The sequence below is a fragment of the Enterococcus sp. MMGLQ5-1 genome (assembly GCF_013155265.1).
In the GTDB taxonomy this organism is placed as follows: domain Bacteria; phylum Bacillota; class Bacilli; order Lactobacillales; family Streptococcaceae; genus MMGLQ5-1.
In genome coordinates this window covers 115,344-171,753 of sequence record NZ_JABJXU010000006.1, presented here as the reverse complement: position 1 = coordinate 171,753, position 56,410 = coordinate 115,344, and the positions used below count along the sequence as shown (strand labels likewise).

At 38.0% G+C, this 56,410-nt stretch carries 47 protein-coding genes and 1 pseudogene; 41 read left to right on the top strand and 7 right to left on the bottom strand.

Annotated features, from left to right (window positions below; all coding sequences use genetic code 11):
* The first annotated feature begins 225 nt into the window (after window positions 1-225).
* Entirely contained in the window at window positions 226-5,151 is a 4,926-nt protein-coding gene (locus HOY35_RS08145) for an InlB B-repeat-containing protein (protein WP_172211868.1), read from the top strand.
* A 382-nt stretch (window positions 5,152-5,533) separates the two neighbouring features.
* Here the strand turns inward: HOY35_RS08145 and HOY35_RS08140 are convergent, their stop codons facing one another.
* Complete coding sequence (locus HOY35_RS08140) at window positions 5,534-6,169, bottom strand: MBL fold metallo-hydrolase (protein ID WP_172211869.1); 636 nt, start codon at window positions 6,167-6,169, stop codon at window positions 5,534-5,536.
* A gap of 154 nt (window positions 6,170-6,323) precedes the next feature.
* On the opposite strand from HOY35_RS08140, the gene HOY35_RS08135 reads away from it, so the two are divergent.
* The 10 genes from HOY35_RS08135 (at window position 6,324) to HOY35_RS08090 (ending at window position 21,988) form a co-directional block, all read left to right on the top strand.
* Window positions 6,324-8,798 carry a helicase C-terminal domain-containing protein gene (locus tag HOY35_RS08135; RefSeq protein WP_172211871.1) on the top strand — a complete coding sequence of 825 codons (2,475 nt, stop codon included), beginning with the start codon at window positions 6,324-6,326 and terminating at the stop codon, window positions 8,796-8,798.
* Window positions 8,799-8,860: 62 nt separating this feature from the next.
* Window positions 8,861-9,331 carry a DUF5590 domain-containing protein gene (locus HOY35_RS08130; RefSeq protein WP_172211873.1) on the top strand — a complete coding sequence of 157 codons (471 nt, stop codon included), beginning with the start codon at window positions 8,861-8,863 and terminating at the stop codon, window positions 9,329-9,331.
* A 9-nt stretch (window positions 9,332-9,340) separates the two neighbouring features.
* A complete protein-coding gene (locus HOY35_RS08125; protein ID WP_172211875.1) occupies window positions 9,341-10,519 on the top strand; it encodes a pyridoxal phosphate-dependent aminotransferase in 1,179 nt (392 codons plus the stop codon).
* Window positions 10,520-10,725: 206 nt separating this feature from the next.
* A complete protein-coding gene (gene recR, locus HOY35_RS08120) occupies window positions 10,726-11,322 on the top strand; it encodes a recombination mediator RecR (RefSeq protein ID WP_172211877.1) in 597 nt (198 codons plus the stop codon).
* Window positions 11,323-11,488: 166 nt separating this feature from the next.
* Window positions 11,489-12,346 carry a BglG family transcription antiterminator LicT gene (gene licT, locus HOY35_RS08115; RefSeq protein WP_172211887.1) on the top strand — a complete coding sequence of 286 codons (858 nt, stop codon included), beginning with the start codon at window positions 11,489-11,491 and terminating at the stop codon, window positions 12,344-12,346.
* Between the two features lie 207 nt (window positions 12,347-12,553).
* Complete coding sequence (locus HOY35_RS08110) at window positions 12,554-14,449, top strand: beta-glucoside-specific PTS transporter subunit IIABC (RefSeq protein ID WP_172211889.1); 1,896 nt, start codon at window positions 12,554-12,556, stop codon at window positions 14,447-14,449.
* 157 nt (window positions 14,450-14,606) lie between these two features.
* The gene (locus HOY35_RS08105) at window positions 14,607-16,043 is read left to right on the top strand and encodes a glycoside hydrolase family 1 protein (RefSeq protein ID WP_172211891.1); all 1,437 of its coding nucleotides are present in this window, start codon (window positions 14,607-14,609) and stop codon (window positions 16,041-16,043) included.
* 73 nt (window positions 16,044-16,116) lie between these two features.
* Window positions 16,117-17,559, top strand: coding sequence for a glycoside hydrolase family 1 protein (locus HOY35_RS08100; RefSeq protein ID WP_172211893.1), 1,443 nt, complete (start codon window positions 16,117-16,119; stop codon window positions 17,557-17,559).
* Between the two features lie 38 nt (window positions 17,560-17,597).
* Entirely contained in the window at window positions 17,598-19,037 is a 1,440-nt protein-coding gene (locus HOY35_RS08095; protein WP_172211895.1) for a 6-phospho-beta-glucosidase, read from the top strand.
* A gap of 599 nt (window positions 19,038-19,636) precedes the next feature.
* On the top strand, window positions 19,637-21,988 hold the full coding sequence (locus HOY35_RS08090; protein WP_172211897.1) for an InlB B-repeat-containing protein: 2,352 nt from the start codon (window positions 19,637-19,639) through the stop codon (window positions 21,986-21,988).
* Window positions 21,989-22,142: 154 nt separating this feature from the next.
* Here HOY35_RS08090 and HOY35_RS08085 read toward each other — a convergent pair whose 3' ends face one another.
* Window positions 22,143-22,256 (bottom strand): DUF4044 domain-containing protein, encoded by a 114-nt coding sequence (locus HOY35_RS08085; protein WP_172211899.1) that lies wholly within the window; start codon window positions 22,254-22,256, stop codon window positions 22,143-22,145.
* Between the two features lie 152 nt (window positions 22,257-22,408).
* Here HOY35_RS08085 and HOY35_RS08080 point away from each other — a divergent pair, with 152 nt between their 5' ends.
* The 6 genes from HOY35_RS08080 (at window position 22,409) to smpB (ending at window position 26,791) form a co-directional block, all read left to right on the top strand.
* Window positions 22,409-22,675: a (4Fe-4S)-binding protein gene (locus HOY35_RS08080; protein WP_172211901.1), complete on the top strand. Its 267-nt coding sequence runs from the start codon at window positions 22,409-22,411 to the stop codon at window positions 22,673-22,675.
* An 11-nt stretch (window positions 22,676-22,686) separates the two neighbouring features.
* Entirely contained in the window at window positions 22,687-22,971 is a 285-nt protein-coding gene (locus tag HOY35_RS08075; RefSeq protein ID WP_172211903.1) for a GNAT family N-acetyltransferase, read from the top strand.
* 98 nt (window positions 22,972-23,069) lie between these two features.
* The gene (gene secG / locus HOY35_RS08070) at window positions 23,070-23,306 is read left to right on the top strand and encodes a preprotein translocase subunit SecG (RefSeq protein ID WP_172211904.1); all 237 of its coding nucleotides are present in this window, start codon (window positions 23,070-23,072) and stop codon (window positions 23,304-23,306) included.
* 51 nt (window positions 23,307-23,357) lie between these two features.
* Complete coding sequence (gene rnr, locus HOY35_RS08065) at window positions 23,358-25,658, top strand: ribonuclease R (protein WP_172211906.1); 2,301 nt, start codon at window positions 23,358-23,360, stop codon at window positions 25,656-25,658.
* 8 nt (window positions 25,659-25,666) lie between these two features.
* Entirely contained in the window at window positions 25,667-26,311 is a 645-nt protein-coding gene (locus HOY35_RS08060) for a type 1 glutamine amidotransferase (protein ID WP_172211908.1), read from the top strand.
* Window positions 26,312-26,326: 15 nt separating this feature from the next.
* Window positions 26,327-26,791, top strand: a complete 465-nt coding sequence (gene smpB / locus HOY35_RS08055) for an SsrA-binding protein SmpB (RefSeq protein ID WP_172211919.1) — start codon at window positions 26,327-26,329, stop codon at window positions 26,789-26,791.
* 61 nt (window positions 26,792-26,852) lie between these two features.
* Here smpB and HOY35_RS08050 read toward each other — a convergent pair whose 3' ends face one another.
* The 4 genes from HOY35_RS08050 to HOY35_RS08035 are packed head-to-tail and all read right to left on the bottom strand — an operon-like array spanning window position 26,853 to window position 29,592.
* Complete coding sequence (locus HOY35_RS08050; RefSeq protein WP_172212215.1) at window positions 26,853-27,836, bottom strand: polyprenyl synthetase family protein; 984 nt, start codon at window positions 27,834-27,836, stop codon at window positions 26,853-26,855.
* A gap of 6 nt (window positions 27,837-27,842) precedes the next feature.
* On the bottom strand, window positions 27,843-28,388 hold the full coding sequence (locus HOY35_RS08045; RefSeq protein WP_172211921.1) for a Gx transporter family protein: 546 nt from the start codon (window positions 28,386-28,388) through the stop codon (window positions 27,843-27,845).
* Window positions 28,388-28,792 (bottom strand): NusG domain II-containing protein, encoded by a 405-nt coding sequence (locus HOY35_RS08040; protein ID WP_172211923.1) that lies wholly within the window; start codon window positions 28,790-28,792, stop codon window positions 28,388-28,390. Before HOY35_RS08040 ends, HOY35_RS08045 begins: the two co-directional genes overlap by 1 nt.
* Complete coding sequence (locus tag HOY35_RS08035; protein ID WP_172211925.1) at window positions 28,789-29,592, bottom strand: endonuclease/exonuclease/phosphatase family protein; 804 nt, start codon at window positions 29,590-29,592, stop codon at window positions 28,789-28,791. Before HOY35_RS08035 ends, HOY35_RS08040 begins: the two co-directional genes overlap by 4 nt.
* Before the next feature lie 788 nt (window positions 29,593-30,380).
* Here HOY35_RS08035 and HOY35_RS08030 point away from each other — a divergent pair.
* From HOY35_RS08030 to HOY35_RS07930, 21 genes are all read left to right on the top strand, one after another.
* Window positions 30,381-32,090, top strand: a complete 1,710-nt coding sequence (locus HOY35_RS08030; RefSeq protein WP_172211927.1) for an ABC transporter ATP-binding protein — start codon at window positions 30,381-30,383, stop codon at window positions 32,088-32,090.
* On the top strand, window positions 32,090-33,895 hold the full coding sequence (locus HOY35_RS08025; RefSeq protein WP_172211929.1) for an ABC transporter ATP-binding protein: 1,806 nt from the start codon (window positions 32,090-32,092) through the stop codon (window positions 33,893-33,895). Before HOY35_RS08030 ends, HOY35_RS08025 begins: the two co-directional genes overlap by 1 nt.
* 262 nt (window positions 33,896-34,157) lie before the next feature.
* Window positions 34,158-34,718 carry a TetR/AcrR family transcriptional regulator gene (locus tag HOY35_RS08020; RefSeq protein ID WP_172211931.1) on the top strand — a complete coding sequence of 187 codons (561 nt, stop codon included), beginning with the start codon at window positions 34,158-34,160 and terminating at the stop codon, window positions 34,716-34,718.
* Window positions 34,719-34,861: 143 nt separating this feature from the next.
* Entirely contained in the window at window positions 34,862-36,046 is a 1,185-nt protein-coding gene (locus HOY35_RS08015) for an ABC transporter substrate-binding protein (RefSeq protein ID WP_172211933.1), read from the top strand.
* A gap of 215 nt (window positions 36,047-36,261) precedes the next feature.
* Entirely contained in the window at window positions 36,262-37,425 is a 1,164-nt protein-coding gene (locus HOY35_RS08010; protein ID WP_172212217.1) for an ABC transporter substrate-binding protein, read from the top strand.
* Between the two features lie 160 nt (window positions 37,426-37,585).
* The gene (locus HOY35_RS08005; protein ID WP_172211935.1) at window positions 37,586-38,461 is read left to right on the top strand and encodes a branched-chain amino acid ABC transporter permease; all 876 of its coding nucleotides are present in this window, start codon (window positions 37,586-37,588) and stop codon (window positions 38,459-38,461) included.
* Window positions 38,462-38,465: 4 nt separating this feature from the next.
* Window positions 38,466-39,413, top strand: a complete 948-nt coding sequence (locus HOY35_RS08000; protein WP_172211937.1) for a branched-chain amino acid ABC transporter permease — start codon at window positions 38,466-38,468, stop codon at window positions 39,411-39,413.
* The gene (locus HOY35_RS07995; protein WP_172211939.1) at window positions 39,413-40,177 is read left to right on the top strand and encodes an ABC transporter ATP-binding protein; all 765 of its coding nucleotides are present in this window, start codon (window positions 39,413-39,415) and stop codon (window positions 40,175-40,177) included. The genes HOY35_RS08000 and HOY35_RS07995 overlap by 1 nt, the downstream gene beginning before the upstream one ends.
* Window positions 40,177-40,881 (top strand): ABC transporter ATP-binding protein, encoded by a 705-nt coding sequence (locus tag HOY35_RS07990; RefSeq protein ID WP_172211941.1) that lies wholly within the window; start codon window positions 40,177-40,179, stop codon window positions 40,879-40,881. The genes HOY35_RS07995 and HOY35_RS07990 overlap by 1 nt, the downstream gene beginning before the upstream one ends.
* A gap of 325 nt (window positions 40,882-41,206) precedes the next feature.
* A complete protein-coding gene (locus tag HOY35_RS07985; RefSeq protein ID WP_172211943.1) occupies window positions 41,207-41,842 on the top strand; it encodes a CBS domain-containing protein in 636 nt (211 codons plus the stop codon).
* 73 nt (window positions 41,843-41,915) lie between these two features.
* Complete coding sequence (locus HOY35_RS07980; RefSeq protein WP_172211944.1) at window positions 41,916-42,404, top strand: peroxiredoxin; 489 nt, start codon at window positions 41,916-41,918, stop codon at window positions 42,402-42,404.
* 573 nt (window positions 42,405-42,977) lie between these two features.
* Window positions 42,978-43,385 (top strand): CidA/LrgA family protein, encoded by a 408-nt coding sequence (locus HOY35_RS07975; protein WP_172211946.1) that lies wholly within the window; start codon window positions 42,978-42,980, stop codon window positions 43,383-43,385.
* Window positions 43,366-44,061 (top strand): LrgB family protein, encoded by a 696-nt coding sequence (locus tag HOY35_RS07970; RefSeq protein WP_172212219.1) that lies wholly within the window; start codon window positions 43,366-43,368, stop codon window positions 44,059-44,061. The genes HOY35_RS07975 and HOY35_RS07970 overlap by 20 nt, the downstream gene beginning before the upstream one ends.
* Before the next feature lie 158 nt (window positions 44,062-44,219).
* The gene (cls, locus tag HOY35_RS07965; RefSeq protein WP_172212221.1) at window positions 44,220-45,671 is read left to right on the top strand and encodes a cardiolipin synthase; all 1,452 of its coding nucleotides are present in this window, start codon (window positions 44,220-44,222) and stop codon (window positions 45,669-45,671) included.
* Window positions 45,672-45,951: 280 nt separating this feature from the next.
* Window positions 45,952-46,806 (top strand): phosphate ABC transporter substrate-binding protein PstS family protein, encoded by an 855-nt coding sequence (locus tag HOY35_RS07960; protein ID WP_172211948.1) that lies wholly within the window; start codon window positions 45,952-45,954, stop codon window positions 46,804-46,806.
* Between the two features lie 213 nt (window positions 46,807-47,019).
* Window positions 47,020-47,937 (top strand): phosphate ABC transporter permease subunit PstC, encoded by a 918-nt coding sequence (gene pstC, locus HOY35_RS07955; RefSeq protein WP_172211950.1) that lies wholly within the window; start codon window positions 47,020-47,022, stop codon window positions 47,935-47,937.
* The gene (gene pstA / locus HOY35_RS07950) at window positions 47,937-48,821 is read left to right on the top strand and encodes a phosphate ABC transporter permease PstA (protein ID WP_172212223.1); all 885 of its coding nucleotides are present in this window, start codon (window positions 47,937-47,939) and stop codon (window positions 48,819-48,821) included. The genes pstC and pstA overlap by 1 nt, the downstream gene beginning before the upstream one ends.
* Before the next feature lie 12 nt (window positions 48,822-48,833).
* A complete protein-coding gene (pstB, locus tag HOY35_RS07945; RefSeq protein WP_172211952.1) occupies window positions 48,834-49,634 on the top strand; it encodes a phosphate ABC transporter ATP-binding protein PstB in 801 nt (266 codons plus the stop codon).
* Between the two features lie 52 nt (window positions 49,635-49,686).
* Entirely contained in the window at window positions 49,687-50,445 is a 759-nt protein-coding gene (gene pstB / locus HOY35_RS07940) for a phosphate ABC transporter ATP-binding protein PstB (protein WP_172211954.1), read from the top strand.
* A gap of 26 nt (window positions 50,446-50,471) precedes the next feature.
* Entirely contained in the window at window positions 50,472-51,146 is a 675-nt protein-coding gene (gene phoU / locus HOY35_RS07935; RefSeq protein ID WP_172211956.1) for a phosphate signaling complex protein PhoU, read from the top strand.
* 393 nt (window positions 51,147-51,539) lie between these two features.
* On the top strand, window positions 51,540-52,508 hold the full coding sequence (locus HOY35_RS07930; RefSeq protein ID WP_172211958.1) for a Gfo/Idh/MocA family protein: 969 nt from the start codon (window positions 51,540-51,542) through the stop codon (window positions 52,506-52,508).
* 304 nt (window positions 52,509-52,812) lie between these two features.
* Here HOY35_RS07930 and HOY35_RS13485 read toward each other — a convergent pair.
* A pseudogene (locus tag HOY35_RS13485) lies at window positions 52,813-52,899 on the bottom strand (SPJ_0845 family protein); the annotation flags it as partial.
* A 104-nt stretch (window positions 52,900-53,003) separates the two neighbouring features.
* Between HOY35_RS13485 and HOY35_RS07920 the strand changes: the two are divergent.
* The 3 genes from HOY35_RS07920 to HOY35_RS07910 all read left to right on the top strand — a co-directional run bounded on the left by HOY35_RS07920 (window position 53,004) and on the right by HOY35_RS07910 (window position 56,319).
* Complete coding sequence (locus HOY35_RS07920; RefSeq protein WP_172211960.1) at window positions 53,004-55,151, top strand: Tex family protein; 2,148 nt, start codon at window positions 53,004-53,006, stop codon at window positions 55,149-55,151.
* Between the two features lies 1 nt (window position 55,152).
* The gene (locus HOY35_RS07915; protein WP_172211962.1) at window positions 55,153-55,593 is read left to right on the top strand and encodes a SprT family protein; all 441 of its coding nucleotides are present in this window, start codon (window positions 55,153-55,155) and stop codon (window positions 55,591-55,593) included.
* A gap of 114 nt (window positions 55,594-55,707) precedes the next feature.
* Window positions 55,708-56,319, top strand: coding sequence for a nitroreductase family protein (locus HOY35_RS07910; protein ID WP_172211964.1), 612 nt, complete (start codon window positions 55,708-55,710; stop codon window positions 56,317-56,319).
* Window positions 56,320-56,410: the final 91 nt, after the last annotated feature.

The window sequence follows — 56,410 nt, the reverse complement described above, 5'->3', positions numbered from 1 at the left end:
ACGACACGACACGACACGACACGACACGACACGACACGACACGACACGACACGACACGACACGACACGACACGACACGACACGACACGACACGACACGACACGACACGACACGACACGACACGACACGACACAGCGCTAAGCATCACGCCACCTTTTTTTACAACGATAGCTAATTATTAATTATCAATTATCGATTAATTTAAAATGAAAAAAGGGGCGTTAAAATGAAAAAACGACAGTTAAAACAGGGCGTGTGCTTCGGGCTAGCAGTCAGTGTGCTGGCATTGGTTTTGGTGCTAATCAAGCCTGAGCTTGCCAGTGCATACGATGTGGTCGATGACATCGTAACCGTCACAGAAGCGGACGGCACAGATTTCAATGCAATCTATAAAGAATACAAGGAACACAGCATTATTGAGCTACCTGCTGGCACCTATACACTCAGTGACACGCTGGTGATTGATCAGCCAGTGATTATCCGAGCTGCCGATGGCTTATCAGCAGATGATGTCATCATCGACGGTGGGGCGAAAAAAGAAACAGAGGCAACCACAGATGAGGTTTGGCAGGCGCATCTCAAGCTGATTCGCCAAGCGTTCACTGGTGTCGCAGATGGTGATGTCAGTAGTATTTCTGATGATGATTACCGATTATTATATCAGCTATTGCCAATGGCGTTAGTTAAATACCCAGATAGTGAAGCGGAAAAGGATCGCGGTCAGCGCTTATGGGCTTGGGTGAGAGCGGAATTATTAGACTTAGACCCGACATATCCGACTCCAAGTGCTACGAATATGGGAACGACATGGGAAAATATGATTGCCTTAGGGACGACATCAACCCATGTTAGAGCCTCACTAAAATTTAAAATTAATAAAGAATATCTGACGACCAATAAAGATAGCTTAAGCTCAAGCTATGATGCTCTATTTTCACAGGAAATGGGGGAAAATGCCTTTAAGCATCAGCTGCATATGGATAATGCCTATGCAATGCTTGAGGGCGTGACCTTACAGCACTTTATGGGCTTTCAGTTTGTGACACGTGCGCAGGAAATTATTACTGGTGCAGTAGATTTTGACTACCATGCCAAGCTAGCGGACAAGCTTGCCTCAGCGATTTCGATTAATGGCTCACTCAATCGTGTCAAGGTTGTCAATAACTTTATGGGCGATATTTTACCAATTCAGGGCGAAACTGTGACGGATAATAGTAGTCGTGAGGCAAGTCAAGCGCAAAAAGAAAAATATGGTTTCCCTTCGAATATACCATCTTTTTATGGGGTGACTTATGGTCAAGCGCTGAGCTCTGAAGGTCGGGGTGACCTAACACATTTAAATTTCTATGAGCTACCCAGTCCGATTTTACTGGTCAATGGTGGGGCGGTTTCCAATTCCTTAGTTGCCTATAATGGTTACAGCTATTCCAACACGGAGACGATTTCAGCAAACCTTGAATATAGTGACGCTCAATTTAAAGATCATCAGCTGAAATACAAGGTGGGTGACTTTGCAACCATTGTCGCCTTAGGCTACAGTCGTTGGACTAATAATACCATCGCAAATAATAATAGCTACTATAACTTCGCTGGCTTGGATGGGGATTTGGTTTTTCAAAATAATATTTTAATGGCACCAGAGTTTGGGGCAGCGACTGAAAGTACGTCTAGCTATTCACCCTATTCGGTTTTAATCCACCCACAAAATACGGGTGGCGCGACAGGTGCAGGCTATAAGCGTCCTAACCGCTACAGTGATGGCGTAGGGGGGTGGGTTAGTGATAACGGTTGGCGCCCGTCAGATTATCGTGATCCCATTCCAGTTACCATTACAGGTGCTGGTATTGCCAACTACCAGCCGAAGGCTGAGAGCGATGCTAATGCGCTATTTACCAATGTCCCAAGCGGGACGACCGGCTATCGCAATCCCGACGGCAGCTATAATGACAGCTTTGACTTCACACCAAAGAGCGATTCGTCAGCCATAGTTGGCCAAGCCGTTGACTGCTATTATCCACAGGTTGGCAAGGATGTGAAAGGCAATTCCCGAATCTTAGGAACAAAGCCCGACCTCGGTGCCTATGAGGCGGCAGGTGCTGAACCAAGCTGGGCGCGAGCAGGTGTTGACAAGGATTTTTATATCACGTTAGAGGGTTCGGGTGATTATAGTGGTAAGGATTGGGACAACGCCTATGCGGGTGGTAGCGATATTCAGTATGGCATTATCCTCGCTCACAGGGCAGGTGCTGAAAATATTTATCTGGGCGAAGGTACTTTTAGTGTCTACGGCAAGCCCTACCTTTACACCGGCTACGCCAATGACTATACGACAACGATTTGGGATGGGATTATATTAGCACCAACGCTTAATAGCTTAAGAGAGGATACAACCAAGGGCATGAGCCTTTATGGTCTAGCTGAAAAGACTGAAACGGGTGAACCAAAGACACGATTGGTAGGGCAAAAACAGACGACTTACTATTCTGATAATGCGCACGTTTTTCAAGGCTATATTTCTGGCTCGTCATTTGGCGCGCCTCCAAGTATTGCAAATAATCCTAGCTATAGTGATTATTACAACAGTAATCCAGCTAAGCTTAAATATGCCTGGTCAAGCTATCCGTCACATGCGGCCCGCACCACCTATGGTGCCAGAATCGTCTCTCAAGTAGAGCCTGTTAAAGGAATTGTTGACAGTGTCCTAATCGAAAAAGGCTATGTGGCGACCTCACAAACCACCCAGCAGTCGGTCAAATGGACAATTTCAGAAGAAATTGCCAATCACAATCTCGCCAAAGGCGGCGGCGGTATCTACCTGTGGAATGGTACCCTGCGCAATAGCTTGGTCAAGGGCAACTATGAAGCCAGAGCCTTTATCAATCAATTTTTAGGCTGTGGCGGCGGTGTTTTCCTAAATGATAGCTCGACGATGGAAAATACGACAGTCTCAGGTAATATCTCAGAAACCAATGGCGGTGGTGTCTTAGCTGCCGGTGCCAATACGACGGTTAAAAATTCCTTGATTACTGGTAATATTGCCTTTGAAAATGGTGGTGGGATTGCGACAGGCGTACAGGCTGCGACCGCTCAGTCAGATAGTAGTCCAACGAAAATCATTAATACAGTGGTTAGTGGTAATTATGCGCTTGGTGTAAGCTGGCAAACCAATAATACCGATTGGACCAATTGGGCGATTGAACCAAATGAAACAGTCGGAAAAGGTGGCGGTGTTGTCCTCTACGCACTTGCCGAGGTCAAGGGGACAACGATTGTCGATAACTATGCACCAAAGGGCGATAATCTTTATATGGCGGGTGGCAAAATCAAAAATACTGCGATTTATTCAACCAATAAAACAACGCTGATGAGTGATTTAGAAGACTTAATGTACGGAAAGGTTTCAGGAAGTGAAGGAAGTTGGCCATACTATAATCTTTCCTCAAATGGTTCGGCATTGGATACCATTTTTAGTCCGTTTTTACCAAGCTTACCGAGAGCAGGGACAAACGCATGGGATGCTGCAAGCAATGGATCTGATAAGGCAAGAATCTTCAAGTTTTTCATCATTCCGAACATTTCAAACAGAGGGGCATTGACCGAGTTTGTCGATTTGGCGATTGATGACACAAATGCAGCGATGATTAAAGCCAATATCCAAAACAGTGCCTTTAAGACCGTTGCGATTCATGGCGAAATGGGGCTAACGAAATTAGATAATGCTAGCGATATCGGTAGTGCTAATCTTGTTTATTCAGATATTAAAACACTGCTAGGACTTGGAGAGGGGGCTGCTGCACCAGAGGAGAGTATCCATGCACTTTCGACCTATGCCCTACCGATGTATGCAGAAAATCTATCGAGTGAAGCCGGAGTTGCGCTCTTGGCAGATTCGCAGCTAGCAAATACAGGCGTCGCAGATGCAGAGATGCTGAGAGATTACTTTGGCTATGGTAGAACAACGGCTGATATTGGTGCCTTTGCAAGTACGGGATCTGTGCCACCGGTCAACTATGAGCTAACCTACCATGCTGGTACAACCGATGCCGTTTCTGATTTACCAATCGGACAGGTGGTTAAAAAAGGAGCAGACAGCACTGTTTCCAATCAGCTACCTCAACGAACTGGCTATCGATTCTTATATTGGCGTGATGAGGAGGAGAAGACCTATCATGCAGGCAACACAATCTCAAATATACAAGTGAATCTTCGTTTGACTGCTCAGTGGCAGGCGGAATATTCAGTGACCTATTTACCAGGTGCCGATAATGTCACTAATTTACCAACGCCAAATCCTGTTACTGGTTTAATTTCAGGTAAAGAACCTTATACGATTTCTGAAACTGTACCTGAACGCTCTGGTTATCGTTTTATTGGTTGGTCAGATGGTGTGAAAATTTATCAATCTCAAGCTGATATTGAGATTGAGGGTAATATTATTTTTACTGCACAATGGCAAAAAGTAGGAACACCAGTGACTACCTTTAAGGTTCTCTATCAAGCGGGGACTGATGAGCGAGTTGAGGCAATGCCAGAAAATGCCGAGGTCAAACAGGGTGAAGATTACGTGATTAGCAGTCAGCTACCAGCACGAGCGGGTTATTTGTTTATTGGCTGGCAGGCCGATGATCAAGCAGGTACGGTGTATCAAGCAAATACGCTGCTTCAAAAGCTTCAAGGTGACCTGACTTTAACTGCCAAATGGCAAGCGATTACCGGTCTGCAGGTGCTTTATCTGGCGGGGACAGCTGAGGCTGTTCAAAATCTTCCTGCCCCAGCCGAGATTGAGGTGGGTAGTGCTTATATAATTTCAGATTTGATACCAGCTCGTGAGGGCTATACGTTTAGCGGCTGGCTAGCAGACGATGAAGCGGGTACGCTTTACCAGCCAAGTGATAGGCTGACCAAGGTCCAAAGCAAGCTTGTGTTGACTGCACAGTGGGAAGAGCTAAAGGCAGAGGATCATCAAGTCGCTGACCCTGAAATGCCAAGTCAAGGTGAGCCACCGACATCAGTAAAGGCTAAAGAAAAAATGAAAACACTACGCTTATTGCCAATGACAGGCGAAGTATATCAAGTACCTGTATTATTAATTATTATTTTAGGTGGCATTAGTGTAGGCGTATGGGGCTGGAGGAAGAAGCGTAATCCTTAAGACTGAAGCTAGAAATGCGAGTTAATTAGACGTTGCAGAATGCTGTTAATCAATAGTGAACCTTAGCCATACTGAATGCTATTAATTAGCAGTGAACCTTAGCGAACATTATTAATAAAGAAATAGTTGTATTAAAAATAAATTAATCCTCAAAAGTTGGCGTGATACCAATTTTTGAGGATTATTTTGTGCGTAGCTAGGGATTTTACCGCGAATCAGGAATTGTTTCCGAGAAACAATTCCAAATTCACGTTATAATTGCTGATTTCTTGCGAAAATGGTATTGTTTCCCAGAAAGAATCCCAAATTCACGTCAAGGGGACTCTTTTTTGGATAGAATCTATTATTCTTAGATTTGATAGCTTTGCTGTTTGATTATTAGCTAGTCCTTAAAAAAAGGGTTAAACCATTTTTCTTCTCTGATGGTGGTTGGCTGACCATGTCCGGGTAAAACCGTCAAGGTTTCTGGCAGGGTTAGTAATTCTGTTTTAATCCCATTGATCAATTGCTCTTGATTGCCAGTAAATAAATCAGTTCGCCCAATTGTTCCCTTAAATAAGGCGTCGCCTGTTATTACAAATTCATCAAAAAGAAAGCTGATACCACCGGCTGAATGACCGGGTGTGGGTAATACCTTAAAGCTCATTTCACCCAAGCTGTAATTTTCGTAATCAACAAATTCAAATTCAGCTGGCTGAACGATGACATCTGACATGTCGTTATGTCGATCTAAGCCTGATAAATTTAGCTCAGGCGTGTAAAGCCATTCTGCCTCCTTTGGTGAAACATAAACAGGTACGTCAATATATTTAGCACGAATCGCCTCCACGCTCATAATATGATCATAGTGAGTATGTGTTAAAATAATTGCTGCAATTGGTAGATTGATTGTGTCAATTGTTGCCAGTATTTGCTCGGTTTCGCTTCCTGGATCAACGATTAATAAAAACTTATCGTTATAAATAAAATATGTATTCTCATTTGCAACTCGATTGGTTAGCTTTTGGACACTGAGCATAGAATCCTCCTTTATTAGTTAAGTGGTTTAAGCCAATTGTACAACATTTTATCAAAAATTAGCGACTGAATGCCTTTACAATTTTAAAGTTAATTTTTTTCCATTACGACTGAATCGCCTTATGATACAATGGGAATAGATTGTGAGGGATGTAATGAGCGAGAAATATGCAGTTGTTGATTTGGAGACGACAGGTCCTAATCCTCAACGTGATAAAATCATTCAAATTGGTATTGTACTGATTGATGATGGACAAATTACAGATCAGTTTGCTCAGGATATCAATCCGGAATGCATACTGCCCGTTCATATTGCGAATTTGACAGGCATTACTGACAGTCAATTGAGGTCGGCACCGCTGTTTGAAGAGGTTGCACCCTTGATTTATGCCCTAATTCAAAATCGAACCTTTATTGCCCATAATATCAACTTTGATTATCAATTTTTAAAGTATCACTTTGCCCAATCAAAAATTGATTTTAATGAAAAGGGCATGGATACTGTTGAACTAACGCAGATATTATACCCAACTTTGGAAAGCTATCGCTTGGAGGATATTGCGAAAGTATTTGAGCTAGAGCATTCAAATTCACATCAGGCCGATAGTGACGCCTATGCAACAGCGGCACTTTATCTTAAATTGACTGAAAAGGTGCAGCAGCTGCCCAAATATTTATTAGGTCAATTAAGTGATTTATCAGGTGAGCTGTCTTATCAAACTGGTGCTTTTTTTCAAAAAGCCTATTTGCGTTCAAATTTGAGCCAACATTCATATGTGGCAGTAAATGGCTTATTATTAAAGAAAATGGTTGTTAGTCAAGCTAAAATTAAAAGGAGTCCCTTGATTTTAGCTGAGGTATTGAAGCGGTTTGGGATGACGAAGCGCCCAATTCAAGTCGAAATGATTGAATACTTAACTGAAAAGAAAGGCTTACCTAATTTTATTGAAGCACCCTCAGGAATCGGAAAAACCTTTGCTTATTTATTTGGTATTTTAAATCGGATTGGGAAAAATCAACGCCTTGTTGTCTCAACTGAAACTAAATTATTACAAAGTCAGCTAGTAGATGAAGAACTGCCAAAGATTGCTGAAATATTCGGTATTCAAGGCACCCTTTTAAAAAGCAAGCGAAATTATTTAGATTTAACTGCCCTTAAAAAAAATCTAAAAACGGCGACAGGTAAAAGAACCTCAATTTATCAAATGGGGGTTCTAATTTGGCTTTTAGAAACTGAAACTGGGGACTTAGATGAGCTTAATAATCTGGACTTAACGCATGCTTTTTTTGAAGCGGTTAGATACGCTAATCACTCATTAGCTAATCAATTTGGCGAGTATGATTTCTATCAACGTATTACGGAACAGGTTAGGCAATCAACAGTTTTAATTACGAATCATGCATACTTACTAGAACGTCTCAAGCAAGAGCCTACGCTATTTTCAAATGATATTTTATTGATAGATGAAGCACATCAATGGCTTAAGACAATCGAACAAATTCAAGAAAAGAAAATTAATTTAACAGGTCTAATCAAGCGGCTTGAGCAGGAGGCTTTCGAGAAGGATAGCGAGCTTCAGTTTCGGATTATTGATATATTGAAAGCGACAGTTGATGAGCTGATGGGGAATGAAGCAACCTATTTTGATGACGATTGGTTTATTGAAAATAGTGAGCTAGTTGAAGCCTTGACCATCTATTTAAATGATTTATTGAGTGTTGGTACGGAGTATATCGAAGAAATAGAGCTATTATTAGCTTATTTCCAGCCCAATCAAATAGAAAAGGTTAAATGGGTTGCTGATACTGCGCCTTTTGTGCTTGCTGAAAATAGCTTAAATGTTTCCAAGGTAAATGAGTATCTGGCTGTTTTTTCGGAACAAATTTTTATTTCGGCAACCTTATCGTTTAATGGCACGACAGATTTTTTCCCTAAATTACTTGGTATCCAGCAATATGAGTTTGTGCGGTTTGACAGTACGATTTACCGAAATCAACAGCTTTGGGTAGCTGAGGATAGTCCCGATATATTAAATTTAAGCACCAAGGAGTATAGTCGTTATATCTGTCAGGTGATTGATAAATTAATTGATTTAAAAAGACCGATTTTAGTTTTATTTACCTCACAAGAACTACTAAAACAAACCTATTATCATTTAGAAAATCAATTAAAGAATACTATCTTTGCCCAAGGTATTACAGGAAGTAATTCACGGATTTTAAAACGTTTTCGCTATGCTGATGAAGCAATTTTATTAGCGACCTCTTCGTTTTGGGAGGGGGTAGATTTTCCCGAATTTGAAAAAAGTATTTTGGTGATCACTCGCCTTCCCTTTGAGCAGCCGGAAAATCCCTTTGTCAAGCGAATGACTTTAGTTCAGGAGCAATTATTTAAAAATGCCTTTAGGGATTATACGTTACCTTTGGCAACCTTAAAGCTCCGTCAAGCATTTGGTAGAAATTTAAGACATCAAGCGCAAAAGTCGGCAATTGTGATGTTAGATAAGCGTTTAATAACTAAAAGCTATGGTAAGCGAATTATCAATAATTTACCTACAGATTTAACGATTGAACAGGCTGACTTAGAAAAAATTCCTAGTCAGATTACAGCTTTTTTTAAAGAATCATGATAAAATAAACATTTATAAAAGGCGTTTTTTAAAATTAATGAAATAGATAAACGAGGCATTTAATGGAAAATCAACAAACACGTATTAATAAATTTTTGTATGGCGTAATTGGCTTACTTATTTTGGTTTTGGGTTTTACTCTAGTGACCTATCTAATTAGCACCTATCCTTATCGCTCTGGGCGAGCAGAAGCGATTAAAGCAGCGGAAAAATATGCTAATATTGAAGAGGTTACGGATTTTGACCTGTTTACCAGAGATACGACCTATTATACAGTTTATGGGCGGACCAAAAATGATGAATCTTTGATTGTTGTCGTACCTAAAAAGGGAAAGCAAATTTTAACCTATGAAACAAAAGAAGGTATCAATCCTGAAAAGGCGATTTCATTGTCGGGTTTTTCTGGAGAGCATATATCGGTTAATTTTGGAGTTGTGAACGACACACCAGTATGGGAAGTGAAGCAAGTATTAGATCAGCAAGTTAAATATGCTTTAGTTGGCTTTAAAGACGGCAAGGTAGAGGAAGGATAAGGAGAAAAAATGATATTATCGGAGCGCGCCAAAAAATTAAAATCATCAGTAACGTTAGCAGCCTCAGCGAAAGCAAACGCCTTAAAGGCAGCGGGAGAGGACATTTTGACCTTGACGGTCGGTGAGCCAGATTTTGCAACACCAAAGAATATTCAAGACGCGGCAATCACTGCGATTCAATCTGGAAAGGCGAGCTATTATACGCCAACTGCAGGTATTCCAGCCTTGAAGGAAGCCATCATTGCGGCAACTGAGAAGGATTATGGCTTTAAACCAGAAAGCCAAAACATCATTGTGACTGATGGTGCTAAATTTGCACTCTATACCTTATTTCAAGTGATTTTAAATCCAGCCGATGAGATAATTATCCCAACGCCTTATTGGGTGAGCTATGGTGAACAGGTAAGTATGGCAGAGGGTGTACCAGTTTTTGTGAAGGCGACTCGTTCAAATCATTTTAAGGTCAGCGTTGCTCAGCTAGAGGCAGCAAGAACAGAAAAAACGAAGGCTGTTATTATCAATTCACCATCCAATCCAACAGGTGCCATTTATTCAAAAGAAGAATTAACACAAATTGGCAATTGGGCTGTTGAAAATAATGTATTAATCATTTCAGATGATATTTACGGTAAGCTCGTTTATAATGGGGCAGTGTTTACACCACTAGCATCAATTAGTGAAGCAATTCAAAAGCAGACTGTCATTATAAATGGTGTTTCTAAGGCTTATGCAATGACTGGCTGGCGGATTGGTTATGCGATTGCTGATGAAAAAATTATCTCGGCGATGACCAAAATTGCGTCACAATCCACCAGTAATCCGACTGCAGTTTCGCAATACGCAGCGGTTGAAGCCTTAAACGGCTCACAAGAAATGGTTGAAACGATGCGTCAAGCATTTGAGGCGCGACTCAATGAAGTTTATCCTTTGGTCGCCGCGATTCCAGGCTTTAAAATTGATAAGCCACAGGGTGCATTTTATCTTTTCCCTGACGTGACAGAAGCTATGAAATTGAAGGGCTTTAGTGATATTAATGAATTTACTAATGCCATCTTAACTGAAGCGAAGGTTGCTTTAGTGACTGGTGCTGGTTTTGGCGCACCCGAAAATATCAGAATGAGCTATGCGACGGATTTGGAAACCTTGAAAGAAGCCGTTAAGCGAATTAAAGCGTTTATGGAAAAATAGGAAAATATTTTTTGTTAAGTGCTGTGATTTAATCCCTGCCTCTTTACCTGATATTTACGATTGATAGGCTTCACACGCTAGAAAATCTCGGCATAGGTCAAAATAATTCATGACCCAGCTGTCCTTATAATTATTTAAAGCCTATGCTCGCTTTTCTATCAACCGTGCTCAGCATCTTATATTTAGAACTCTTAATGGAGGAAGAAATGCTATATCCCACACCCCTAGCAACTTTAATTGATAGTTTTATGAAATTACCAGGTATTGGTGAAAAAACGGCTACTAGGCTGGCTTTTTATGTTATTGAAATGCAAGATGAGGACGTTAATCAATTTGCTAAATCCTTACTTTCGGCCAAGCGGGATTTGACCTTTTGTTCAATTTGCGGTGATTTGACTGATGAAGATCCCTGTCGCATTTGCTCGGATACTAAGCGCGATCAAACTACAATTTTAGTAGTTGAGGAAGCTAAGGATGTTGTGGCCATGGAAAACATGAGGGAATATCATGGCCTTTATCATGTCTTGCATGGCACAATCAGCCCGATGGAGGGCACTGGACCAGATGATATCAACGCAGCAAGTCTAATCCAGCGTTTGCAAAATTCCGAGGTTTCAGAGGTAATTATTGGTACCAATGCTACTGTTGAGGGAGAAGCGACGGCGATGTTTTTATCAAGGCTGATTAAGCCGGCGGGTATCAAGGTAACTCGTTTAGCACATGGCCTATCTGTTGGTAGTAATTTGGAATATGCGGATGAAATTACTCTTTTAAAGGCTGTCGAAGGTCGCCGTGAAATTTAGTTATATTTATAATTTACTGGTTGACAGCGCTTTCAAAAGGTGGTATGATGATTTTGTTGAAATGGATGGTTATTATTTAGTTAAGCTAAACCTAATCAACACCTGAGATAATGGGTGTTGATTAGGTTTTTTTGTTCAAAAAATAGGGTTGGAGGTGGCGGAAGTATTGAGAATTGAAAAAATATTAAATAATAATGTCGTCATAATTTTAGATAAAAATGATCAAGAGGTCATTTTGATGGGAAGGGGATTAGGTTTTAAGAGAAAAATCGGAGATACAATTTCGGAAAATGAAGTAGAAAAAATTTATGAATTAAAAAGTGTGAAAGAAACTGAAAAAATTGAGGAATTATTTGCTGAAATTAGTGATGATGAAATTTATCTTGCAGATAAAATATTAACGACTGCAAGAGTGGCATTAGATAAAACCTTGAATGATGTTGCCTTTATTGCGATTGTTGATCATTTACACGCAGCAGTTGAACGGTTTAAACAAGGCATAGCAATGAAAAACTTCTTACTATGGGATATTAAGCGCTTTTTTCCTAAGGAGTTTGCGGTTGGTAAGCAGGCACTTGATATTATCGAAGATAGATTATCTATTCGCTTGCCAGAGGATGAAGCAGGTTTTTTAACCTTACATCTTGTAAATGCAGAAATGGATATCGGCAATGAGGATCAAAGTGCAGTTGATTTAACACGATTAATTGAAGAAATCTTAACGGTTGTTAAGTATACTTTAAAAATTAATTTTGATGAGGAAACGATTTATTTCCAACGTTTCATGACACACTTAAAGTTTTTTTCTGAAAGAGTACTCCAGGGTAGAACACAGCAAATTGAAGAAAATGTTGATGACGATTTGTATTTTTTAATTATCAAGAAATACCCTGAAGCTTTTGAGGCAACTAAAAAAGTAACATCCTTTTTAGAAAAACAATGGCATTATTCTACCTCACCAGATGAGCAGGTCTATTTAACGATTCATTTGGCGAGAATTATTGATAAAAATAATCATAAATAAATATTCTGAGGCTATAAAATACTCAGATAAATATAGCAAGCTTTTCAAGCTTGTAATCCTGAAGAAAGGAGAGGCTTTCATTTTTTGATAGCTGAAAAATGATTGAATTAATGGTCTTTGGAAAGACAAGGGTTGTTCGGATCGTGACATTAAGTTGGCGAAACCTCCAGTAAAAATTAATTAAATTTTATTAAATGGAGGCATAAAATGGGTAAATACGAGGATTTAGCAAAAAAAATTGTTAAAGAGGTTGGTGGCAAAGAAAATGTCAACGACTTAACAAACTGTATTACAAGATTACGTTTTAAATTGAAGGATGAATCGAAGGCCAATACAGAAGCATTGAAAAATACAGACGGTGTTGTAACGGTCATGCAGGCAGGTGGTCAATATCAAGTTGTTATCGGCAATCATGTGCCAGATGTCAGAAAAGATGTTGATGCGGTGTTGGGTGTTTTGGAGCCAGAGGTTGCTACTGGACCGAAGGGTAATTTATTTGACCGATTTGTTGATATGATTTCGGGTATTTTCCAACCAATCTTAGCACCCTTATCAGCAGCCGGTATGTTAAAGGGTGTTGCAGCTATTTTAAGCTTTGCGCTTGGTTCTGAGTTTGCGGCAGGCTCTACCTACGCTGTTTTAAATGCAATGGGTGATGGTTTATTTCTTTTCTTACCAATTTTCTTAGGCTATACAGCGATGAAAAAATTTGGTGGCTCACCATTTCTAGGTATGATGATTGCTTCAGCACTTGTTTATACGGGCTTTATTGATGGCTCTGCTACGGCTACCTTTGCTGAGAGCGGCGGGTTGAATTTCTTTGGTATTCCTTTTTCAATTCCAGCAGCAGGATATGGTTCAACAGTAATGCCGATTATCGCATCAGCAGCGTTTGCAGCCTTTATTGAAAAGCAATTAAGAAAAGTTATCCCTGATGTTGTTAAACTATTTTTGGTACCTTTCTTTACAGCACTAATTACAATTCCATTGACCTTCTTAGCAATTGGACCAGTGATGAATGTTGCTTCAGATGCTTTAGGGGCAGCTTTACTTGCAGTTCAAAATTTCAATCCTATAATATTTGGTGCGATTTTAGGCTTTTCTTGGCAGGTTCTGGTTATGTTCGGTTTACATTGGGCATTGGTACCATTTGCAATTATTGCCTTATCTCAGGGTGATCCGACAGCACTTCTTTCACCAAGCGGTAGCGTCAGCTTTGCGCAAACAGGCGCAGTGCTTGCTGTCTTGCTAAAAACTAAAAATGCAAAATTAAAAGAGCTTTCCATACCAGCCTTTATTTCAGGAATTTTTGGTGTGACCGAGCCTGCGATTTACGGTATTACCTTACCGAAAAAGAAACCTTTCTGGGCTTCTTGTGCGGTTGGTGGTGTCTTTGGTGCAATTACCATGGGCTTAGGTATCCAAGCTTATAGTATGGGTGGTTTAGGCATTTTTAGATATACAACCTTAATTTCACCAGATGGTTCAATGAAATACTTGATTTATAGCGTTATCCTAGACGCCTTAGCACTTGTTGCAGGCTTTGCAGTTGCTTACGCTATTGGCTTTGACGATGATGCGCCGACAATCGCACTTTCAAAGGATGAAGCAAAGGCAGCAGCGACAGGACATAATAGAAAATTAACTAAAGCAGAGATTGCTGCGCCAATCGAAGGAGAGGTTTTACCTTTGAGTCAATCAGCGGATGCCGCTTTTTCTGAAGGTATCATGGGTAAAGGTGTAGTAATTATCCCAAGTAAGGGCGAAGTTTATGCACCGGCAGCTGGTACGATTATGACACTTTTTCCAACGAAGCATGCAATTGGCTTGATTACTGATACTGGTGCAGAAATTTTGATTCATGTTGGTAACAATACGGTGCAATTGAATGGTCAATATTTTGAAACGCATGTTACACAGGGTCAAACGGTAAAAAAAGGTGATAAATTGGTATCCTTTGATATTCCTGCAATTGAAGCAGCTGGCTTTAGTGTTCAAACGCCAATTATTGTTACTAATACAACGGACTATGTCGATGTACTTGAAACAGAAAAAACGAGTGTTAAGGTCGGTGATTCATTACTGACTTTAGTTGCGGATTAGCTTAAATATTAGGGAGTGTTTTTACTCCCTTTTTCTATCAGTCGATTTATTATTAATAATTAAAAAAGTTAAGTTTGGTTTAAATTGACTGGTAAATAGATGAGTTATGGTAAATCCAATATTAGAATTAGTAATTTGAACAAAGAGAGGAGCTATCATGGTATTTCCTAAGGGATTTCTATGGGGTGGTGCAACAGCCGCCAATCAATTTGAAGGTGGCTATAATGAAGGTGGCAGAGGTCTTTCTGTTCCCGATTTAAAGACGGCAGGTAATGTCGATACACCACGACGGTTTACGCCGACAATTGAAGAAGGTACTTACTATCCAAGTCACCGAGCAATTGATTTTTATCATCAATATAAAACTGATATTCAGCTTTTTAGTGAAATGAATTTCAATGTTTTCAGAATGAGTATTGCTTGGTCACGTATTTTCCCAAATGGTGACGAATCAGAGCCGAATGAAGCTGGTCTACAATTTTATGATGCTGTCATTGACGAATTAATTGCCAATGGTATGACACCGTTGATTACGCTTTCGCATTTTGAGCTACCAATGGGGATTGTTGAAAAATACAATGGTTTTGCGGATAGACGTGTGATTGATTTATTTGTTCGCTATGCTGAAACGGTCATGACACGTTATCGGTCGAAAGTAAAATATTGGCTGACCTTCAATGAAATGAATTTTGGTGCAATGGATCATGGAGAAATGACTGTATTAGGAATTAATCCAAGTGATCAAACAGTTTATCCTGATGGCGCTAAGGTTAATGAGAAGGTGCGTTTTCAAGCATTACACAACGCCTTGGTTGCAAGTGCAAAGGTTGTTAAGCTTGGTCATGAAATTAATCCAGAATTTATGATTGGCTGTATGATTTGCCATATTACCAGCTATCCATTGACACCCAAGCCAGAGGATATTTTAAAACGAAAAGAATTTGATTTGTCCTTTACCAAGTTTGTGGGCGATGTTCAAGTAAGAGGTGTCTATCCTAAATATATGACCACCTATCTGAAAAATAAAGGAATATTTCCAATATTTGAAGCAGGTGATATTGAAATACTAAAAGCTGGAACAGTCGATATGTATACTTTTTCTTACTACATGACCGTTTGTATTACAACGGATGAAAAGGCTGACGAAACCTCAGGTAACTTAATGGGTGGCAAAGCAAATCCATATCTTAAGGCTAATGATTGGGGCTGGCAGGTTGATCCAATCGGCTTGGAATATACGCTAATTGATTTACAGGATCGTTATAATCTACCGATGATGGTCGTGGAAAATGGTTTAGGTTTTGCGGACGAATTAAAAGCTAACGGTACGATTGAGGATGACTATCGAATCGAATATATGCGTGATCATATTAAGGCAATGGACTCGGCAATTGAAAAGGGCGTTGATTTGATTGGCTATACCATGTGGGGTCCGATTGACTTGATTTCGGCTGGAACAGGTGAAATGAAAAAACGCTATGGCTTTATTTATGTCGATATGAATGATGACGGTAGTGGCACTATGAAACGTTACAGGAAAAAATCATTTAACTGGTATAAAAGGGTGATTGAAACGAATGGTTTAGAAATTTAATTTCATCAATCATTTCAAAACTGTATTAATCATTTATTTTGGCTATAAGTAGTGAATATAAGGAGGTAAATTAATGGCTTTTCCAAAGAATTTTTTATGGGGCGGTGCAACAGCTGCCAATCAATTAGAGGGTGCATGGCAAGAAGCGGGTAAAGGTATTTCAGATTCAGATATTTGTACTGGCGGTTCGCATACTCAAAGTAAACGAATCACACCAGTGATTGAACCAGATACTTTTTATCCATCGCATGAGGCGATTGATCATTACCATCGTTATCAAGAGGATATTGCGCTTTTTGCAGAGATGGGCTTTAAGGTTTATCGTTTTTCAATTGCTTGGACAAGAATTTTTCCAACAGGTGAAGAAAAGCTGCCAAATGAAGCTGGATTAGCATTTTATGAAAAACTAATTGATGAATGTCTAAAATATAATATTGAACCATTAATTACAATTTCCCATTATGAAATGCCCTTTGCACTGACTGAAAAGTATAATGGCTGGGCAGATCGCCGAGTGATTGAGCTCTATGTTAAATATGCTGAAACATTAATCACACGCTTTAAAGGTAAGGTGAAGTATTGGTTGACCTTTAATGAAATTAACTGTGGTGCAATGCCGTTAGGTAATTTATTGTCGCTAGGTATTTTAAATGAAGGCACCACTGATTTTATGAATCAGGCTGATAAACCACAATTGCGTTTTCAAGCATTACATCACCAATTTGTTGCTAGTGCGAAAACGGTGGCACTCGGTCATCAAATTGACCCAGATTGTCAGATTGGCTGTATGATTGCCTATAGCTTAAGCTATCCTTTGACTTGTAATCCCAAAGATGTTCTAGTCAATCAAAAATCAATGCAAATTTCAAATTATCTTTGTGGCGATGTTCAGGTCAGAGGTGCTTATCCAAGCTTTGCTAAGCGTTATTTCAAAGAAAATCAAATTGAAATCGAATTTGCTGATGAAGACGAAGCGATTTTAAAGGCAGGAACAGTTGATTTTTATACCTTTAGTTATTATATGACCTTCTGTCAGACTGCTGATCCTTCTGAATTAACGAAGGGGAATTTATTTGGTGGTGCTAAAAATCCTTATCTCAAGGCAAGTGATTGGGGCTGGCAAATTGATCCTACAGGATTGCGAATTGCCTTAAATGAAATTTATGATCGTTACCAAGTGCCATTAATGGTCGTTGAAAATGGTTTAGGTGCCTATGACAAGCTAGAGGCAGACGGCACAATTCAAGATGGCTATCGAATTGATTATTTAAAACAGCATATCGCAGCAATGTCAGAAGCGGTTGAGGATGGTGTTGATCTGATTGGTTATACCCCATGGGGCTGTATTGATTTAGTTTCAGCGTCAACCGGTGAGATGGCAAAACGCTATGGTTTTATTTTTGTTGAACGCTATGATGATGGGACTGGTGATTTTTCCAGACGTAGAAAAGCATCATTTGATTGGTATCAGCAGGTAATTGCCAGCAATGGCAGTGATTTAAGTGTTAATAACTAGATATTTATTATAAATTTTAATTAAGGAGGCTGTCAGTAATGGGATTTCCAAAAAACTTTTTATGGGGTGGTGCAACAGCTGCCAATCAATGTGAGGGTGGCTATGATGAAGGTGGACGCGGTTTAGCAAATGTCGATGTTGTACCGTGGGGACCTGATCGTTATCCAATTATCACAGGTGAAATGAAGCATTTAGCATTTGATGATGCGCATTTTTATCCTGCAAAGGTAGCGATTGATATGTATCATCGTTATAAAGAGGATATCGCTCTATTTGCTGAAATGGGCTTTAAGACTTATCGACTTTCAATTGCATGGACACGTATTTTTCCAAAGGGTGATGAGCTTGAGCCTAATGAAGCTGGTTTACAGTTTTATGAAGATTTATTTAAGGAATGCCGTAAGTATGGTATTGAGCCATTAGTGACGATTACTCATTTTGACTGTCCAATTCATTTAATTGAAGCTTATGGTGGCTGGAAAAATCGTAAATTGGTCGATTTTTATGAAAATTTGGTTCGTGTCCTATTTACTCGATACAAGGGGCTAGTTAAATATTGGTTGACCTTTAACGAAATTAATATGATTTTACACGCACCATTTATGGGAGCGGGCTTAGTTTTTGAGCCCGGTGAAGATAAAAAAGCAGCTCAATTTCAAGCAGCACACCACGAATTATTGGCTTCAGCAATTGCGACTAAAATCGGTCACGAGATTGACGCTGAAAATCAAATTGGCTGTATGATGGCAGCAGGAATGTATTATCCGTATTCTTGTCGTCCAGGCGATGTTTGGGCAGCCTATGAAGAAATGCGTGATGAGGCTTATTTAATCGATGTTCAGGCACGTGGTGAATATCCGCGTCACTTTATAAAAAAATTAGAGCGCGACGGTATTGAATTACCAATTCAAGCTGGTGATTTGGAATTACTTAAAGAAAATACGGTTGACTTTATTTCATTCTCTTATTACTCAACTCGAGTTGCTGTTGGTGCGGACAATGATGAGGTTGAAAAAACAAGTGGTAATATCTTTGACTCCATTAAAAATCCATACCTAGAGGCTAGCGAATGGGGCTGGCAGATTGATCCTCAGGGCTTTAGAACAACAATCAATAACCTCTATGATCGTTATCAAAAGCCATTATTTGTGGTTGAAAATGGCTTAGGTGCCGTTGATGTGCCTGATGAAAATGGTTATGTCGCAGATGATTATCGAATTGACTATATGGCGAAGCATATCGCTGCTATGCGTGATGCGATTGACTTGGATGGCGTTGAAATGCTCGGCTATACCTCTTGGGGCTGTATTGATTTGGTTTCTGCTGGTACAGGAGAGATGAAAAAACGTTATGGCTTTATCTATGTTGATCGAGATAATCAAGGTAATGGGACGCTCAAACGAACACCAAAGAAATCATTTAATTGGTATAAGCAAGTGATTGCAAGTAATGGGGAAAATTTAGATAATAATAATTAATACTTGGTATGCTGTATTTGTGCCTAATTCATTCTTGTTTCTGAGAATGAATTAGGCTTTTTGCTTTGAATGAAGAGAGATTGGAATTACCGATTTAACGTTATAGGTATTGTTTTTAGGCATCTGGCATTGTTCCACAGAAACAATGCCCAATTCACGGGAAAGGTGCTGCTTTCGCGCGAATAATCCAATGCCTTCGAGACAGAATGCTGTATTCGATTTCATTTTAATAGTTATTGCTTTATAATGAGTTTTAAATTAAAATTAAATTAGTTTTATTGAAATGTTCTAATTTTAATTATAAAAAGCTTGACAGGAGGAATAACGATGCTTAGACTTGGACGACACGACACGACACGACACGACACGACACGACACGACACGACACGACACGACACGACACGACACGACACGACACGACACGACACGACACGACACGACACGACACGACACGACACGACACGAAAATTAGCTTTTATGATGATAGCTGAATAGATGACTTCACTGAGCGTTTCAACTAATTCACAATTATATATTATTAATTGTGAATTAATTTAGAGCGGTTGGTTTATTAACGTGCCATTAAAAAGAGAAAAGAGATGAGGAAGATGAAGACAATTACAATAAAATGGTACCTATTTTTAAGTGCTTTGACACTATTTTCATTTGGCTTATTGCCAGCGAGTGTCATTGCTGAGACGACTGATACCGATACGCATTTCGCAGTTGACATTATTGAAGCGTCAAATAGTCGGTCAGGTGCCGAAGCAGTCAGCGTGACAGTCAAAAATATTTTCAACCAGCCCGCAACTAATACGGTCGCCAAGGTTGTTTTGCCAGAAAAATTTGCCAAAAGGCTCGGTAAAGCAACGGTCACTGAAAACATCGGCACTTTAAAAGCAGGTGCCAGTCGTCAATTTTTAATCAGGCTTTCTGATGGGTCAATCAAAGTATTGCCAACAACCAGTGAGCAAATCGTTAAAATACTTGCGAGTGTTGGTTTTGTCCTGTTGGCAATGGTGGGACTACTTTTTTACCAACGAAAATTCGCCGCTTTTGGTGTTCTCGCCATTATTTTTGCTGGGACAGCCGTTGTCAGCGCAGCGAGCAGCTATACCCATGAAGCAGTGCATCATCATCAAACGGTCGTTGCTGGTGAAAAGCCGGCATTTAAAACCATCATAGGAGGTGATTTTGAATTGGCAGCCGCTAGTGACAGTACATCAAGTAGCTCATCAGAGAGTTCAGCCAGCTCAACTGATGCGTCATTGCCATCAAATCCAGATAGTTCAACCGATACGATTACTTCATCAAGTCCAGCTGGCAACTCAACTTCGTCAAGCTCTGAAGAAGAACCAGTGCCATCAGAGGAGCAGCCAACCCGACCTGCTGTTAAGTATAAAGTCAGCTTTGACTTGAGCTATGAAACAGAAGCTAGTGCACCGATTGAGCAGAGCGTTGTTAAGGGGAGAAAAGCAAAGGCGCCAATAGCACCAATACGTGAAGGTTATCGCTTTGATGGCTGGTTTGAAGCAGATAGTGAGGTCAGCTTTGACTTTTCAACGGCAATTACAGGTGATAAAACGCTTTATGCCAAGTGGACGGTGGTCTATTCAATTGTTTATCATTTAGATGGGGGAATCAATGCAGAGGATAATCCAACAGGCTACACAAGTGAGAGTGCTGATATTTCCTTGCTTGAGCCAACAAAAGCAGGTGATTTTGCCTTTGTGGGCTGGTATACCGCTGCTGATTTTTCGGAAGCAAGCAAAGTATCTGATGTAGCAATTGCGAGTGGCTCGACTGGTGAGCAGCATTTTTATGCTAAGTTTGAGGCGGCTTATACGGTGCTTTTGAAGAGCTATGACGGCACAGAAACCTTGGAAACGGTCAAGGTGCCTCAAGCAAATCCTGTTTTTTCGATACCAGATCAAGCAAAAGCAAATCATTACTTTTTGGGCTGGGCAACTAGCGCATCTGCTACAAAAGCGGAATCGCTGTACGTACCAGAAGATTATGCTGATGTCAGAACAACACTGAATGTACCAGATCAAAAGTATCTCGGCTATGGTTTGCATGAAGCGCATCAGCTAACGCTTAGTGATAGCTCGACCGTTTTATATGCGGTACATTATCAGAATTTGAATGCGACTGAGACGCCTGATGAGGCAGCACCCACGGCTCAAGAATTTATTTGGGGGAATGCCATTTGGCGCGTCTTGAAGGCAACGGCAAACAATCGGTTAGTGTTGAAGGTCAGTGCCTTGACAAGGTTGGAAACACCAAGTTTGTCGATAAACTATTTTTCTTTTGGCTGGAGTCAGCTGACAGTGGCAAATAGTTCTTCTGATACCTGGTTTAAAGATGGCGTAAATGGTTATGATTATGCTCCAACGGGTTATGCACGAGGTGCAATTGAGGCTTATTACCAAGATGTGATTCCTGAGGTGGCAAAGGCAAATGTTCTATATGTTAATTTGCAAAATCCTACGTACACTCAATATACGACGGGATTAACCATAGATCAAGCTGCTTTTCAGGATCCTCGGTTTACAACTTTATATGATACACGTTTTCAAGCCTTATATTCTAGTGAACCAACTGACGGCTATACCAAGCAGGCATTTGCCCTAAGCTTTGGTGACTTGAATACCGTAATGGATACCGCGAACGTGACCTATACCTGTTCAATAGCTAGTAATCAGCCAGGCCCTTATTTTATCGGTCAACCTGCTGCCCTCTTAGATTTTCCCGATGTCAACGATGGATCGTTTAATAGAGAAAATGCTTTTTGGTTACACTCACCAAGCTTATACACTGGCAATGCCTGTTATGTTAATAATGGAGTTATTCGTGATAGCTATATGAAAGATCCATGGGGGTACACTAGCTATTGTGCGATTCGCCCCGCCTTATGGCTTCAACTGACCAGTGACGCGTTCATCGAATAAAAAAAGTGTGCCAAAAGGTGTCTAGTAATGTAGGCAAAGTCTAAGCTTGCGTTGATTAACTTTATCTATTTTTCTATGTCGCTGTGTATTGTTAATGCATTACGAGAATTATAAAAAGAGGCAGGAACTTGTGTTCCTACCTCTTTATGCTTTACTATGTAAGCGCCATAAATGAGCTTAAAACGATTGCACCAATCATCACGATTAGCATTACCCAGACGACAATATTAGTAATTACTTGAAAGGTTGATTTTTTCTTTTTATTCATTTTGTCCTCCTACTTATCATATCCATTATGGCAAAAGATAGTTGATTTGCCTAGCCTATTTATGAAATATTATGACTATGAAATTTAATTTTTTGCTGATATAATTTGAGTAAAGGCTAACAGCTTCATTGAAGCGGATTGTGGGGGATGGTATGAAAGGCAATAAAATCAATCAACGATTGGTAACTGAAGCTTTATTATTAGCTTCAGGCTATCGCAAATACACGGGTGAAAAGCTGGACATCTATTATTCATCAGAAATTTGTGCACACATTGGAAATTGCGTTCGTGGCAATCCCGTGGCTTTTCAGGTTGGACGTCGACCATGGATTATGTCAGATAAGGGTGAGTGTGAAGCAACAATGGCTGTGGTTAATTCTTGTCCAACGGGTGCGCTTAAATACATAGTAAAAGAGTAGTGGAGGTTATAATGACAAATCATTTAGATCTAGAATTTCGCCAAACGCCGAATCGTTTAGTTCTATGGGCAAATCAGACACTTGCACTAGGTGAAATTACTTGGGAGCTAGCAGCTGATGTGATGACAATTAATCATACCTTTGTTCAGCCAGAATATCGAGGTCAGGGCATTGCGGAAGAGCTGGTGGCTGAAGCGGTTGAAATTGCTCGGGAAAATAATTATCGAGTAGTGCCACTTTGTCCCTTCGCCAAAAAAGAGTTTGAACGAAAAATAGAATATCAAGATTTGCTGTAAATAGTGTCAATATGATTAAGCAAAGAGTAAATTATCGTTTTATTTATTCGTAAAATATGATATAGTTAAAAAAGCGAATTTTTAAGTGGAGGAAAAAAGTGATTAATTTCTTAGTAGGCGTATTGGTCGTCCTTTCAATAATTATAGTGATTTCAATTTTAATGCAACCTAGTAAACAAAATTCTGCAGCAAGTGCTTTCACTGGTGGTGCAGATCAGTTATTCGGTAAACAAAAAGCGCGTGGCTTTGAAGCAGTCATGCAAAGGACAACAGCAGTATTAACTGGTGTTTGGTTATTAATTGCTTTTGTTGTTGTATTTTTATCATCAAATTAGTTGAAGGTTGGGCTTTTTGCTCAACTTTTTTATTTATAGGAAAAGAGAGTTATGAAAATCAATCAAACAATTATTAAATATTTAAAGAGCCAGAGCAAGCAGAGCGTTTCAATGGAAAAGCTAGCAATTGATTTAAAGCTAAATAAGGCTAATGATTTTAAGCAGCTTGTACAGGCGGTTGCTAATTTAGAGCGAGATGGCAAGGTAGAATTTAAAGCAAATGGTAAAGTCGCACTTGTTCAAAAAAGAATTCATTTGACAGGTACCTTTAGGGCTAACCAAAAGGGCTTTGGATTTATTTCAGTTGATCCAGAGGAGCCTGAAATATATGTTGCCAAGGAGCACACGATGTTTGCTATGGATGGTGACCAAGTTGCGTTTGTGATTATTGGACCCGCGAACACCTTATTAAATCGTGGTGCAGAGGGCGAAATCACAAGTATTATCGAGCGTAAGGTCACTAAGATTATTGGTATTTTTTCTAAATACCCACAAGAAAAGGTTAAGGCAACAGATTTAGCTGGCACGATTAAATCAAGAAATCGTAAGCTGCCGTATCTTGCTTATGTTGAAAATGAAGGTCTAATACCAGAGGATCAAAGCTTGGTTAGTGCAGTAATTACCTACTATCCGGATAAAGCATTTCCGAATAGCTTGCAAGTGAAGGTGACGGAGGTACTGGCGGCAAAGGATACTAAAGGTATCGATGTTTTAGAAATCTTAGAATCAATGTCAATTCCGATTCAGTTTCAGCAGTCAACGATGTCAGCGGCTGAAAAGGTACCTGAAGCTCCCGATGAGGCTGAATATAAAAATCGTTTGGACCTTAGAGCCTCACAAATCGTGACAATAGATGGTGCTGATGCTAAGGATTTGGATGATGCAGTTCAGGTTAGTCGTTTAGAAAATGGCAATTTTGAGCTTGGTGTTCATATTGCGGACGTTTCTTATTATGTTAAAGAGAACGAAGCACTTGATAAGGAAGCCTTTGAGCGCGGGACAAGTGTATATGTAACGGATCGTGTTGTACCGATGCTCCCTGAACGTTTATCGAATGGCATCTGTTCGCTTAATCCGAGAGTGCCAAGATTAACAATGACCTGTTTAATGGAAATTGACCGACAGGGACAGGTTGTACGTTATCGCATTGATGAATCGGTGATTGAAACAAATGAACGCATGACCTATGATGATGTCAATGCGATATTTGAGGGCAATAGTGAGCAGCTTGAACGCTATCAAGAGCTTGTGCCAATGTTTAACGAAATGAAAACTTTGCATCATATTTTAGAAAAAAAGCGTCAAAATCGTGGTGCCTTAAATTTTGATACTTCTGAAGCTAAAATTATTGTGGATGCTGATGGCACGCCCGTAGATATTAAATTACGTGAGCGTGGCACGGCTGAGCGGATGATTGAATCATTCATGCTAGCTGCTAATGAGACGGTTGCAGAGCATTTTTCCAAAAAACAGCTCCCCTTTATTTATCGTATTCATGAGCATCCTAAAATGGAAAAATTAACTCGATTTTTCAATTTTGCCAGTATGATGGGTGAGACGGTCAAAGGGACTATTTCTAAGGTCGATCAACACGAGCTACAAAGCTTTTTAGAAAATATCAAAGGTAGTGAAAGTGAAGTTGTTTTAAGCACGATGCTATTAAGAAGTATGCAACAGGCGAAATACGCCGAGCACAATGAAGGACACTTTGGCTTGGCTGCTGAATTTTATACACACTTTACTTCACCAATTCGCCGTTATCCAGATTTAATTGTCCATCGAATGATTCGATATTATAAAACACACCAGAAATCGACAATAGATATGGAAAAGCTGACCGAAAAATTGACAGCAATTGCGCTTCAATCAAGTCAGCGCGAGCGTCGATCGGTCGATGCGGAGCGCGAGGTCGAAAAGATTAAAAAAGCTGAGTATATGGCGAATCGCATTGGTGAGGCCTTTATCGGAGTTGTTTCAAGTGTGACTCGCTTTGGCTTCTTTGTCGAATTGCCCAATACTGTTGAGGGTATGGTTCATATTAGTAATTTAAATGAATATTATAATTATCAAGAGCAGGCGCTGAGCTTAGTTGGTGAAAAAACAGGTCGAGTGATTAAGATTGGTCAAAAAGTTAAAATAGAACTTATCAAGTCTGATGCTGAAACAGGTGAAATTGATTTTAAATTCATTGAGCAAGAGGTGCCACTTTTCATTAAGCCTGATTTAAAAGCTAAAAAGAGTCAGCGTAAAGCTGATAGTAAGACTAAGGAAAAAAGAAAAACAAGTCAAAAAACAGCACAGCCTTTCTATAAGAAGGCAATGAAAAAGAAAAAAGGGCGTGGCAAAAAATGAAGGTTGCTGTGATACAACATGTTTCATTTGAAGGTCTCGGTTATCTAGAGGAATGGCTTATTAATAATAATCATGAATTATTATTAATAAAAATATTTGAGGAGCCTACCCTGCCTAATCCAAGCGATTTTGATTACCTGATTATTTTAGGTGGTCCGATGAGTGTTAATGATCAGGAGGCTTGGCTATCTGAAGAGCGTCAGTTAATTAAAAGGGCGCTTGAATTGAATCTACCAATATTTGGTATTTGCCTAGGTGCACAGCAGCTTGCTAAGGTTTTGGGTGCTGAAATAATACCGACTCCAAAGGAGGTCGGTTGGGGACAAATTAATATTTCGGCGACTTTGACTCTAAGTACAGCTAAATCCTATCAGGTTTTACATTGGCACAGCGAAGGCTTTACTTTGCCAGAGCAAGCGGAATTAATTGCCCAAAGTCAGAGCTGGAGGAATCAGGGCTTTCGTTATGACAGAGCCATTGGTTTGCAGTTTCATTTGGAAACCAACGCTGAAACACGTCAAGAATTATTGAAGCATGATGCGCAGTTTATTAAGGACAATGTTTTAAATCAAACAGAAGAAAAAATATTAAAGCATTCAATAGAGGCTGCCAATAAAGAGCTGCTTTTTGACTTATTAAATTCAATTGTATAGAAATGGGGTAGTGAATTGCCTAAAGGAGAAGGGCGCTTATTAGCGCAAAATAAAAAGGCGAGGCATGATTATGAAATTCTAGATACGCTTGAAGCGGGTATCGTTTTGCAGGGTACTGAAATAAAATCAATTCGTCAAGCAAAAATCAATTTAAAGGATGGCTTTGCGCGTATTAGAAATGGTGAAGTATGGCTTTCCAATGTGCATATTTCACCCTATGAACAGGGTAATATTTATAATCATGATCCCGTTCGTGCTAGGAAGCTTTTATTACATCGAAAGCAGATTGATAAGCTAGCAAATGAAATGAAAACAGCTGGGACAACGCTTGTTCCTTTAAAAGTCTATATTAAGGATGGCTATGCTAAGGTGTTGATTGGTTTAGCACGAGGAAAAAAACAATACGATAAGCGAGAAACGCTTAAGCGTAAAGAGCAAACACGTGAAATTGCTCGCGCAATGAAAGCCAAAAATAGATAAAAGCTAGCTTAATACTGAACCAATTCGGCTCAATATTAAGCTAGCTTTTTTTATAATAAAATTAATTAATGCGATTTAAGAGCTGCTTGGTGATATCTGTAAGTGTTTCCTTTGTTTTTTCATCGTTTTCAGGTAATTTTTTGATAATATTCAAAGCATTTTCAGTGTATTTATTTGCCGTTGCTTTTGTTTGCGCTAAAGCATCTGTTTCATGAATAATTTTTTCAATTACAGTAACATCATAGTCAGTCATTGCTTCTTTTTTTCTAAGGATAGCTGCCAGCTCTGTTTTTTTGGATTGGAGTGCGAGTAACAATGGCAGGCTGTATACACCCTGCTTCATGTCTTCTAAAACAGGCTTGCCAATCACTTTTTCAGTCTGGGTGTAATCTAAATAATCATCAATAATTTGGAAAGCGATTCCAATATTTTTGCCAATTACTCGTGCTTGGTTGGCTAGCTTCTCTGAAGCGCCACTCTCAATGGCACCAATCGCTGAGCTTAAAGAAAAAAGCTCAGCAGTTTTGCCCGAAATATTTTCTAAATAATCCTCAGGCGTTTGCTCTAGCTGGTAACGAAAATCCATTTGACCAAGCTCACCATCAAGGATTTTTTCCATGGATTGGGAATGTAATTGTAGTGATTTTAAATTATCAGAATAATTCGCCATTAGCTTGAAGGTTGTTACAAATAAATAATCACCAGCGTAAACGGCCACCTCTTCGCCAAATTGATGGGCAATTGATGGTAAACCGCGACGCGTTTTGGATTTGTCGATAATGTCATCATGAATCAAGGTTGCTGTATGGAGCATTTCGACTGCGGCAGCAAGGGCAATTTTTTTGTCCTCATCTGGTGTACCAAATTGTGAAAATAGCAGCTGGTAGGCAGGACGTAGCATCTTGCCACCTTGATTTAACATTTCTAAAATTGCTGATTCCACAGATTTATTCTTAATATTTAAGTTTTTTTCCATGAGTTTCTTTGTTTGATTTAATTCATTTTTTAATTTTGGGTAGGGTTTCCAAATCGGATGCAAGATTATCTCCTTTTACTTTAGCCAAGAACTATTGGCATGAAAGATTAGATTCATTTTTTTGAGTTGTTTAATGCGGGTCAAAAGAAAATTGCCAGCAATACCATTTAAAATGCCAGCCATAATACCTAGAATTGATAAAACTGGTAAGTAAAGCATGACCGACCACGTTTGGGCAATTAGGCTGGCGACTGCCAACTGGCCGACATTATGAAAGAAGCCGCCAATTGAGGAAATACCAATGACACTGACTCTTTTAGGACCAAGCTGCTTGACGAGTAGCATCGCAAGATAGCTCAAGGTAGTACCAGCAAAGCTGTATAAAAAGGTTGAAGCGCCACCGAGTAAAAGCGTTGAGACTAAAAGCCGGGTGATTAGGAGTAAGACTGTATTTCTTTTTGGGAGGCTAAATAAACAGACAACGGTCACTAAATTGGCAAGTCCAAGCTTTGCACCAGGTGCAAAAGCGAAGATTGGTGGGAACATGCCTTCAATAACGCTAATCACGGTAGCAATTGCTGCCAAAATGGCAGTGTATAATAAAATTTTTAAACGATCCATCAGTAGACAACCTCGCCATCGTTTGTTTCCGCATTATTTTTGATTTCGATCACCAGCTTATGTGGCAAACAGACAATTGTCTCACCAGATTTTTTGATCCAGCCCCGTTTGATGCAAATCTGATCACCGCAGTTTGCTTCCTTAATTCTGATTTGCTGATTTTTTACTTCAATCAGATTGTAGTCGCCATCATCCGCGACATAACGATAGTTTGAGGCTTCGTTTTGACTCAAATCAAATTTTTTTATTAATTTACCATCAACCCTTAATTCAGCCCAAACCTCATTGCCAGCAGAATTTGTATTTCTTAATATGAAAAGGGGTAAAAAAGAACCAATAACAAGTATTGAGACAATTAAAAAATCGAATGGTTTTAAATTTAAGTATTTTGAGATTTTTTTCATAAATGCTCTATTTCTACACTGACACCAAAGTGATCACTAACAATTGGTGTTCTGTGATTATCAAAAACAACTTCATACGATTTAGCTGTTAGCAGGCTATTATAAAAAACAAAGTCGATTCTGCGTGCCTGTGTATTATTTACCCAGCCAGCGATTGATTCTGTAATTGTATTACGACCTATTTTTTCCCTTGCTTCATGAAAGCTATCCTGAAAATGATTTGAAATTAAATGGTAGCTTTCATCCTTAATATCATCAGGTGCATTAAAGTCACCCATGAGAATAATCGGTCCACTTTGCGACTCAATGTCAGTAATAAGCCTGTGCCATTCATCTGGAAAACCATTTGCCCACCAAGACGCATGGCAATTGTAAAAAGTATAGCTTTGCCCAGCTATTTTAGTTTTTAAGCGAATTGCCTTTCTGGTTAAAAATTCAAAATCATTGAAAGGTGTGGTAATAATCTCCGCTAATTCAATAATTGGGGTCTTAACTAAAAAGGATAGCCCCTCTTGATATTTATTAAAGCCTCGATGTGCGATGTGATAGGTGAAATAGTATTTTTGGCCTAACCCTTCGATTTCTCGTTGCAAAAGCAAGGCAAAATTATCCTCATGTAAAGTCGACTGACCCCCATATGCTGTGATTTGCTCAAGCTCAGCCGATTGGATTAGCTGATTGACCTCCTGTAAAGCGATTAGGTCATATTCATTATTAATAATTTCTTTTGCAATCGCTTTTATTTTATCACGTTGATTAGCTTCTAGCCAACTATGCGTGTTTAAGGTTAAAATTTTCATGAATTACTATCTCCAATACTTATAAAAAATTTCATTTAAATGCTAGTTATTTTACTATTTTGTCTGTTTGCCTGAACAATCATTAATTATAAGGTGCTTTCAGTTAAACATTAGTCTGTTTATTGGATTAAATTAAGAATTGATGGGGTTGGAACAAAAGTCTTAAACCCTGTTGTAATATCTGTAATTTACGGAGACAATGCGACAATGACTAGTCAACGCCTAAGCGAGCTTCAGCTTTTGCGTATTTTTTCTCTAATTTCCTAAACGCTGGTCATTGAAGCTAGATTGCCTAAAAAGCGTAAACGGCTTGCTTTGAAAGTTGAGCATAAGACTGAAAATCAGACAGAAAACGTCTGACTGAATAAACGAATGACTCGTCTATTTTTCACAGTTTTAATCAGAGATAGAAAGCACCTTGCTTGACGTGCTTTCTCTCTTAAAACTGTTTAAATAGATACGTCATCCGGTCAGACAGAAAACGTCTGACTGAATAAACGAATGACTCATCTATTTTTCATAGTTTTAATCAGAGATAGAAGGCACCTTGCTTTACGCTTTTTTTATGAGGCAATTTAGCACCTATTTCTATGCCGCTAAACGTCTTTTGTTCCACCTCCGTTTGATTTTATCCAACCTAAGCAATTATAACATTTTTTTTTTATGAAATAAAAAGCACTTTTACTTTTCTTGTCATCAAAAAACAAGTAAAATGATAAGACAATGTCTAAAAATAGAGATTGTCATTTTACTTCTGAAAAAGTAGCTTTAGGGAAAGAGGGGAAAAAGTGATTAAGAAATATATTGGTCGATACAAGGGCTACGTGATTGGCTCTTTGTTATTTACGATTTTAATGGTCGTAACGACGCTTTGGCAACCCAAGTTATTACAAAAGGTGTTGGAAGAGGTTTTAAAAAATAATTCCTCTAAAATTACTGAAATTGGTATTCAACTGCTAATCATTGCTGCCATCGGGCTGGTCGCGGGTGTACTGAATACGATTTTTGCAGCTAAAATTGCCCAGGGCATAACAGCAGACTTAAGAGAAGATACCTTCCGCCAAATTCAAAAATTTAGTTATGCCAATATTGAAACCTTTAATGCTGGAAATCTAGTTGTCCGTCTGACAAATGATATGACACAGGTTCAAAATTTGATTATGATTGTCTTTCAAATCTTAATTCGTATTCCATTATTATTTATTTTATCTTTTATTTTAGCTGTCCAAACGCTACCAAAGCTATGGTGGATTATTGTTTTACTTGTCATTTTAATACTCATAATTACGGCAATTACTTCAGGCATGATGGGGCGCCATTTTCAAGCCTTTCAAATTTTGATGGATAAAATTAATCGTATCGCCAAAGAAAATTTAGCAGGTATGCGCGTTGTAAAAAGCTTTGTTCAGGAAAAAAATCAGTACGGTAAATTTAAAACAACCTCACATGAATTGTTAGGTCACAATTTATCAATTGGTTATATTTTTTCAGTAATGATTCCGTCATTTATGATGGTAGCAAACTTAGCTATTTTCATGGCAATCTATATGGTATCAACCTTTGTTCAGGACGATCCGGCTGCTATTGGTGCACTTGCCTCATTTATGAGCTATATGATGCAAATCATGTTTGCGATTATCATGGGGGGAATGATGACAATGATGTCCTCACGTGCCTTTATTTCTATTGGTCGAATTAGAGAAATATTGAATACTAGCCCTGCAATGACCTTTGAGGATGGTCCGAAGGAAGTATTGGAAGGCTCAGTTAAGTTTAAGCAGGTGAGCTTTACTTATCCAGGAGATGATGAGCCAACCTTAAAGGATATTTCATTTGAGATTGAAGCTGGTGAAATGGTTGGAATTGTCGGAGCAACTGGTTCAGGGAAGTCAACTCTCGCTCAGTTAATTCCACGCTTATTTGATCCAACCTCAGGTGAAATCGAAATTGGCAATAAAGATCTGCGTAAAATCAATCAAGCAACGCTAAGAGACACTGTTTCAATTGTTCTGCAGCGTGCAATCCTATTCTCAGGTACAATTGCTCAAAATCTACGTCAAGGTAAATCGGATGCTACTGAAGCTGAATTAGAAAAAGCCTCTTCAATTGCTCAAGCCAAAGAATTTATTGAAAAGATGGCTGAACGCTATGATGCACCGGTTGCCGAGCGTTCTAACAACTTTTCTGGCGGTCAAAAGCAACGGATGAGCATTGCTAGAGGTGTAATTAGTAATCCTAAGATATTAATTTTGGATGATTCAACATCAGCACTGGATGCCAAATCTGAAGCCTTAGTTCGTGAGGCCTTAAATGATGAGCTACCCAATACAACAAAAATTATTATTGCTCAGAAAATATCTTCGGTAGTACGAGCAGATAAAATTTTAGTATTAGATCAGGGTCATCTTATCGGAATTGGCAAGCATAAAGAATTGGTTGAAAATAATGCGGTCTATCGAGAAATATATGAAACGCAAAAAGGAAAGGATGAAGCCTAATGTCAGAATATATTAAAGCAGGTAAATTCTTTTATCACTATCTTAAAAAATATAAATGGTCCTTTCTTATTGCTTTAATTGCGGTGGTATTTGGAACCTATCTTCAAGTTAAAGCACCTGAGTATCTGGGGCAAGCGATTGGGGAGCTTGGTAATTATGCTTCGGAGTATCTAAAAGCACAAGCTATTGCGGCAAAAACAGGCACAGCAATGGCAACCGTTTCAAAAGCTGCCTTCTTTGATGTTTTATGGAAGCTACTTATCTTTTATTTACTAACCAGTGCAGCTCAATTTATCTATACGATTCTATTTAGTCGAATTGTCGGCTATGGTACGAATAAAATGAGAACAGGTCTTTTTGGTAAGCTTGAACGAATGACAATTGCTTTCTTTGATAAGCATCAGGATGGTGAAATTCTTTCTCGCTTTACTTCAGATTTAGATAATATCCAAAATACTTTAAATCAATCTTTAGTTCAGGTGTTTCAAAACGTTGCCCTCTTCATCGGCTTAATTATCATTATGTTTCAACAAAATGTTAAATTAGCATGGGTAACAGTTGCATCAACGCCAGTTGCAATCCTATTTGCAGTCTTTATTATTCGGCAAGCTAAAAAATATGTTGATATTCAACAAGACGAAGTCGGTCATCTCAATGGTTATATGGATGAAAAAATTTCTGGTCAAAAAGCGATTATTGTTAACGGACTTCAAGAAGAAACTATTACTGACTTTTTAAAGCATAATGATGCAGTGCGTGAAGCAACATTCAAAGGACAAGCATATTCAGGGATGCTTTGGCCATTAATGCAGGGTATGAGCTTATTTAATACAGCAATCGTTATTTTCTTTGGCTCATGGCTCGTTGTTAACGATGGCATGGCATTAGGTGTTGGCTTGGCGTTAGTAGTGACTTTTGTTCAGTATTCACAGCAATACTATCAGCCCTTAATGCAAATTTCTTCTAACTTTACCCAACTACAAACAGCAATCACTGGCGCACGCCGGTTGGATGAAATATTTGATCAGCCGGATGAAATCAGACCTACGAATGGCATTATACTTAATGCCTTAGAACGCGGTGTTGCTTTAGAGCATGTTGATTTTTCTTACAATCCGGATAAGCCAATTCTAAAAGATGTTAGCTTGACGGTTGATAAGGGGCAAATGGTTGCCCTAGTGGGTCCAACAGGTTCTGGTAAAACGACCATTATGAATTTGCTTAATCGATTTTATGATGTCAATGATGGCTCAATCAAAATTGATGGACAAGATATTCGTGAATATGATTTAGACTCCTTAAGAAGCCATGTTGGAATCGTGTTGCAGGATTCGGTTTTGTTTACGGGCACAATTAAAGAGAACATTGCTTTTGGTAAGCCTGATGCAACACAAGATGAAATAGAGGCAGCTGCCAAACAAGCGAATATCCATGAATTTATTATAAAGCTAGACGATGGCTACGATACACAGATTGATGATGAAAATAATATTTTCTCAACAGGTCAAAAGCAGCTCATTTCAATTGCGCGGACGATTATTACCAATCCATCGTTACTAATCCTTGATGAAGCGACCTCAAACGTTGATACGGTAACGGAGGCTAAAATTCAAAGAGCGATGGAAATGGCAATTTCTGGTCGAACGAGCTTTGTTATCGCTCACCGTCTAAAAACCATTCTTAATGCAGATAAAATTGTGGTTTTAAAGGATGGTGAGATTATCGAAGAAGGTAATCATCATGAACTTTTAAAGCAGCAGGGATTTTATTCAGAGCTTTATCATAATCAATTTGTTTTTGAATAATTATCTTAGCCTTTTATCATTTTTGATGATAAAAGGCTATTTTTAGCATTTGAATAGACCATGAAATTATTATGTCTTTAAATTAAAAAAATGTTAATTTAATTAGATTAAAATATGTATATACCAATATAACGGTTTTTCTAAGCTCATTATGAGCGACACTGTCTTTATTCTAATATTTTTTTAAAATTTGAAAAGGATTTTGTTTGAATTATTATTTTTTAATGATAAAATGACCTTAGACTGTAAATAAGGAGGAGACATGAGACGTAAAGTTTACACTAAAGATTATATTTTAAAACAGACTAAATTATTAGTTGAAAAAGAAGGCTTTGAAAACTTAACGGCTAGAAATATTGCTGAGAAATTATCGATTTCTACTCAACCACTTTATCTTGAGTTTAAAAATATGGATGATTTGAAGCATCAGGTTTTAGAAAGCATTCTTGAACAGCTTTTTAATAACACGCTTAACGGTGAAATTACCGGAGATTCATTGATTGATGTTGGCTTAAATTTTATTACATTTACTCAGAAGAAAAAAACCTTATTTCAAACCCTGTTTGTAGAAAATCATAAAATTGGCTTTCGGGTATACGAAAGCAGCTTGGTTAATTATAAAAGGTTGATTCAAAAAACCGATAAATATGCTCATTTAGATGATAAGGCAATTGAAATATTGCATAGAGAGACGTTAGTGACTGTAATTGGCGTTGCGACACTCTCAACGTCAGGAATCATCACATATGAACAGGAATATTTAGTGAATATTCTAAAAAACATTCTTGAGGATATCTTGGAGAAGCCGGAAAAATACTATTAAATCAAAAAAATAAATCAAAAAGAGTGTTCGTGTTATGTTTTGTTACATGTACGCTCTTTTTTGATTGACATTCGCTTTTAAAAAACTTATAGTTAAAGACATTACTGGTATTTAATAGTTTTTTATTTTAGGAGGCGTGTGTTATGCACAAAAGATTAAGATTTGGCGTGATGGCATTAATTTCTACATTTATTCTGGGGGCCTGCTCGGCACCCGGCGGTTCAAGCAGCTCATCGAGCAATGGTACAGAAATCGGGGATAAGTTCCTAATTGGCTATGATTTAGAAATGTCTGGAGCGGTTGCAGCCTATGGCACTGCAGAAAAACAGGGCGCTGATTTAGCCGTTGAAGAAATCAATGCTGCCGGTGGAATAGACGGTAAGCAGATTGAAGTAATTGCGAAAGATAATAAATCGGATAACGCCGAGGCGGCGACAATTGCCTCTAATTTGACAGTTAATAATAAGGTAAATGCGATAATTGGAACAGCAACCAGCGGTGCAGCGAAGTCAATTATTCCAAATATTACCAAAGCGAAGGTACCGATGGTAACACCTTCAGGAACGGATGATACACTCACAGTTCAAAATGGAAAAGTACAAAAATATGTATTTCGTTCTATTTTTCCAGATAGTTATCAAGGGACAGTTATCTCAGATTTTGTGACAGATGAATTAGCAGCTAAGAAAATTGTTTTATTCACAGATAATTCTTCAGATTATGCAAAGGGAATTACGAAAACATTCAAAGCAAATTATAAAGGTGAGATTGTTAGTGAACAAACCTTTGTGTCGGGTGATAAGGATTTCCAAGCCCAGTTGACTAAAATTAAATCGGAAACCTTTGATGCCATCGTAATGCCTGGCTATTATAATGAAACTGGTCTAATTACTAAACAGGCGCGTGACATGGGAATTACAGCACCAATTGTCGGTGGTGACGGCTACTCTGATCCAAAATATGTTGAAACTGCTGGTGCAGCAGGTGCTACAAATGTTTATTATGTTTCAGGCTATTCAGAGAAAGCGCCTGCTACTGATAAGGTTGCACCATTTGTTGAGGCTTTTAATGCTAAATATGGTGAAAATCCATCAGCCTTCTCTGCTTTAGCCTATGATGCAGTTTATATGATTAAAGAGGCTGCGGAGAATGGTAAGGTCAAAAATTCAGATGAGCTAGCAGAGTCGCTTGCAAAGCTTGAAGATTTTGTCGGCGTGACAGGTGAGATTACAATAGACGATGAGCATAATCCAATCAAATCAGCGGTTATTGTTGGTCTGAAGGATGGTAAGGAGGATACGGCTAAGATTATTGCGCCAAGTAAGTAATTTAATCCCTTTATGTTTTAGAGGTTGGTATATTATTTTAACGATGTTTATAAAGTTATTACTAATAGAAAATTAATTAAATGTTTCTATTTATTATCTTGACAATTTTCTGACAATTCTTTATATTAAGAAAATGGTAATAAAGATAGTTTGACTATCAATATATAGATAAGGGAGTCTTTTAATTGTTTAAGAAAAAATTAAGTATCGTTGGGATGACATTATTTGCAGGTGTGCTACTAGCAGCATGCTCATCACCTAAGGGTACAGAGGATAGCTCGGTCAAGGGTGCTGGTACAGAAATTGGAAAAACTTTTAAGCTAGGCGCAAACTTAGAATTATCTGGTGCAGTTGCGGCTTATGGTAATTCTGAGCTGCAGGGAATTAATTTAGCGGTCGAAGAAATTAACGCTGCTGGTGGGATTAATGGTAAACAGATTGAATTAATTTCTAAAGATAATAAATCTGATAATGCTGAGGCTGCAACCGTTGCTTCAAATTTAACTGTTAATGATAAGATTAATGCGATGGTTGGACCTGCAACCTCAGGTGCATCAAAATCAGTTATTCCTAATATCACCTCGGCTAAGGTACCATTTTTGACACCATCAGGAACGGACGATTCTATTACTGTTCAAAATAATAAAACACAGCAATTTGTATTCCGTTCATGCTTCCAAGATAGCTATCAAGGTACAGTGCTTGCCAATTATGCTGATGATAGCTTGAGCGCTAAAAAGGTCGTTTTATTCTATGATAATTCATCGGATTATGCTAAAGGGATTGCGAAAGCCTTTAAGAAGGCTTATAAAGGTGAAATTGTTAATGAACAGACCTTTGTTTCAGGTGATAAGGATTTCCAAGCGCAGTTAACAAAAATTAAAGATAAAGATTTTGACGCCATCGTCATGCCTGGTTATTATACAGAAACAGGCTTGATTACTAAGCAAGCACGCGATATGGGCATTACTAAGCCAATTCTAGGTGGAGATGGCTTCTCAGATCCAAAATATGTTGAAACAGCTGGCACAGCTGGTGCAACTAATGTTTATTATGTCGGTCATTACTCAGAAAATGCACCCGCAACTGATAAAGTAGCTGCATTTATTACTGCCTTTAACAAAAAATATGGTGAAAATCCTTCTACATTTGCTGCGTTGGCATATGATGCTGTTTACATGATTAAACAAGCAGCTGAGGATACGGATGCAAAAACCTCAGGTGATGTGACAGAGGGGCTAGCTAGCCTTAAGGATTTCACGGGTGTAACTGGTGAAATGACAATTGATAAAGAGCATAATCCAGTTAAATCGGCTGTTGTGGTTGGTTTAACCGATGGTAAGGAAGTCTCAGCAGAGTCGATAGCACCTGCGAAATAAAAATGTGTGAAGATGGGCTAGAGATGATGTATCTCTAGCTCATTTAGTTTATAATAGAAATTATCTATATTAGATTAACGACAATTTGTCTGATATTGATATCAGCAATCTGTTCAGATAGCCAGATTGTTTAAAAAATTATTGGTAGGAAGTGAATTTTATGGAATGGCTCCAACAATTAGTTAATGGTCTTTTTCTTGGAGGAATATATGCCTTGTTAGCTTTGGGCTATACAATGGTATACGGTATTATTAAATTAATCAATTTTGCCCACGGTGATGTTTATATGATGGGTGCATTTTTAGGGTATTTTTTCATCAAGCATCTACACATGAATTTATGGGTTGCTTTGATTGCAACAATGGCTACAACAGCACTTTTAGGCGTTATTATAGAAATTCTAGCCTATCGACCACTTAGAAAATCGACACGTATTGCAGCATTAATTACAGCAATTGGTGTCTCCTTCTTGCTTGAGAACACGATGACCTATTTCTTTGGCTCATCACCTCGCAGCTTCCCTCAAGTAATGCATATCCAAAAATATGATTTAGGACCAATTTCGGTTTCTAATATTCAATTATTAATTCTTGCTGTCTCAATTATTTTGATGGTTTTACTCCAATTGATCGTTAAGAAAACGAAAATGGGGAAGGCAATGCGAGCAGTTAGTGTGGATAGCGACGCAGCTCAATTGATGGGGATTAATGTCAATCGGACAATCAGCTATACATTTGCTTTAGGCTCTGCGTGGGCAGGTGCAGCTGGTGTTTTAATTGGTCTGTATTACAATTCAATCGACCCCTTAATGGGAATGACACCGGGTATTAAAGCCTTTGTAGCAGCCGTTTTAGGTGGTATTGGTATTATTCCTGGGGCCGCTCTCGGAGGCTTTGTTATCGGTATGCTAGAAACGATTTCGACAGCGATCGGCCTGTCAGATTATCGTGATGCAGTCGTTTATGCGGTTTTAATTATTATTTTACTTGTTAGACCAGCTGGTATTTTAGGTAAAAATGTGAAAGAGAAGGTGTAAAGAGATGAAGAAAAATTTAACAACTAATCTTTTATGGCTTCTTATTGGTATTTTTGGCTTTGCTCTAATCTATGCTTTACAAATGGTAGGCGTTTTTAATGATTTTGCAGTCAAAATTATTACGCAAATCGGGATTAACTTAATCTTAGCGGTTGGCCTGAATTTAATCATTGGCTTTAGTGGTCAATTTTCTCTTGGACATGCAGGCTTTATGGCAATTGGTGCCTATTGTGGTGCGATTATTGGTATTCAAAATCCGACCTATGCAGGTTTTGCAATTTCAATTGTAGTCGGTATGGTGATTTCTGGCGTGATTGCTTTAGTGGTTGGTATTCCAACACTGAGGCTGAAGGGTGACTACCTAGCGATTGCAACCTTGGGTGTCTCTGAAATTATTAGGATTATGATTGTTAATGGTGGGGATTTGACTAACGGACCTGCAGGATTATTTGGTATTCCACCTTTTACCTCTTGGCAAATGGTTTATGTCATTGCCTTTGTGACAACTGTGCTCACTTTGAATATTATCCGTTCTGCGACAGGACGTGCTATTTTATCCGTTCGTGAAGATGAAATTGCAGCTGAAAGCATGGGTGTTTGGACAACTAAATATAAGGTTTTAGCCTTTGTACTTGGTGCAATGACTGCTAGTATTGCTGGCTCTTTATATGCTGGCTTCATCCAAACGGTTACACCAAAGGATTTTACCTTCATGAAATCAATTGATATTTTAATTATCGCTGTTTTTGGTGGTTTAGGTAGTATTACAGGGACAGTAATTGCAGCGGTTGTTTTGGGTGTTTTAAATATGTATTTACAAAATTTTGGCGATTTACGAATGATTATTTATTCGTTGGCTTTAATTATTGTGATGATTTTCCGTCCAGGTGGCTTGCTTGGTACTTGGGAATTCTCGCTTGGTAAATTATTAAAGAAAAAGGAGGCTAAATAATGGCTCTTCTTGAAGTTAAAGATTTAACAAAAAATTTCGGTGGACTAACCGCTGTTGGTGATGTGAATATCACAGCTGAGGCAAATGAATTAATTGGTTTAATTGGGCCAAATGGTGCGGGTAAAACAACTCTGTTTAATCTTTTAACAGGTGTTTATGTGCCAACTGAGGGTACTATTAAATTAGAAGGTAAGCTTCTAAACGGTCTTGCACCTTATAAAATTGCCGATTTAGGCTTGTCACGTACCTTCCAAAATATTCGTCTTTTCAGAGATTTATCAGTGATGGATAATGTTTTGATTGCGATGAATACAAAGCAAAAGGATCGTTTTTTCAGTTCCTTATTACGCTTGCCGGGCTTTTATAAAAAAGAAGCGGAGATGCAGGCTAAGGTTGTTGAATTATTAACGATTTTCGGTCTCCAAAATAACCTTGATACACTGGCAAAAAATCTGCCTTATGGTCAACAACGTCGCTTAGAAATCGTTAGAGCATTAGCAACACAGCCTAAAATTCTTTTCTTAGATGAGCCAGCTGCTGGTATGAATCCACAAGAGACGGCGGAATTAACGGCATTAATTAAACAAATTCAAAAGCAATTTGGGATTACGATTATTCTAATTGAGCATGATATGAGCTTGGTAATGGAGGTTACTGAGAGGATTTATGTTTTGGAGTATGGACGTGTGATTGCAAGTGGTAGTCCAGAGGAAGTTAAGAATAATCCTCGCGTAATTGAAGCATATCTTGGAGGTGAAGCCTAATGTTAAAAGTTGAAAATTTAAGCGTACATTATGGTGTCATCCAAGCAGTCAAAGACGTTAGCTTTGAGGTAAATGAAGGCGAGATTGTTTCCCTAATTGGTGCTAATGGTGCCGGTAAAACGACAATTTTAAGAACAATTTCTGGATTGGTTAGTGCGAGTGAAGGTAGTATTCGTTATCGTGATGCAGAAATTACCAAAATCCAAGCTCAAAAAATTGTCGCGGATGGTATTTCACAAGTACCTGAGGGACGACATGTCTTTACAGGCTTAACTGTTTTAGAAAATTTGGAAATGGGCGCCTTCTTACGTAGTGATCGTGCGGGGATTCAAGATGATTTACGGGCTGTTTTCAAACGCTTTCCACGGCTAGAGGAGCGCAAAAATCAGGATGCTGCGACCTTATCTGGTGGTGAGCAGCAAATGCTGGCAATGGGGCGTGCCTTGATGAGTAAGCCTAAATTATTGTTGCTTGATGAGCCCTCTATGGGCTTAGCACCAATTTTTATTCAAGAAATTTTTGAAATTATTAAGGAAATTCAGCAGCAGGGTACTACTGTTTTACTCATTGAACAAAATGCGAATATGGCATTGTCTATTGCCAATCGTGGCTACGTTCTTGAAACAGGTAATATTGTATTAAGCGGTACAGGCCAAGAGCTATTAGCGAGTGAGGAAGTTAAAAAGGCATACTTAGGTGGCTAGTTTGACTAAATTAGACGATTAAAAGTGTCGAGTTAGATCAAATCGGGGCGCTTAAAGTTCGGAAATTCAGTGCTTTTTAACTTGTATTTTGCCATATTTTTATGATAATACGAACAAAGTAAGGTCGGGTTTTTTTAACCCAACCTTTTTTATTATTTACTTCATTTTCAAAGCATATTATGAGAGAATTTAACTAGGATGACGTATAATTTTATTTGTAGATAGATAGCATCGTTTCTATATGATATTTTTATAAATCATCATTATCGATTATAAATACCGAAGTAATTGTTTATTTTAATTAATTTGAAGGGTGATGATTTGAGTGGCAGTAAAAGATTTTATGTCAAAAAAAGTGGTCTATGTTTCACCGGATACTAAGATTGCTAAAGCAAGTGAATTAATGAAGGCGCACGGTATCCATCGGTTACCAGTAATTGAAAATGATCAGTTAGTTGGTTTAGTGACTGAAGGCAGTATTAAAGATGCAACACCGAGTAAAGCAACAAGCTTATCTATTTATGAAATGAATTATTTATTAAATAAAACAACTGTCAAGGAAGTGATGATTAAAGACGTCATTACAGTTTCACGCTTTGCCTTACTTGAGGAGGCAATTGCGTCAATGCGTCAGAATAATATTGGTGTTTTACCTGTTGTAGATGAAGGACAAATCTATGGCATTATCACGGATAAGGATATTTTTGATGCTTTTCTTGAATTATCAGGATACGGTCATCCAGGTGTTCATCTGGTATTGGCGATTACAGAAGATGCACCTGGGGAGCTTGCGGACGTTGCGAAAACCTTGGCGGCTCATCATTTATCAATTGATACGATTATGGTGAATCGTCGGGATAGGGTAAGTCTTGAAATTCAAATAAAGGATGCCACGGCTAGTCAAGTTACAGCTGCCTTTGAAAGTTCAAAATATCCAATTGTGAGTGTGACCGCTAATTAAATCTTTTGACTAAAGGCTAATTGGCATATTTGTATTAAGAATTATTGCATCGTTTGTGAGGAGGAAAATTGAGATGAAAATTAGTTTACATGGTGAGTATGCTTTCGATTTAGCACCAATTTCTGTTGGTGAGACTGCACCAAATTTTAAATTACTTGATCAGAATGATCAAACGGTTGAGCTAGAAAAACGACGTGATTTACCTGTTATACTAAGTGTTTTTCCAGATATTAATACAAGCGTTTGTGATTTACAAACGCGGGCATTTAATCGACTTGCGAGTGAAAATAAAGCAATTCACTTTTTATCAATTTCTAATAATACAAAAGAGGAACAAGCAAATTGGTGTGCTGCTAAGGGTGTTGATATGACTGTTTTGCATGATGATGCTAATCAGTTTGGTGCTGCCTATGGGCTTTTTGCACCAGAGCTTAACCATTTAAGTCGAGCAGTATTTGTTGTTGATAGAGCGGGCAAAATTGCTTATGCTGAGGTCTTAAGTGAAATTACCGATGAGCCAAATTATCAAGCTGCATTAGCCGCTGCAATTGCCCTTTCCTAATACAATTATTTGATTAAATTTAAGAGACAAACAATTCCTATTGAAATGACTAATCGAATTTTATTGATTGGCGTGAGATATTGAGTTGGATAGTCTCTTTTTTTGAGTCAATGTCAAGCGGGGTGATTTGATTAAACAGCTCAATCTGGATATCTTTCAGTTTACTTCGGCGGACTGTTTTTGTCATGGTGGCACACCCTAAAGTGTGCAGGGCTAGCGATAATGTTTTTAGCTATTAGCACCTCCAACATAAAAGACTTGAGTGCGAGCCACAGTGTTACTTTATGTCATGATGCCCTGAATGCTGTAGCTTTAGAAACTCTTCTAAATTATGCCTCATGTGATGCGGATTGCCCGATGTTTCATGGAAAGATTGGCCTATTCACAAATATACGGGCAATTTTATTGTAGGACAATTTTTTTGGATTATTTTAAGGCTCATAAAAATATTTATCAGTCCAATTTATGATAGAGCCGCTATTTTTATTTTCTATAATTGAATGCAATATTTTCGATAATTTCCATAAACTTTTCAGAAAAATAGTGATATTATATTGAAAGGAGATGATGAGTTTGAGATTTTACAAACAATTGATGTTTATTTTATTATTTTCATTTATTGGCGAGATGATTTCAGATATTTTTAGTTTGCCAATACCAGGTAGTATTATCGGCATGATTTTACTATTTTTAGCCCTGCAATTTCATGTTATTCGACTGAGACAAATTCATGATCTAGGTCAGTTTCTCTTAGGGAATATGACAATTCTTTTTTTACCAGCTGGGGTTGGGATTATGGCTCACTTTAATGATATTATTCAGTTTTGGTGGCAAATTACTTTGATTATTTTGATTGCCCTCTTTGTTAATATTTTGATTATTGGGAAGGTTGTCGGCTGGATTAAAAAGCGTTATGAAGGCGACTATGTTGATATGGCTAAAAGGGAGGCGTTAGAGAATGATTCATCAGTTGGCGAGTAATCCTCTTTTCGGTCTGCTTTTATCAATTTCAGTTTATTTTCTTGCCTCACGTTTTCATTATAGGTATACAACTGCATTGACTAATCCGTTGTTAATTTCTACGGTCATAATTATTTTATTTTTGAAAATAACGGGTATTTCCTATGCAGATTATTATAAGGGTGGTGTCTATTTAAACACATTAATTATTCCTTCGACAGTTGCCTTGGGGATTCCGCTTTATTTAACTTTTCATTTGATGAAGCACCATGCACGTTCAATTATTATTGGTAGTGCGATTGGTAGTATTGTTAATATTAGCTTAACAGCAATTTTTGCTAAAATTTTTGGTATGAAGCCATTACTTGCGATTTCTATTTTTCCTAAATCAGTAACGACTGCAATGGCGGTTGGTATTACGGAAAAAATGAATGGTTTGGCAACGATTACTCTGGTAGTTGTCGTCGCAACAGGTATTTTGACTTCGGTTTTAGGACCGGGCATTTTAAAATTATTGAAAATAGATGATCCAGTAGCGGTTGGTGTTGCGCTAGGTGGTACGGGTCATGCAATCGGTACTGGCAAGGCGATGGAGTACGGTAAGGTTGAGGGTGCGATGGCTGGGCTATCAATCGGAGTTACCGGCATTATGTATGTTATCTTTTCACCGATTATTGCAAGCTTAATATTGAATTAATAATAAAAAAAATAAATAATTATTTTAAAAAAAGAGAGATTGTATTGAATCTTTCTTTTTTTATGATGAAATTTCGATTATACTGAAAATAACTTTGCTTTTGGGAGATTTTTATTGAAATGAATTTGGAGTAGATTATGTGGATTATTCAGAGTATTTTGAGTTTTATAATGCAAAATATATACATTTTATTGTTGATTGCTAACTTATTTTTAAGTTTAATTATTATTTTTCGAGAGCGTAAGCAGACCTCTAGCACCTGGGCTTGGCTGTTGATTTTAGTATTTATTCCTATCGTTGGTTTTATTCTTTATATTTTCTTAGGAAGAGGGATTAGCAGTACGCGACTCTTTGATTTGAGAATTCAAAAGAAAATTGGTGGGTTAGAGGAATTATCTAAACAACAATCAGACATTCGTAAAATTACAGAAATCAAAAAGGAATCGGAAATATTGGATGAATTGTCATTAATTTATATGTTATCCATTCATGAGCAATCATATTTTTCTGAGGATAATGAGCTGATTCTTTATACAGATGGCAAAGAAAAATTTGCGGCCTTGTTGAAGGACATTGATGAAGCTCAGGATACAATTAATTTTGAGTATTATATTTTTCGGATGGATAACCTTGGTAAAAGGGTTTATCAGGCACTGCTTGAAGCGCAAAAGCGAGGTGTAGCAGTCCGTTTATTACTGGATGCTTGGGGTAGCAATGGTGTTAAGCGTAAGGACTTTCAAAGCTTAATTGACTTAGGTGGCGAGGTTGTCTTCTTCTTCCCATTATTTTTACCTTGGATTAATCCACGCCTCAATTATCGAAATCATCGGAAGATTGTGGTGATTGACGGGAAAATTGCTTATACGGGTGGCTTTAATGTAGGCGATGAGTATCTGGGTGAGGTTAAGAAATTTGGTTACTGGCGTGATAATCATTTGAGAATTGTTGGACGGGCAGTTATTTCTTACCAGAATAGATTTATTATGGATTGGAATTCACAAGAGGTTGCCAAAATTAAGGATATCAAACGCTTTTTTCCAGAGGTAATTGAAACTACTGGGCATATGCGTGTTCAGATGGTAACAAGTGGTCCAGATTCAATGCAGCAGCAGATTAAGATGACTTATTTGAAAATGATAAATCTTGCTAAAAAAGAGATCCTAGTCCAGACGCCCTATTATATTCCAGATGATGCGATTCATGATGCCCTAAAGCTCGCTTTAATGAGTGGTGTTAAGGTTCGTCTAATGATTCCAAACAAGCCCGATCACATTTTTGTTTATTGGGCTACCTATTCCTTTGCCGCAGAGCTAATTGAATATGGTGCAATTGTTGAAACCTATGAGCCAGGCTTTATCCACGCTAAAACAATGATTGTTGATGGACAGCTGGCATCAATTGGTTCGGCAAACATTGATAATCGATCCTTTATGTTGGATTTTGAGGTCAATACAATTATTTATAATGATGAGTTTGCAGAGATTGTTCAAGAACAGTTTTACAGAGATGAAAAGGTATCAACAGTTTTGACGGCAGAAATGTATGCTCAGCGTTCATTTATTATTAAAGTGAAAGAAGGGCTTGCCCGATTGATTTCACCATTACTGTAAGCAATTTATTAATCAGCTTACTTTAGAAAATTTTGAATCATATTTAATTTTTGAAATATGTCAATTGAATTATTTTTAAAAATTTACAAAAAATTTACAATTGCTTCATAAAAAATTTGTATTACAAGTTTAAACTGATAATATTTGAACGAGCTGAATATATCAGTTTTTTTTATGAAATAATTGCTAAGCTTACTGTTTTTTAGACGATTTTAACCTATTTTTTTATCAATTTGGCAGGATTTATTGTTATTACCTGACGAGAGGACGTATTATTTTTATGAAGAAATTATTAATTTGTGTAGGTTTATTAAGCTGCTTATTGCTTTCAGGCTGTGCAAAGTGGATTGATAAGGGTGAATCAATCACTGCGGTTGGCTCTACTGCACTCCAGCCGCTTGTCGAAACTGCTGGCGAGAGTTATTCTAATGAAAATCCCGGAAGATTTATTAATGTCCAAGGTGGCGGCTCAGGGACAGGGCTTTCTCAAGTTCAGGCGGGTGCTGTACAGATTGGAAATTCAGATGTTTTTGCTGAGGAAAAAGACGGCATCAAGGCTGATGAGCTCGTTGATCATCAGGTCGCAGTAGTCGGTATTACACCGATTGTCAATAAAAATGTTGGTGTTGACGGTATAACGACTGAGCAGCTTAGAAAAATTTTTACAGGAGAGATTACCAATTGGCAAGAGGTTGGTGGTAAAAATCTAAAAATCGTTATTTTAAATCGAGCGAATGGCTCTGGTACTAGAGCAACATTTGAAAAATGGGTTATGGATGGTAAGGCTGCTAAAAAATCACAGGAACAGGATTCCTCTGGCACGGTGCGTTCAATTGTTGCGGAAACACCCGGAGCGATTAGTTATGTTGCGTTTAGCTATGTTGATAAAACAGTAAAAACACTAACGCTCGATGGGGTTAAGCCAACAGAGGCTAATGTGCAGATAAATGATTGGAAAATTTGGGCATATGAACATATGTATACTAAAGGTGAGCCAACTGAGTTAGCCAAAGATTTCTTGACCTATATGTTAAGTGAAGAGGTGCAAAATAATTTGGTAACAAAATTAGGATACATTTCTGTCCATTCGATGCAGGTTAAACGTGATGCTGCAGGTGAGCTAATTGCCAATTAATTGATAAATAATAATTATGGAGAGTAATCTAGCTTTACGATCAGCACTTTGTCAATGCTTAAGGAGAAAATTTAATAAGATGCATTGTCTGCCGTGGATTAGCAACATTAAATAAATAGTAAGTAAGTCGCTTTGGCAGCTTTAATGTTATAGTAATCTAAAAACGGTATACTGCTAAACGGTCGTTTCAGCTTTTGAGATAAGGAGAACAGTTTGGAAATTAATCAAGAATTACTTAAAAAGTCTAAACGTACTAGATTAGAACGATTTGGTAAAACCATTACATTTTGCTGTATTAGTTTAATTGTAATCGTGGTAGCAATGATTTTCCTTTTCGTTGCTCAAAAGGGTCTGTCAACCTTTTTTGTTGATAAGGTTAATATCTTTAAATTTTTATTCGGTACACAATGGGATCCAAGCCAGCTAGGTAGTGATGGTAAACCAATGGTTGGTGCATTACCGATGTTTCTTGGCTCATTGATTGTGACTTTATTATCGGCCTTAGTTGCAACGCCTTTTGCAATCGGTGCCGCAATTTTTATGACTGAAATTTCACCAAAACGTGGTGCAAAAATATTACAACCAGTTATTGAATTATTGGTGGGTATTCCTTCAGTTGTCTATGGCTTCATTGGTTTAACAGTCATTGTTCCTTTTGTGCGCAATGTTTTTGGTGGCACTGGATTTGGTATTCTATCAGGCACATTTGTTTTGTTTGTGATGATTTTACCAACAGTTACTTCAATGACGGTTGATGCTTTAAGGGCTGTACCAAGGTTTTATAAAGAGGCTTCCTTAGGCCTTGGGGCAACAAGATGGCAAACAATTTGGCGAGTTTTACTTCGTGCTGCAACGCCTGGAATTTTAACAGCGGTTGTTTTTGGTATGGCGAGAGCGTTCGGCGAGGCGTTAGCAATTCAAATGGTTGTTGGTAATTCTGCAGTTATGCCAACCAGTCTTATTACACCTGCCTCGACCTTAACCTCCGTTTTAACAATGGGTATCGGTAATACAATTATGGGAACCTTAGAAAATAACGTTTTATGGTCACTTGCGTTATTACTATTAGTAATGTCATTAATTTTTAATATTACGATGCGCATGATTGCTAAGAAGGGAGCGCTAAAATGATGAATGCCAAAAAAGTAGATAAAATTGCAACAGGTATTTTATATTTAATCTCAGCTCTAATCGTTTTAATTCTGGCTTCCTTATTATTTTATATTCTGATAAAGGGCTTACCTCATGTTTCTTGGCATTTTTTGACGAGTCCAGCCAAATCCTATGAAGCCGGGGGTGGCATCGGTATTCAATTATTTAATTCCTTTTTCTTATTATTAATTACCATGCTGATTAGTTTTCCTATTTCTCTCGGAGCTGGTATTTTTCTATCAGAGTATGCGAAGGACAACTGGCTTACACGTTTAATCAGAACAGCAATTGAAATATTAAGCTCTTTACCCTCGGTAGTCGTTGGTTTATTTGGCTTTTTAATATTTGTAATTCAAATTGGTTACGGCTTTTCAATTCTTTCAGGCGCCTTGGCACTCACTGTCTTTAATTTGCCCTTGATGACGAGAAATGTTGAAGAGAGCTTAAAGGCCATTTCTTTCACGCAGCGTGAGGCTGGCTTAGCACTTGGCTTATCAAGATGGGAAACTGTTTTACACGTTATTATTCCAGAAGCTTTACCGGGAATTGTGACAGGTATTGTTTTGAGCAGCGGTCGTATTTTCGGTGAGGCAGCAGCCTTGATTTACACTGCAGGACAGTCGGCGCCAGCTTTAGATTGGTCAAACTGGAATCCGCTTTCGGTGTCAAGTCCGATTAGTATTTTTAGACAAGCGGAAACACTCGCTGTTCATATTTGGAAAGTAAATAGTGAAGGCAATATTCCCGATGCTGCGCAGGTTTCAGCAGGCGCTTCGGCTGTGTTAATTTTGGTGGTCTTACTATTTAATTTAGTGGCAAGATTTATCGGTAAAAAATTGCATGCCAAATTAACATCGGCATAAGGAGGAAAGAATTTGGCTTATGATTTTAGTCAGCGTCATATTATTACGCTGGAGGATAAAGAAATTGCGCTTTCAACCAAAAATTTACATGTTTATTATGGTAATAATGAATCGATTAAGGGTGTTGATATGCGCTTTGAAAGGAATAAAATTACTGCATTAATAGGACCGTCAGGGTCTGGTAAATCTACCTATCTTCGTTCTTTAAATCGAATGAATGATACGATTGCGAGTGCGAAAGTGACAGGTGAAATTGATTACAAGGGCATTGATATTAATCAATCTGCAGTTAATGTTTATGAAATGCGTAAGCATATTGGTATGGTGTTTCAACGACCCAATCCATTTGCAAAATCAATTTATAAAAATATTACTTTTGCTTTGGAGCGTCATGGTATTACAGACAAAGCGAAGCTTGATGAGGCGGTTGAAACAAGCTTGAAGCAGGCGGCGCTTTGGGATCAGGTCAAAGATGAGCTTAATAAATCAGCCTTGGCCTTATCTGGTGGACAGCAGCAACGTTTATGTATCGCGCGTGCGATTGCCCTTAAGCCAGATATATTATTACTAGACGAGCCCGCAAGTGCCCTTGATCCGATTTCTACATCAGTCGTAGAGGAAACTTTAATTCAATTAAAAAATGATTATTCTATTATTATTGTTACTCATAATATGCAGCAGGCAGCTCGGATTAGTGATTATACTGCTTTTTTCTATGCAGGTGATTTGATTGAATATGATCATACTAAGAAAATTTTTACGAGACCGAAATTAAAACCAACCGAAGATTATGTTTCTGGTCATTTTGGTTAGTTTTAAAGCAGATATAGCAGTGAATAACGTTTTTAGATGAAGAGGAGTAGGTATGTCAGAAACTATTATTAGTGTTAATGATTTATCGTTATATTATGGAAAGAAAAAAAGTCTTAATAATATTACAATGGATTATTATAAAGGTGAAATTACAGCTCTGATTGGTCCATCGGGCTCTGGTAAGTCAACCTTATTGCGCTCAATCAATCGGATGAATGATTTAGTGCCAGGGGTTACTATTACAGGAACAATTAATTATCAACAGCAAAATATTTATGGTGCAAAGATGGATACTGTTAAATTAAGAAAAGAAATTGGCATGGTTTTTCAGCAGCCCAATCCCTTTCCCTTCTCAATTTACGAAAATGTTGTCTATGGATTGCGTTTAAATGGCGTAAAGGATAAGCTAATCTTAGATGAAGCGGTAGAGAAAAGCTTAAAGGATGCTTCAATTTGGGAGGAAGTAAAAGATAAGCTACATCAATCAGCACTTGGCTTGTCAGGTGGACAGCAGCAGCGGGTTTGCATCGCGCGAGTTTTAGCAGTGAACCCAGATGTTATTTTATTAGATGAGCCAACAAGTGCCTTAGATCCGATTTCATCAGGTAAAATTGAGGCAATGCTTTTAGAATTAAAGCAGAAGTATACAATGATTATTGTTACCCACAATATGCAACAGGCCTCTCGAATTTCAGATCGAACAGCATTCTTTTTAGACGGTAGCTTAATTGAATATGATCGGACCAAAAATATTTTCTTAAATCCTAAGGAGCAGCAAACGGAGGATTATATTACAGGTAAATTTGGATAATAAGGGTAAATTAAAGGAGAAAAGCTATGTTAAGGACACAATTTGAAGAGCAGCTTAATAAGCTACACAATCAATTTTATTCGATGGGAACACAGGTATCTGCGCAATTAAATAAGGCAGTTCGAGCCTTTGTCTCACATGATAAGGATTTAGCAAAGGAAGTAATTGAAGATGATGAAGAAATCAATGAGCTGGAAATTAAGCTTGAAAAGAAATCATTTGAAATTATCGCATTGCAGCAGCCAGTTTCAACTGATTTGAGAACTGTAATAACTGTTCTAAAAGCTTCAAGTGATCTTGAAAGAATGGGCGATCATGCGGTCTCGATTTGTAAGAGCACCATTCATATGAAAGGGGAAGAGCGTTTACCAGAGATTGAAAAGGAAATTTCAATTATGGGTGAGGAAGTAAAAAAAATGCTGGATGCAGCACTTAATGCTTATATTCAATCTGATGCCGATCGTGCTCGTGAGGTCGCGACATGGGACAATAAAATAAATAAAATGTTTAATGAAATTAGAAGCCACGCAATTTCAGCAATCAAAGAAAATCCAGAGACAATAGTGGCGGGTAATGACTATTTACATGTTTGTACCTACCTAGAACGTATTGGTGATTATTCAACTAATTTATGTGAATGGATTGTTTATTTAAAGACAGGTAAAATTACTGAATTATCAAATAATAATACAATTGAATAAGCTATAATAAAAAATAAATATCTCTTTATTTCGTAGTAAATAAGGGATATTTTTTTGTCTAGTTTTAAAATTAAAGCTAGTGCTTTAAGTGTCAGTCAGTAAATGAGGATTTATAAATGGTTTGCTCATTTAGCTCATGTAGAAATGACAGAAGCTGAAGATTTAGTACCTGCCAAAATCCTTTTAGAAGGATTTTACTTACAGCGAAAAAAGCCGAATGGTATTTCAATTGATTACTTCGGAGGATTTTGATTTCGTAGTTGATTTACCGCAATGGCGTCAATATTTTTTGAGAATTGTCGTCTAACTGAATATTATCAATTAAAATATGGTTTAATAGCATTAGAGAAATTGCAAAATCTTTCTTCCAGCAAGTAAAGGAGTACGTTGAAAATGAAAAAGGTTAATTATGGTATTGTTTCTACTGCCCAAGTTGTGCCAAGATTTATCACAGGCGTTCGTGAGAGCCAATTTGGTCATGTGGCAGCAATTTGTTCAAGACGGCTTGAAAATGCTCAGGCATATGCTGAAAAGTATCAAATACCAGCGTATTATGGCAGTGAAGCTGAATTATTTGATAATCCAGACATTGATGTGATTTATATTGCAAATTATAATGCGGGGCATTTTCACACCGCCAAAAATGCCATTTTAGCTGGCAAGCACGTTTTATTGGAAAAGCCATTTACGCTTGAATATCAACAAGCCAAAATGCTTTTTAAGCTTGCTAAAGAACAGCAGGTGTTTTTGATGGAAGCGCAGAAATCCTTATTTTTACCAATGACTCAAAAAATTAAAGCAATTATTGAAGAAAAACGGATTGGTGAGATTATTTCTGTCTTTTCGGTCACCGCCTATGCCTCGGTTGACCATATCAAATGGTTTCAGGATTTATCAGCAGGTGGTGGCACGGTTCATTTTATGGCACCATATGCATTTAGCTATTTACCATTTATTTTAGATAAAAAGGTTAAAGATTTTAATGGTATTGCCCAGCTACCTTCTGGGAGCTCTGATATTCAAAGTATGATTCATCTTGGTTTTGAAACGGGGATATTGGCTAATATTTATTTGACCACTCGAAAAGGCTTAAAAAAGCAATTAAAAATTATTGGCAGTAAAGGTGAGATTGTCATACCAGAGTTTTGGCGTGCTCAAAAAGCAAAAATCAACTATGATAATGGTTCAAGTGAAGTTATCGAAGCTTCTTTTACTAGTGATTTTAAGTTTGAGGTTGATCATGTCAATCAAAAAATTCTAGCTGGTGAGTTGATTTCAGATATGATGACGCCTGAATTAACCTTACTAGGTGTTAAGATGATGGCTAGTTTATATCAAGAATGGTCTAGTCAAGGTAAATAAATTATGCTAATATAGATTTATGCGATGAGTCGAATGCATCTGGATGTGTCATGAACGCGAAGCGTTCAACTGACGGATTTCAGGACACATTGATGAGCGAGTGGACGCGCGAGTCACATGAAAATGCCAGAAAATAAGCGTTGAGTTAGATTAATCTAGCCCAATGCTTATTTTATTTTTATTTAATTATTTTTTGATTATTTGATCGGACATCATCAATTGCTTCGCTTTTGATAAAGTCGCTTGCATCCTTTTCGATATCAATTGCCTCAGTTTGAATAATTGATTCAGTAGCCTGACGTAGCTCAACCTCTTCTTTAGCTTTAGGATCGACTGCAAAGCTTTCAAATAGTTTATCTAAATCATCATTTCTATCAATTTTAATTGCCATTAGAGCCCCTTTCTCTGAATTTCCTTGAATTGAACAAGTTGACTTATGGCTATTATTCTAACACAATTATTGAAATGTGTTAAACTTAACGATGAGGTGAATTTATGAACAGTGAAATTTTTATGGCAACGCAAAGACAGCTGGATTTTAAAAAAAGCCAGATTGAGAAAGTTTTATCCTTAACGGAGGAGGGGAATACAATTCCCTTCATTGCACGCTATCGTAAGGAAATGACAGGTAATTTAGATGAAATCGAAATCAAAAAAATTATTGATACCTTTGAAAAGCAAAGGTCACTTTATGAGCGTAAGCAAACAATTATTAACGCGATTGAGGCTCAAGAAAAACTAACACCTGAATTAAGAAAACAGATTGAACAGGCTGAAAAATTACAGGATGTTGAAGATTTGTATTTACCATACAAGCGCAAGAAGAAAACGAAGGCAAGTATTGCTAAGGAAAATGGTTTATTACCCTTAGCGGTTTATATTTTGAAACAAAATAATCAAGTGCTAGATTATGCTAAGTCATTTGTTAACGAAAATATCAATTCAGTAGAAAAGGTACTTGATGGCGCGATTGATATTCTTGCAGAGTCATTTGCAGAAGATGTGAAGCTTCGTCGATGGACTAGGCACGAGGCTGAGAATCATTCCTTATTCGAGTCAGAATTGAAGAAGGCTGATCATGATGAAAAACGTGTTTTTGAAATGTATTATCAATTTTCAGAGCTGGCTTCAAAGCTACCTAATCACCGAATTTTAGCACTTAATCGTGGTGAAAAATTAGGCGTGCTTAAGGTTAAATTGGTTCACGATATGAATAAAATCCAACGCTTTTATCAAGCACGTTTTATTACAAAAGCAAGTGATGCAACCTCATATCTTGAAAAAGCAATCGAACATGCATTAAAAAAATCGATTCTGCCAGCAATTGATCGCGAAATCAGAGCGATGCTAACGGAAAGGGCAGAAATAAGTGCGATTGATGTTTTTGCTGATAATTTAAAGCACTTATTATTACAATCACCATTACGTGGTCAAGTTGTTTTGGGCTTCGATCCAGCCTATCGAACGGGCGCTAAATTAGCGATTGTCGATGAGACGGGCAAGCTTTTGAAGGTTGAGGTCATCTATCCAGTCAAGCCTGCTAAGTCACATGAAATTGAGCAGGCTGGTGAGCGACTAATCTCGTTGATTGAAAAATATCAAGTGACCATGATTTCAATTGGTAATGGTACAGCCAGCCGTGAATCCGAGCACTTTGTGGCTGCTCAGCTAAAAAAAATTAAACGAAAAGTTTATTACGTAATTACTAATGAGGCAGGCGCTTCGGTTTATTCGGCTAGTGAAAATGCACGTCGAGAGTTCCCACAATTGACAGTCGAAAAAAGAAGTGCCATCTCTATTGCTAGGCGTATCCAAGATCCACTTGCAGAATTAGTAAAAATTGATCCAAAATCAATCGGTGTTGGTCAATATCAGCATGATGTTGCACAAAAAAAATTAACGGAGAGTCTTGATTTTACTGTTGAAACAGTGGTTAATCAGGTGGGGGTCAATTTAAATACTGCTTCGGCTGAGCTGCTTGAGCATGTTGCTGGACTGAATAAAGTTATTGCTGAGAATATAGTGGCATATCGTGAAGCAAATGGCTTAATTCAATCACGGACAGAGGTGAAAAAGGTACCAAGATTAGGACCAAAGGCCTTTGAGCAATCTGCGGGCTTCCTACGTGTTTTAGAGAGTCGGAATCCATTTGATAATACAGCAATTCATCCTGAAAGCTATGAGGTGGCAAATCGACTTTTAGCTCGAATAGGAATTGAAAAGGCTGCTCTAGGTGAGAAACGGGTTATCGAACAGCTTGAAACAGTTAATATAGCTGAAATGGCTACTGAACTATCAATCGGTGAGACGACACTACGTGATATTGTTGATAACTTACAAAAGCCGGGCCGAGATATACGAGAAAATCTCTCACGTCCAGTCTTAAAATCAGATGTTTTGTCAATTGAAGATTTAGTTGTCGGTCAAGCATTGGAGGGAACTGTTAGAAATGTAACAGATTTTGGTGCTTTTGTTGATATCGGCGTTAAGCATGACGGTTTAGTTCATATTTCAAAGCTTGCCAATAAATTCATTAAGCATCCAAGTGAGGTAGTTTCAGTTGGAGATGTCATCAAGGTTTGGGTAATCAATGTTGATCATGATAAGGAAAAGGTTGGATTATCAATGATTGGAAGTGCTTGATTTGGAGCTTCAAACTTTGGTTGAACAGGTTTCACTTGAAGATTTTGGCTTAGCCTTTGAACATCAAGCAGTCTGGAATAATCGTCTACGAACAACGGGTGGTCTTTTTTACCCAATGGATTGTCATCTGGCCTTTAATCCGCTAATGTATCAACGATTGACAAGTATTCAATTTCGACAGATTATTCGTCATGAACTTTGTCATTACCATTTATTTCGCCAGAAAAAAGGCTATCAGCATCGCGATCGAGATTTCAAAAATTTACTTGCTAAGGTGGATGGGCTAAGGTATAGTCCAAAAGTCATGTCAAAAAAATATCGAATTTATCAATGTCAAAAATGCGGGCAGGAATTTAAGCGGGTTCGTCAAATTGATACCAAGCGTTTTCGCTGTGGCCGTTGCTCAGGAAAATTGATTTATCAAACGACTCGTTATATGTGATCATTTTTATTTGAGGTAGCTAAAAAAAAGTGAGCTTATCATTTTACTTACATAAGGTAAGTTGGTAAACTTCTAAATGTAGACAAAACATTTTAAAAAAGGTAGGTAAAAATTATGTCAAACTATTTAGAAACTTTAGAAAAGCGTCGTTCGATTTATGCATTAGGTAAAAACGTTAATGTGGAAGCTTCTCAGATTGAAGGTACAATTAAAGAGGCTGTTCGCTTGTCACCCTCTGCATTTAATTCTCAAACCTCTCGCGTTGTTATTTTAACAGGAGAGTCACAAACACAATTGTGGGATTTAGTGGCTGAAGATTTAAAAATTGAAATGAAGCGTCAAGGTGTACCTGATGAAGCCTTTGAAGGCACAAAGCAAAAACTAGAAGGCTTTAAGGCAGCATTTGGGACAGCACTATTTTTTGAAGATACAGCAATTGTTAAAAATCTTCAAGAGCAGTTTGCTTTATACGCTGATAAATTTCCTGACTGGTCTGAACAATCGACAGGCATTGCAGCAATTAATGCTTGGACTGCTTTAGCCGAGTTAGAGATTGGTGCTAATTTACAACATTATAATCCAGTGATTAATGACTCAGTTGCCAAGGTCTGGGCGATTCCAGAAAATTGGGAATTAAAAAGTCAGCTTGTTTTTGGTTCAATTGAGGCGCCCGCTTCAGAAAAAGAATTTACTAGCGATGATGAACGTTTTAAGGTGTTCCATTAAGAAAATAAAGCATCTTCCATTAAATGGGAGATGTTTTTTGCGTTATACAACTAGGATTGGTATAAAGAGCATAGGAATATTTTTTTATTAA

Excerpts from the sequence above, each read along its gene's own strand:
- HOY35_RS08145 (WP_172211868.1), top strand. The coding sequence starts at position 226 with ATGAAAAAACGACAGTTAAAACAGGGCGTGTGCTTCGGGCTAGCAGTC.
- rnr (WP_172211906.1), top strand. The coding sequence starts at position 23,358 with ATGAAAATCAATCAAACAATTATTAAATATTTAAAGAGCCAGAGCAAG.
- HOY35_RS07920 (WP_172211960.1), top strand. The coding sequence starts at position 53,004 with ATGAACAGTGAAATTTTTATGGCAACGCAAAGACAGCTGGATTTTAAA.
- HOY35_RS08105 (WP_172211891.1), top strand. The coding sequence starts at position 14,607 with ATGGTATTTCCTAAGGGATTTCTATGGGGTGGTGCAACAGCCGCCAAT.
- pstB (WP_172211954.1), top strand. The coding sequence starts at position 49,687 with ATGTCAGAAACTATTATTAGTGTTAATGATTTATCGTTATATTATGGA.
- HOY35_RS08090 (WP_172211897.1), top strand. The coding sequence starts at position 19,637 with ATGAGGAAGATGAAGACAATTACAATAAAATGGTACCTATTTTTAAGT.
- HOY35_RS08125 (WP_172211875.1), top strand. The coding sequence starts at position 9,341 with ATGATATTATCGGAGCGCGCCAAAAAATTAAAATCATCAGTAACGTTA.
- phoU (WP_172211956.1), top strand. The coding sequence starts at position 50,472 with ATGTTAAGGACACAATTTGAAGAGCAGCTTAATAAGCTACACAATCAA.
- HOY35_RS07930 (WP_172211958.1), top strand. The coding sequence starts at position 51,540 with ATGAAAAAGGTTAATTATGGTATTGTTTCTACTGCCCAAGTTGTGCCA.
- HOY35_RS08130 (WP_172211873.1), top strand. The coding sequence starts at position 8,861 with ATGGAAAATCAACAAACACGTATTAATAAATTTTTGTATGGCGTAATT.
- HOY35_RS08110 (WP_172211889.1), top strand. The coding sequence starts at position 12,554 with ATGGGTAAATACGAGGATTTAGCAAAAAAAATTGTTAAAGAGGTTGGT.
- HOY35_RS08140 (WP_172211869.1), bottom strand. The coding sequence starts at position 6,169 with ATGCTCAGTGTCCAAAAGCTAACCAATCGAGTTGCAAATGAGAATACA.
- pstA (WP_172212223.1), top strand. The coding sequence starts at position 47,937 with ATGAATGCCAAAAAAGTAGATAAAATTGCAACAGGTATTTTATATTTA.
- HOY35_RS08135 (WP_172211871.1), top strand. The coding sequence starts at position 6,324 with ATGAGCGAGAAATATGCAGTTGTTGATTTGGAGACGACAGGTCCTAAT.
- HOY35_RS08015 (WP_172211933.1), top strand. The coding sequence starts at position 34,862 with ATGCACAAAAGATTAAGATTTGGCGTGATGGCATTAATTTCTACATTT.
- HOY35_RS08000 (WP_172211937.1), top strand. The coding sequence starts at position 38,466 with ATGAAGAAAAATTTAACAACTAATCTTTTATGGCTTCTTATTGGTATT.
- HOY35_RS08045 (WP_172211921.1), bottom strand. The coding sequence starts at position 28,388 with ATGGATCGTTTAAAAATTTTATTATACACTGCCATTTTGGCAGCAATT.
- HOY35_RS08010 (WP_172212217.1), top strand. The coding sequence starts at position 36,262 with ATGACATTATTTGCAGGTGTGCTACTAGCAGCATGCTCATCACCTAAG.
- HOY35_RS08020 (WP_172211931.1), top strand. The coding sequence starts at position 34,158 with ATGAGACGTAAAGTTTACACTAAAGATTATATTTTAAAACAGACTAAA.
- HOY35_RS08035 (WP_172211925.1), bottom strand. The coding sequence starts at position 29,592 with ATGAAAATTTTAACCTTAAACACGCATAGTTGGCTAGAAGCTAATCAA.
- HOY35_RS08075 (WP_172211903.1), top strand. The coding sequence starts at position 22,687 with ATGACAAATCATTTAGATCTAGAATTTCGCCAAACGCCGAATCGTTTA.
- recR (WP_172211877.1), top strand. The coding sequence starts at position 10,726 with ATGCTATATCCCACACCCCTAGCAACTTTAATTGATAGTTTTATGAAA.
- HOY35_RS07960 (WP_172211948.1), top strand. The coding sequence starts at position 45,952 with ATGAAGAAATTATTAATTTGTGTAGGTTTATTAAGCTGCTTATTGCTT.
- HOY35_RS07980 (WP_172211944.1), top strand. The coding sequence starts at position 41,916 with ATGAAAATTAGTTTACATGGTGAGTATGCTTTCGATTTAGCACCAATT.
- HOY35_RS08100 (WP_172211893.1), top strand. The coding sequence starts at position 16,117 with ATGGCTTTTCCAAAGAATTTTTTATGGGGCGGTGCAACAGCTGCCAAT.
- HOY35_RS08085 (WP_172211899.1), bottom strand. The coding sequence starts at position 22,256 with ATGAATAAAAAGAAAAAATCAACCTTTCAAGTAATTACTAATATTGTC.
- HOY35_RS08025 (WP_172211929.1), top strand. The coding sequence starts at position 32,090 with ATGTCAGAATATATTAAAGCAGGTAAATTCTTTTATCACTATCTTAAA.
- HOY35_RS08040 (WP_172211923.1), bottom strand. The coding sequence starts at position 28,792 with ATGAAAAAAATCTCAAAATACTTAAATTTAAAACCATTCGATTTTTTA.
- HOY35_RS08080 (WP_172211901.1), top strand. The coding sequence starts at position 22,409 with ATGAAAGGCAATAAAATCAATCAACGATTGGTAACTGAAGCTTTATTA.
- HOY35_RS07990 (WP_172211941.1), top strand. The coding sequence starts at position 40,177 with ATGTTAAAAGTTGAAAATTTAAGCGTACATTATGGTGTCATCCAAGCA.
- HOY35_RS07995 (WP_172211939.1), top strand. The coding sequence starts at position 39,413 with ATGGCTCTTCTTGAAGTTAAAGATTTAACAAAAAATTTCGGTGGACTA.
- HOY35_RS07910 (WP_172211964.1), top strand. The coding sequence starts at position 55,708 with ATGTCAAACTATTTAGAAACTTTAGAAAAGCGTCGTTCGATTTATGCA.
- HOY35_RS08095 (WP_172211895.1), top strand. The coding sequence starts at position 17,598 with ATGGGATTTCCAAAAAACTTTTTATGGGGTGGTGCAACAGCTGCCAAT.
- HOY35_RS08005 (WP_172211935.1), top strand. The coding sequence starts at position 37,586 with ATGGAATGGCTCCAACAATTAGTTAATGGTCTTTTTCTTGGAGGAATA.